This window comes from Caballeronia sp. GAWG2-1 (assembly GCF_023631405.1).
GTDB lineage: Bacteria > Pseudomonadota > Gammaproteobacteria > Burkholderiales > Burkholderiaceae > Caballeronia.
The window spans coordinates 457,053-513,282 of record NZ_JALQDD010000006.1; the positions used below are offsets into that span (position 1 = coordinate 457,053).

The 56,230-nt window shown below is 62.4% G+C and carries 52 protein-coding genes (1 of these 52 running past the window's edge); 23 read left to right on the forward strand and 29 right to left on the reverse strand.

The genetic code is table 11. From position 1 onward, the window contains the following. The first annotated feature begins 12 nt into the window (after positions 1-12). Complete coding sequence (gene htpG / locus NCR98_RS04510) at positions 13-1,917, forward strand: molecular chaperone HtpG (RefSeq protein ID WP_250525599.1); 1,905 nt, start codon at positions 13-15, stop codon at positions 1,915-1,917. A gap of 181 nt (positions 1,918-2,098) precedes the next feature. Here htpG and NCR98_RS04515 read toward each other — a convergent pair whose 3' ends face one another. Beyond that, a complete protein-coding gene (locus NCR98_RS04515; protein WP_250525600.1) occupies positions 2,099-2,350 on the reverse strand; it encodes a hypothetical protein in 252 nt (83 codons plus the stop codon). A gap of 124 nt (positions 2,351-2,474) precedes the next feature. Here NCR98_RS04515 and NCR98_RS04520 point away from each other — a divergent pair, with 124 nt between their 5' ends. The 6 genes from NCR98_RS04520 to NCR98_RS04545 all read left to right on the forward strand — a co-directional run bounded on the left by NCR98_RS04520 (position 2,475) and on the right by NCR98_RS04545 (position 7,734). Continuing rightward, complete coding sequence (locus NCR98_RS04520) at positions 2,475-3,122, forward strand: chorismate--pyruvate lyase family protein (protein ID WP_250525601.1); 648 nt, start codon at positions 2,475-2,477, stop codon at positions 3,120-3,122. Further along, the gene (locus NCR98_RS04525) at positions 3,119-3,601 is read left to right on the forward strand and encodes a DNA-deoxyinosine glycosylase (protein WP_250525602.1); all 483 of its coding nucleotides are present in this window, start codon (positions 3,119-3,121) and stop codon (positions 3,599-3,601) included. Before NCR98_RS04520 ends, NCR98_RS04525 begins: the two co-directional genes overlap by 4 nt. Then, a complete protein-coding gene (locus tag NCR98_RS04530; protein ID WP_250525603.1) occupies positions 3,598-4,500 on the forward strand; it encodes a class I SAM-dependent methyltransferase in 903 nt (300 codons plus the stop codon). Before NCR98_RS04525 ends, NCR98_RS04530 begins: the two co-directional genes overlap by 4 nt. 248 nt (positions 4,501-4,748) lie before the next feature. After that, on the forward strand, positions 4,749-5,006 hold the full coding sequence (locus tag NCR98_RS04535) for a DUF3311 domain-containing protein (RefSeq protein ID WP_244827500.1): 258 nt from the start codon (positions 4,749-4,751) through the stop codon (positions 5,004-5,006). Continuing rightward, positions 5,006-6,556 carry a monocarboxylate uptake permease MctP gene (mctP, locus tag NCR98_RS04540; protein ID WP_244827999.1) on the forward strand — a complete coding sequence of 517 codons (1,551 nt, stop codon included), beginning with the start codon at positions 5,006-5,008 and terminating at the stop codon, positions 6,554-6,556. Before NCR98_RS04535 ends, mctP begins: the two co-directional genes overlap by 1 nt. An 89-nt stretch (positions 6,557-6,645) precedes the next feature. Beyond that, positions 6,646-7,734: an FUSC family protein gene (locus tag NCR98_RS04545; RefSeq protein ID WP_250464166.1), complete on the forward strand. Its 1,089-nt coding sequence runs from the start codon at positions 6,646-6,648 to the stop codon at positions 7,732-7,734. A 34-nt stretch (positions 7,735-7,768) separates the two neighbouring features. Here the strand turns inward: NCR98_RS04545 and NCR98_RS04550 are convergent, their stop codons facing one another. From NCR98_RS04550 to NCR98_RS04580, 7 genes are all read right to left on the reverse strand, one after another. Further along, a complete protein-coding gene (locus tag NCR98_RS04550; RefSeq protein WP_250525604.1) occupies positions 7,769-8,203 on the reverse strand; it encodes a VOC family protein in 435 nt (144 codons plus the stop codon). Between the two features lie 199 nt (positions 8,204-8,402). Next, positions 8,403-9,356 (reverse strand): transaldolase, encoded by a 954-nt coding sequence (tal, locus tag NCR98_RS04555; protein ID WP_244827503.1) that lies wholly within the window; start codon positions 9,354-9,356, stop codon positions 8,403-8,405. Positions 9,357-9,566: 210 nt separating this feature from the next. Beyond that, positions 9,567-9,812 carry an energy transducer TonB family protein gene (locus tag NCR98_RS04560; protein WP_250525605.1) on the reverse strand — a complete coding sequence of 82 codons (246 nt, stop codon included), beginning with the start codon at positions 9,810-9,812 and terminating at the stop codon, positions 9,567-9,569. Between the two features lie 61 nt (positions 9,813-9,873). Beyond that, a complete protein-coding gene (locus NCR98_RS04565; RefSeq protein ID WP_250464170.1) occupies positions 9,874-11,076 on the reverse strand; it encodes a benzoate/H(+) symporter BenE family transporter in 1,203 nt (400 codons plus the stop codon). Positions 11,077-11,089: 13 nt separating this feature from the next. Then, positions 11,090-12,265 (reverse strand): vWA domain-containing protein, encoded by a 1,176-nt coding sequence (locus tag NCR98_RS04570; protein WP_250525606.1) that lies wholly within the window; start codon positions 12,263-12,265, stop codon positions 11,090-11,092. A gap of 25 nt (positions 12,266-12,290) precedes the next feature. Next, positions 12,291-12,881, reverse strand: a complete 591-nt coding sequence (locus NCR98_RS04575; protein ID WP_244827507.1) for a GNAT family N-acetyltransferase — start codon at positions 12,879-12,881, stop codon at positions 12,291-12,293. Positions 12,882-12,903: 22 nt separating this feature from the next. Further along, positions 12,904-13,746: an AAA family ATPase gene (locus NCR98_RS04580; protein ID WP_244827508.1), complete on the reverse strand. Its 843-nt coding sequence runs from the start codon at positions 13,744-13,746 to the stop codon at positions 12,904-12,906. Positions 13,747-14,143: 397 nt separating this feature from the next. Here NCR98_RS04580 and NCR98_RS04585 point away from each other — a divergent pair, with 397 nt between their 5' ends. Both NCR98_RS04585 and NCR98_RS04590 read left to right on the forward strand, forming a co-directional pair. Continuing rightward, a complete protein-coding gene (locus NCR98_RS04585; protein ID WP_061121774.1) occupies positions 14,144-14,509 on the forward strand; it encodes a c-type cytochrome in 366 nt (121 codons plus the stop codon). 96 nt (positions 14,510-14,605) lie between these two features. Then, positions 14,606-14,986, forward strand: a complete 381-nt coding sequence (locus NCR98_RS04590) for a c-type cytochrome (RefSeq protein WP_244827509.1) — start codon at positions 14,606-14,608, stop codon at positions 14,984-14,986. Between the two features lie 96 nt (positions 14,987-15,082). On the opposite strand, the gene NCR98_RS04595 is transcribed toward NCR98_RS04590, so the two are convergent. The 3 genes from NCR98_RS04595 to rsxB all read right to left on the reverse strand — a co-directional run bounded on the left by NCR98_RS04595 (position 15,083) and on the right by rsxB (position 17,177). Continuing rightward, on the reverse strand, positions 15,083-15,514 hold the full coding sequence (locus NCR98_RS04595) for a DUF1841 family protein (protein ID WP_250464171.1): 432 nt from the start codon (positions 15,512-15,514) through the stop codon (positions 15,083-15,085). A 101-nt stretch (positions 15,515-15,615) separates the two neighbouring features. Beyond that, positions 15,616-16,260, reverse strand: a complete 645-nt coding sequence (nth, locus tag NCR98_RS04600) for an endonuclease III (RefSeq protein ID WP_244827511.1) — start codon at positions 16,258-16,260, stop codon at positions 15,616-15,618. After that, the gene (rsxB, locus tag NCR98_RS04605) at positions 16,257-17,177 is read right to left on the reverse strand and encodes an electron transport complex subunit RsxB (protein WP_502799711.1); all 921 of its coding nucleotides are present in this window, start codon (positions 17,175-17,177) and stop codon (positions 16,257-16,259) included. The genes nth and rsxB overlap by 4 nt, the downstream gene beginning before the upstream one ends. A 261-nt stretch (positions 17,178-17,438) precedes the next feature. Here rsxB and NCR98_RS04610 point away from each other — a divergent pair, with 261 nt between their 5' ends. Continuing rightward, positions 17,439-18,071 carry a TetR/AcrR family transcriptional regulator gene (locus tag NCR98_RS04610; protein ID WP_244828000.1) on the forward strand — a complete coding sequence of 211 codons (633 nt, stop codon included), beginning with the start codon at positions 17,439-17,441 and terminating at the stop codon, positions 18,069-18,071. A gap of 111 nt (positions 18,072-18,182) precedes the next feature. On the opposite strand, the gene NCR98_RS04615 is transcribed toward NCR98_RS04610, so the two are convergent. Next, entirely contained in the window at positions 18,183-19,454 is a 1,272-nt protein-coding gene (locus tag NCR98_RS04615) for a polyhydroxyalkanoate depolymerase (RefSeq protein WP_250464175.1), read from the reverse strand. Positions 19,455-19,801: 347 nt separating this feature from the next. After that, the gene (locus NCR98_RS04620; protein WP_250525608.1) at positions 19,802-21,676 is read right to left on the reverse strand and encodes a glycoside hydrolase family 15 protein; all 1,875 of its coding nucleotides are present in this window, start codon (positions 21,674-21,676) and stop codon (positions 19,802-19,804) included. Positions 21,677-22,071: 395 nt separating this feature from the next. On the opposite strand from NCR98_RS04620, the gene NCR98_RS04625 reads away from it, so the two are divergent. Beyond that, positions 22,072-22,320, forward strand: coding sequence for a hypothetical protein (locus tag NCR98_RS04625; protein ID WP_250464178.1), 249 nt, complete (start codon positions 22,072-22,074; stop codon positions 22,318-22,320). 65 nt (positions 22,321-22,385) lie between these two features. On the opposite strand, the gene NCR98_RS04630 is transcribed toward NCR98_RS04625, so the two are convergent. Beyond that, positions 22,386-22,538: a DUF3096 domain-containing protein gene (locus NCR98_RS04630; RefSeq protein WP_244827516.1), complete on the reverse strand. Its 153-nt coding sequence runs from the start codon at positions 22,536-22,538 to the stop codon at positions 22,386-22,388. 170 nt (positions 22,539-22,708) lie between these two features. Between NCR98_RS04630 and NCR98_RS04635 the strand changes: the two genes are divergently transcribed. Continuing rightward, on the forward strand, positions 22,709-24,052 hold the full coding sequence (locus NCR98_RS04635; protein ID WP_502799712.1) for a lactonase family protein: 1,344 nt from the start codon (positions 22,709-22,711) through the stop codon (positions 24,050-24,052). Positions 24,053-24,327: 275 nt separating this feature from the next. Then, a complete protein-coding gene (locus NCR98_RS04640) occupies positions 24,328-25,395 on the forward strand; it encodes a transporter (protein ID WP_244827518.1) in 1,068 nt (355 codons plus the stop codon). A gap of 6 nt (positions 25,396-25,401) precedes the next feature. Here the strand turns inward: NCR98_RS04640 and NCR98_RS04645 are convergent, their stop codons facing one another. Continuing rightward, a complete protein-coding gene (locus tag NCR98_RS04645) occupies positions 25,402-29,073 on the reverse strand; it encodes a DNA translocase FtsK (RefSeq protein WP_250525610.1) in 3,672 nt (1,223 codons plus the stop codon). A 145-nt stretch (positions 29,074-29,218) separates the two neighbouring features. Beyond that, positions 29,219-29,791 carry an META domain-containing protein gene (locus NCR98_RS04650; RefSeq protein WP_250525611.1) on the reverse strand — a complete coding sequence of 191 codons (573 nt, stop codon included), beginning with the start codon at positions 29,789-29,791 and terminating at the stop codon, positions 29,219-29,221. Between the two features lie 296 nt (positions 29,792-30,087). Between NCR98_RS04650 and purT the strand changes: the two genes are divergently transcribed. From purT to NCR98_RS04670, 4 genes are all read left to right on the forward strand, one after another. Further along, positions 30,088-31,356, forward strand: coding sequence for a formate-dependent phosphoribosylglycinamide formyltransferase (gene purT / locus NCR98_RS04655; RefSeq protein WP_244827520.1), 1,269 nt, complete (start codon positions 30,088-30,090; stop codon positions 31,354-31,356). Positions 31,357-31,401: 45 nt separating this feature from the next. Then, on the forward strand, positions 31,402-31,557 hold the full coding sequence (locus tag NCR98_RS04660; RefSeq protein ID WP_309845184.1) for a DUF6726 family protein: 156 nt from the start codon (positions 31,402-31,404) through the stop codon (positions 31,555-31,557). Between the two features lie 94 nt (positions 31,558-31,651). Further along, the gene (locus NCR98_RS04665; protein ID WP_502799713.1) at positions 31,652-31,984 is read left to right on the forward strand and encodes an MliC family protein; all 333 of its coding nucleotides are present in this window, start codon (positions 31,652-31,654) and stop codon (positions 31,982-31,984) included. Between the two features lie 421 nt (positions 31,985-32,405). Next, a complete protein-coding gene (locus NCR98_RS04670) occupies positions 32,406-33,875 on the forward strand; it encodes a DEAD/DEAH box helicase (protein ID WP_244827521.1) in 1,470 nt (489 codons plus the stop codon). 240 nt (positions 33,876-34,115) lie between these two features. On the opposite strand, the gene gluQRS is transcribed toward NCR98_RS04670, so the two are convergent. Both gluQRS and NCR98_RS04680 read right to left on the reverse strand, forming a co-directional pair. Then, complete coding sequence (gene gluQRS / locus NCR98_RS04675) at positions 34,116-34,991, reverse strand: tRNA glutamyl-Q(34) synthetase GluQRS (protein WP_250525612.1); 876 nt, start codon at positions 34,989-34,991, stop codon at positions 34,116-34,118. 20 nt (positions 34,992-35,011) lie between these two features. After that, the gene (locus NCR98_RS04680) at positions 35,012-35,866 is read right to left on the reverse strand and encodes a sulfurtransferase (RefSeq protein WP_250525613.1); all 855 of its coding nucleotides are present in this window, start codon (positions 35,864-35,866) and stop codon (positions 35,012-35,014) included. 213 nt (positions 35,867-36,079) lie between these two features. On the opposite strand from NCR98_RS04680, the gene dnaE reads away from it, so the two are divergent. Then, entirely contained in the window at positions 36,080-39,610 is a 3,531-nt protein-coding gene (dnaE, locus tag NCR98_RS04685; protein WP_502799714.1) for a DNA polymerase III subunit alpha, read from the forward strand. Next, positions 39,610-40,671: a glycosyltransferase family 4 protein gene (locus tag NCR98_RS04690; protein WP_250525615.1), complete on the forward strand. Its 1,062-nt coding sequence runs from the start codon at positions 39,610-39,612 to the stop codon at positions 40,669-40,671. Before dnaE ends, NCR98_RS04690 begins: the two co-directional genes overlap by 1 nt. A 24-nt stretch (positions 40,672-40,695) precedes the next feature. On the opposite strand, the gene NCR98_RS04695 is transcribed toward NCR98_RS04690, so the two are convergent. Continuing rightward, positions 40,696-41,457: a glycosyltransferase family 2 protein gene (locus NCR98_RS04695; protein WP_250525616.1), complete on the reverse strand. Its 762-nt coding sequence runs from the start codon at positions 41,455-41,457 to the stop codon at positions 40,696-40,698. A gap of 54 nt (positions 41,458-41,511) precedes the next feature. Next, entirely contained in the window at positions 41,512-42,507 is a 996-nt protein-coding gene (locus NCR98_RS04700) for a glycosyltransferase family 2 protein (protein ID WP_250525617.1), read from the reverse strand. A 159-nt stretch (positions 42,508-42,666) separates the two neighbouring features. Here NCR98_RS04700 and NCR98_RS04705 point away from each other — a divergent pair, with 159 nt between their 5' ends. The 3 genes from NCR98_RS04705 to NCR98_RS04715 all read left to right on the forward strand — a co-directional run bounded on the left by NCR98_RS04705 (position 42,667) and on the right by NCR98_RS04715 (position 47,267). After that, the gene (locus tag NCR98_RS04705) at positions 42,667-43,932 is read left to right on the forward strand and encodes an O-antigen ligase family protein (RefSeq protein WP_250525618.1); all 1,266 of its coding nucleotides are present in this window, start codon (positions 42,667-42,669) and stop codon (positions 43,930-43,932) included. Positions 43,933-44,116: 184 nt separating this feature from the next. Then, on the forward strand, positions 44,117-45,835 hold the full coding sequence (gene msbA / locus NCR98_RS04710) for a lipid A export permease/ATP-binding protein MsbA (protein WP_370652127.1): 1,719 nt from the start codon (positions 44,117-44,119) through the stop codon (positions 45,833-45,835). A gap of 124 nt (positions 45,836-45,959) precedes the next feature. Next, complete coding sequence (locus NCR98_RS04715) at positions 45,960-47,267, forward strand: CotH kinase family protein (protein WP_250525619.1); 1,308 nt, start codon at positions 45,960-45,962, stop codon at positions 47,265-47,267. A gap of 275 nt (positions 47,268-47,542) precedes the next feature. Here the strand turns inward: NCR98_RS04715 and rng are convergent, their stop codons facing one another. The 9 genes from rng to upp all read right to left on the reverse strand — a co-directional run bounded on the left by rng (position 47,543) and on the right by upp (position 55,603). Next, positions 47,543-49,012 (reverse strand): ribonuclease G, encoded by a 1,470-nt coding sequence (gene rng / locus NCR98_RS04720; RefSeq protein WP_250492108.1) that lies wholly within the window; start codon positions 49,010-49,012, stop codon positions 47,543-47,545. A 7-nt stretch (positions 49,013-49,019) separates the two neighbouring features. After that, on the reverse strand, positions 49,020-49,631 hold the full coding sequence (locus tag NCR98_RS04725; RefSeq protein WP_250525620.1) for a Maf family protein: 612 nt from the start codon (positions 49,629-49,631) through the stop codon (positions 49,020-49,022). 66 nt (positions 49,632-49,697) lie between these two features. Further along, complete coding sequence (gene rlmH, locus NCR98_RS04730; RefSeq protein ID WP_250525621.1) at positions 49,698-50,168, reverse strand: 23S rRNA (pseudouridine(1915)-N(3))-methyltransferase RlmH; 471 nt, start codon at positions 50,166-50,168, stop codon at positions 49,698-49,700. A 14-nt stretch (positions 50,169-50,182) separates the two neighbouring features. Further along, complete coding sequence (gene rsfS / locus NCR98_RS04735) at positions 50,183-50,638, reverse strand: ribosome silencing factor (protein WP_244827534.1); 456 nt, start codon at positions 50,636-50,638, stop codon at positions 50,183-50,185. A 2-nt stretch (positions 50,639-50,640) separates the two neighbouring features. Beyond that, positions 50,641-51,345 carry a nicotinate-nucleotide adenylyltransferase gene (locus NCR98_RS04740; protein ID WP_250525622.1) on the reverse strand — a complete coding sequence of 235 codons (705 nt, stop codon included), beginning with the start codon at positions 51,343-51,345 and terminating at the stop codon, positions 50,641-50,643. Further along, positions 51,336-52,274, reverse strand: coding sequence for an oxygen-dependent coproporphyrinogen oxidase (hemF, locus tag NCR98_RS04745; protein ID WP_250525623.1), 939 nt, complete (start codon positions 52,272-52,274; stop codon positions 51,336-51,338). The genes NCR98_RS04740 and hemF overlap by 10 nt, the downstream gene beginning before the upstream one ends. A gap of 111 nt (positions 52,275-52,385) precedes the next feature. Continuing rightward, positions 52,386-53,663: a phosphoribosylamine--glycine ligase gene (gene purD, locus NCR98_RS04750; protein ID WP_250492111.1), complete on the reverse strand. Its 1,278-nt coding sequence runs from the start codon at positions 53,661-53,663 to the stop codon at positions 52,386-52,388. A gap of 209 nt (positions 53,664-53,872) precedes the next feature. After that, a complete protein-coding gene (locus NCR98_RS04755) occupies positions 53,873-54,601 on the reverse strand; it encodes a YebC/PmpR family DNA-binding transcriptional regulator (protein ID WP_244827538.1) in 729 nt (242 codons plus the stop codon). Between the two features lie 348 nt (positions 54,602-54,949). Next, entirely contained in the window at positions 54,950-55,603 is a 654-nt protein-coding gene (upp, locus tag NCR98_RS04760) for a uracil phosphoribosyltransferase (RefSeq protein ID WP_244827539.1), read from the reverse strand. Between the two features lie 284 nt (positions 55,604-55,887). Between upp and NCR98_RS04765 the strand changes: the two genes are divergently transcribed. Then, on the forward strand, positions 55,888-56,230 hold the beginning of the coding sequence (locus tag NCR98_RS04765; protein WP_244827540.1) for an SDR family oxidoreductase. Its footprint extends 437 nt past the window's final position; 343 of the gene's 780 nt are visible here — the first part of the coding sequence; its start codon is at positions 55,888-55,890; the stop codon falls past the right edge of the window.

The window sequence follows — 56,230 nt, forward strand, 5'->3', positions numbered from 1 at the left end:
GAGGACTCGACCATGGCGCAAGAAACCATGAGCTTTCAGGCGGAAGTGAAGCAGCTTCTGCAACTGATGATTCATTCGCTCTACAGCAACAAGGAAATCTTCCTGCGCGAGCTGATTTCAAACGCATCGGACGCGGCAGACAAGCTGCGCTTCGAGGCAATCGAAAACAGCGCGCTCTACGAGAACGATCCGGACTTGCGTATCCGCGTGTCGTTCGACAAGGCGGCGCGCACCGTCACCATCGACGACAACGGCATTGGCATGAGCCGCGAAGAAGCCATCTCGCATCTGGGCACGATCGCGCGCTCGGGCACGAAAGAGTTCTTCTCGAAGCTCTCCGGCGACCAGCAAAAGGACGCCGCGCTCATCGGACAATTCGGCGTGGGCTTTTACTCGGGCTTCATCGTCGCCGACAAGATCACGGTGGAATCGCGCCGCGCCGGTCTGCCGGCATCGGAAGGCGTGCGCTGGACGAGCGCGGGCGAAGGCGAGTTCGAAGTCGAGGATATCGAGCGCGCGCAACGCGGCACGACCATCACGCTGCATCTTCGTCCGGAAGAGGACGAACTGCTTTCGAGTCACAAGCTCAAGTCGATCATCCAGAAGTATTCGGATCACGTCGCGCTGCCCATTCTCATGAAGAAGGAAGAATGGGACGCCGAGAAGAGCGAGATGGTCGAGAAGGACGAAGACGAGACCGTCAATCAGGCGAGCGCGCTGTGGACGCGTAACAAGAGCGACATCACCGACGAGCAATACAAGCAGTTCTACCAGCATATTTCGCACGATCACGACGACCCGCTCGCGTGGACGCACAACCGCGTGGAAGGCCGCAGCGAATACACGCAACTGCTGTATGTGCCGAAGCACGCGCCGTTCGATCTGTGGAACCGTGAGCATCGCGGCGGCCTCAAGCTCTACGTAAAGCGCGTCTTCATCATGGACGATGCCGAGCAATTGCTTCCCGCGTATTTGCGCTTCGTGAAGGGCGTGGTCGATTCGGCCGATCTGCCGCTCAACGTCTCGCGCGAGATCCTGCAGGAAAGCCGCGACGTTAAGGCAATTCGCGAAGGCGTGAGCAAGCGCGTGCTGTCGATGCTGGAGGAAATCGCATCGTCATCGGCCGAAGCAACCGACGAAGCCGACCGAGAAAAGTACACGAATTTTTGGAAGGAATTCGGTCAGGTGCTGAAGGAAGGCATTGGCGAGGATTTCAGCAACCGGGATCGCATCGCGAAGCTGGTGCGTTTTGCGTCGACGCATAACGACTCCGACGTGCAAAACGTCTCGCTCGCCGATTACGTCTCGCGCATGAAGCCCGAGCAGACGAAGATCTACTACGTCACCGCGGACAGCTGGCAGGCCGCGAAGAACAGTCCGCATCTGGAAGTGTTCCGCAAGAAGGGCGTGGAAGTGCTGTTGCTGACGGATCGCGTCGACGAATGGATGCTCTCCTTCCTCAACGAATTCGACGGCAAGCCGCTGGCGAGCGTCGCGCGTGGCGACCTCGATCTGGGCGCGCTGAACGACGAGGAAAAGCAGCAGCAGGAAAAGGTCGGCGAGGAATTCAAGCCGCTCGTCGAGAAGATGAAGGAAGCGCTCGAAGGCAAGGCCAAGGACGTGCGCCTGACTTTCCGCCTGACCGATTCGCCGAGCTGTCTCGTGGCCGACGAAGGCGACATGAGCGGCTACCTGCAACGCATGCTGAAGGCAGCGGGGCAGAACGCACCGAAGATGGAGCCGATTCTCGAAGTGAACCCGGAACATCCGCTGGTGAAGGCGCTGCAGACCGATGGCGCGAATTTCGCGGATTGGTGTCATCTGCTGTTCGATCAGGCGTTGCTGGCCGAAGGCGGATCGCTGGAAGACCCGGCAAGTTTCGTGAAGCGGACGAATGCGTTGTTGTTGGCGCGTTGAGGTCGAGGGTTGGTTGTTGAGGTGAAGGACGCGCCGCCGAGTGAACGGCGGCGCGTTTTTTATGCGGCTACGACTTCTTGGCCCGCTCGGGCACGGAAGCGGACTGAAGCGTTGTCGTTAGCGCGCTTGAAGTCTCGACCTTTGGATGCGCGCTGCCGGAACGGACCGGCAGCGCGTATTTTTACTTGCGGTCCTTGTTGGATTGGGCGAGCACGGAAGCAGCTAGCGTCTTCGTTTCCTTCGAATACTTCGGGCTTTTCAGCACTTCGCTTGCCTTGTGCTCCATCGCGCCGCTTGTTTGCTTCGCGCTATGGGCCTGTGATAGAGCCGACGCGGCAAGACTCTTTTTGATCTCCGATGCTTTCGGATCATGAAGCGTCTCGGATGCCAAATGCGCCACCTTGTTCGACGTCTGCTTTGTGTTTTTAGACATTTAGATATCCTTTTATAAATGCGCTGATCGTGAAATCCACGGTCTGCAATTCAGTGTGCTGCGTTGCGCGCCGCCATTCCATACGATTTGTCCGAAGGGCCAGCGCGGTTTTATAATTAACGCCATGCTGACCTGCACCGATCCCGTCGACCGCCACTGGCGCAGCGCGCCGCTCGCATCGCTTACGGGGCATCAAAAAGACTGGCTCATACGCGGCGGCTCCCTGACCGCGCACTTGCGCGCGCTAGGACAAGTCACTGTGGAAGTGACGCGCGAATGCGTCGCCGCGCCGTGGCTTGACGAATGGCAAGCGCTCGGCGTCACGCCGCGCACGCCGGTGTGGACGCGCGAAGTCGCGTTGAAGGTCGATGGCGTCGCAGTTGTAGTCGCGCACAGCATCGTCGCGCTGTCGCACAGCACGGGCATCTGGCAATCGATGCGCCGCCTGCGCACCCGCCCGCTCGCCGAACTTCTTTACAGCGACAGCAGCGTGTCCCGTTCCGTACTCGCAAGCCGCGTCGTCACCGCGCGGCATCCGCTCCATGCGCTGGCCTTGCGCGAAACGCCGCCCGGACATGCTCTGCACGCGCGCCGCTCGGTATTCCTGCGCCACGGCGCGCCGCTCATGGTCACCGAATGCATGCTCGATGCGCTCTGGGCCCGGCTCGCGGAATCGGCAAGACCGCGGGGTGTTCATCATCGTGAGCATGCGCGGGCGTTCGAGCACCTGAGCTCGCATGCGAAGCGCGTCGCGGACGAGAAAGCCCGATGACGCTGACCGGATTCGCGCCCGTGGCCGACCGCGCCACGCATACGCTGATTCTCGGCAGCTTCCCGGGCGTCGCATCGCTGACGGCGACGCAGTACTACGCGCATCCGCGCAATCAATTCTGGCGGCTCGTGGGCGCGGTGATCGGCGAACCGCTGCATGAATTGAGCTACGAGGAACGTCTGCAACGCCTGCTCGCTCATCGGATCGGCTTATGGGACGTGCTCGCCGCATGCGAGCGCCAGGGCAGCCTCGACAGCGCAATCCGCAACGCCGCCGCGAACGACTTCCACGCATTTCACACGCGCTTTCCCGCGCTCGGGAAAGTCTGCTTCAACGGCAAGACTTCGGGCCGCTTCGAGGCGCAGGCGAGCGCCGCGGGTTACGCGACGCTCGTGCTGCCTTCGTCGAGCGCGGCCAATGCTATGCTCTCGTTCGACCAAAAACTGCGCGTCTGGCGCGACATTCTCAGCACACAATGAAGAATTTGATCAAGCGCGCATCCGCCGAAGCACGCGCGTTCGGCCGCAACAAGGACGCGGCGAAACAGGACCGCCGCCGCATCAAGGGCGATGACGACGATCTCGCCAACGCGCCGCGCATCGACGCGCCGCGTAAGCCGCGCTTCGCGCCCGTGACGTTCTCGGAAGAGGGCGGCGTGCGTTATCTGCACTTCGGCACTGAATGGATCCAGGGCGCGATGCGCATCAAAAAGCCCGATCACCTCGAACTCGAATACGCGCAGCAGATGATGGCGTGGCTGCTTTTCATCGAGACGCCGGCGCGCATCGTGCAACTCGGGCTCGGCTCGGCCGCGCTCACCAAGTTCTGCTATCGCTTCCTGAAACGCGCGCAAGTCGAAGCGGTCGAGTTGAATCCGGCGGTCGTGATCGCCGCGCGCGCCATGTTCGAGCTTCCGTACGACGACGCGCGCCTCACCGTCACCGAACGCGACGCGTGGGAGTTCGTCAACGACCGCGCGAACCACGGCACCATCGGCGCGCTGCAGATCGATATCTACGACGCCAGCGCGCGCGGTCCCGTGCTCGACAGCGTGTCGTTCTATCGCGCGTGCCGGGCGTGTCTCACACCGGATGCGGGCGTCGTCACGATCAACCTGTTCGGCGATCACCCGAGCTTCGTGCGCAACATGCGGCATCTGAACGAGGCATTCGCCCATCGCGTGATCGCGCTGCCGGAAGTACACGACGGCAACCGTATCGCGCTCGCCTTCGCCGGTCCCGCGCTCGACGTGCCGTTCGCCGCGCTCGAAGCCCGCGCCAGGCTGATCGAAGCGCAACTCGGCCTGCCCGCGCGCAAGTGGGTGAAAGGCCTGGCCGAAACCGCGAAGCTGCCGATGACCGGTTCGTTCGCCATCTGATTCCCGGATCCGCTCCAGCCAATCCAGGCAGGCCATCCCGGCGATTTTTACGATCTCATTTCTTATCAGGGGATTAGTCGGGATTCCCCCTGCTTGACCCGCGTTTTTCGGTCCATATACTCCTCCTGTTATTTCGGGGCGCTTTCAGCGGCGTGCCATGCAAGATGGCAACCGGCCTTTCGAGCGAGCGACCGACCGTCCTCGCCTGGCCGCGCAAAGCGAATGCTCAAAACAATAGGGAGACCGTCATGGCTCACGAAGCTGCGACCGGCACAGGACAACCACGCAACAAGCATTGGCTCTGGCTTCTGATCCTTCCATGGATCGGCGTGGTTTGGGTGCCGTTTTACAACAAGATCGAGCCGGTTCTGTGGGGCTTTCCGTTTTTTTACTGGTATCAGTTGCTGTGGGTGCTGATCAGCGCGGTCATCACGGCCGTCGTCTATAAGAAGACCAAGGCGCTGTCCTCGGGTCGTGCCACGCCCCGACAAGGAGCCCCGCGATGATGAATCTCACCGCGACTTTCGTCTTCGTCCTGTTCTTCGTCGGCGTGACGATTCTCGGCTTCATCGCCGCGCACTGGCGCAAGGGCGATCTCGGCCAGCTCGACGAATGGGGCTTGGGCGGCCGGCGCTTCGGAACCGTCGTCACGTGGTTCCTGCTCGGCGGCGATCTCTACACCGCGTACACCTTCGTGGCCGTGCCGGCGCTCGTGTTCGGCGCGGGCGCGACGGGCTTCTTCGCGCTGCCTTACACCATCCTGATCTATCCGTTCGCCTTCGTTGTGTTTCCGAAGCTGTGGAGTATCGCGAAGCGGCACGGCTACGTAACCGCCGCCGACTTCGTGCATGCACGCTACAACAGCCGCATGCTCGCGCTGGCGATCGCCGTGACGGGTATCGTCGCGACCATGCCGTATATCGCGTTGCAACTCGTGGGCATCGAAGTGGTGATCGGCGCGCTCGGCTTTTCGACGCAAGGGTTGCTCGGCGACATGCCGCTCATCATCGCGTTCGCGATTCTCGCGGCCTACACGTACACCTCGGGCCTGCGCGCGCCCGCGATGATCGCCGTGGTGAAGGACGTCCTGATCTACATCACCATCATCGCCGCGATGATCATCATTCCCGCGCAGCTCGGCGGCTTCGGGCACATCTTCGGGGTCGTGCCGCCCGCCAAGCTGCTCTTGAAGGCGCCCGATACCGCGAGCCTCAACGGCTACAGCGCGTACGCGACGCTCGCGGTGGGTTCGGCGCTCGCGCTGTTCCTGTATCCGCACTCGGTGACGGCGATTCTTTCGTCGAACTCGGGCAACACCATTCGCCGCAACATGGCACTGTTGCCCGCGTACTCGCTCGTGCTCGGGCTGCTCGCGCTGCTCGGCTACATGGCGCTTGCCTCGGGCGTGAAGGACATGCCGGAATACGCGTCGTACTTCAAGGCCTATGGCGCGAACTTCGCCGTGCCGGCGCTCTTTCTGCATTACTTCCCGTCGTGGTTCGTGGGCGTGGCGTTCGCGGCCATCGGCATCGGCGCGCTGGTGCCCGCGGCGATCATGTCGATCGCGGCGGCCAACCTCTACACGCGCAATGTGCATCGCGAGTTCGTCAACCGGTCGATGACGCCCGAGCAAGAAACCAACGTCGCCAAGCTCGTCTCGCTGATCGTGAAAGTGGGCGCGGTGGTGTTCATTCTCGCGCTGCCGCTCACTTATGCCATCCAGTTGCAACTGCTCGGCGGCATCTGGATCATCCAGACGCTTCCCGCGCTCGTGCTCGGTCTCTATACGCGCGTGCTGGATCATCGCGGTCTGCTGATCGGCTGGGCGGTGGGTATCGGCACGGGTACGTGGATGGCCGTGTCGCTGCAGCTCAAGGGCTCGATCTTCACGGTGCATATGTTCGGCTACGCCGTGCCGGGCTATGCGGCGGTGTGGGCGTTGATCGTCAATCTCGTGGTGTCCATCGTCGTGAGCCTGCTGGTACGCGCGCTCGGCCTCAAACGTTCGGATGACCGTACGCGTCCGGAAGATTATCTGGACATCGTGGAAGGTTGATCGCGCGATTTCTCCGCGTTTGATACCCTGAACGCCCGTAACCGCCTTCCGGCTGTTGCGGGCGTTTCGACTTCGGACCACGAGCGACCATGCCCTTACAGACTTCCGTGTCACCCCGGCGCATGCAGGCAAGGCGGCTCATGCACGGGCTCGCTTCGCCGTATTTTCGATACCGGCATGCGAACGTGATCCACGCGGTGCGCGTCGCGCTCGGCATGGCAACCTCGTTTCTGGTGACGACCGGCATCAACGTGCCGCATGGCGTGTGGGCGTCGGTGTCGCTGCTGGTCGTGATCGGCGGCTTACAGCACTACGGCAATATCCGCAAGAAAGCCGTTGAACGGGCACTGGGTACGGCGCTCGGCGCGGGCATCGGCCTCTTTTTGATCCTCGTGCATGCGCTGTTCGGCTCGCTCCTGCTGTTTTTCTTTCTAATGTCCCTGTTCGCGGGCGCGTGCGCCTACTACGCAATTGGCAAGGCGGGCTATGTCGCGCTGCTGACCGCGATCACAATGGTCATCGTCTCCGGTCATGGCGATCTTTCCTTCGATGTCGGGCTGTGGCGCACGGCCAATGTGATGATCGGCATTGCCATCGCGCTGGCGTTCTCGTTCGTGCTGCCGCAGTACGCAACGTATTCGTGGCGCTATCGGCTGGCGGACAACCTGCGCGAATGCGCGCGGCTTTACGGCGCATTGCTCGATGGCAAGCCGCTGTTGCCCGAGGAAACCACGCGGCGCTTTCTAGCGATGAGCCAGCGTCTCGTGCAGGCGCGCGGCTTGATGGAATCGGTCGCAAAGGAAACACATGTGCCAATTGCGCGGCTAGAGGAGATTCAGCGCCTGCATCGTTCGATCCTGGCGGCACTGGAAATGCTGGCTTCGTCGGCGGGGGAGAATTTCGGCATCGACTGCACGCCGCGTGAGCAGGAGGCGCGGCACAAGCTGCTGCGCATGTCGCGCGCGCTGCGTTTCGGGCGCGTGGGTCTTTTGCACCGACGCGTGGACCTGACCGTATTCACGCCGATGCCAGGAGAAGCGAACGAAAGGGATTTATCGACGCAGGGCATGCACTGGCTCGCCATGCGTTTTGCGGAGCAGGTGGAACGCCTGCGCTTGCGACTGAGTGAGATCGAGCGGCAGTGGAACATAGAAGGCGCACGGCCGCTCAACGATTGACTGTGCTCGTCTCGCGCCTTCAGTGAGCGGGCTGTCACGCCTGCGCGGGTGCTTCCTCGGTGGTATTGACCACGTTGATGAGCCAGGGCACGCCGAAACGATCCTTCAGCATGCCGAAGCCTGCCGTGAAGAAAGTGGCCTGCCACGGGGTCAGCACTTCGCCGCCTTCGACGAGCTGGGTGAACATGCGCTCGCCGGAAGCCGCGTCGTCGGCGGCGATGGACAGCGTGAAGCCCTGATAAGCCTTCGACGGCTGACCGAACTGGCCGTCCGACACCATGATGGCGTTAGGTCCCACGCTGAAGAGCGCGTGCATGACCTTGTCCTGCCATTCGGGCGGAACGCTCGCGCTGTCGGGCGTGTCGCGAAAGCGGATCAGCGCATGAATCTCCGCGCCGAGTGCGGTTTGGTACAGAGCGAGCGCGTCCGCGCAGTCGCCGTTGAAGAACACATAAGTATCGAGTTGCATGACTGACTTTTTAAGCTCTTACGTTTTGCCTCAGAGCCTCGCAGTCTATTGCAACGCGCGTTTATGGAAACTGGGAAAAGGTCAATTTAGGTCAAAATAAACGGGAATAGTGCGTTTACAGAAACACTGACCCATGACAACAAAATGGCGCAGTGTGAGTGCGCCATTTTGTTGTACTGCATGCGGGGAAGCGCCCGGCTTATTGAAGCGCGGTAATCAGCTTTTCGAGCTTTATTGCATCGGCAGCGAACGCGCGGATACCTTCCGCGAGTTTTTCGGTGGCCATGGCGTCGTCGTTGACGAGGAAGCGGAAGGTCGGCTCATCGACGCTGATCTTCTCGACGTTCTCGTTCTTGACCGAATCCGCGGAGAGCTTGCGCTCAACCTTCTCGTCGCTGTCGGCGAGTTTCTTCAGGAGATCGGGGCTGATGGTCAAAAGATCGCAACCCGCGAGTTCCGTGATCTGGCTCACCGTGCGGAAACTCGCGCCCATGACTTCCGTCTTGTAGCCAAACTTCTTGTAGTACGCGTAGATGCGGCGCACCGACTGCACGCCCGGATCGTTAGCGCCGCCCATTTTCGCTTCGTCCCATTCGGCGCCCGCCGACTTCTTGTACCAGTCGTAGATGCGGCCGACGAACGGCGAGATCAGTTGCGCACCGGCTTCCGCGCACGCGACGGCTTGCGCCAGCGAGAACAAGAGCGTCATGTTGCAGTGGATGCCTTCCTTTTGCAGCACCTCGGCCGCGCGGATTCCTTCCCACGTGGACGCCAGCTTGATCAGCACGCGGTCCTTCGAGATGCCCGCTGCGTCGTACAGCTTGATGATTTCGTGTGCCTTGTCGATTGAGCCTTTGGTGTCGAACGAAAGGCGTGCGTCGACTTCGGTCGATACGCGGCCCGGAATGATCTTCAGAATCTCGGTGCCGAACGCGACGAGCAGATTGTCGATGATCTGACCCATCGGCTTGTCCTTGTGCTCCTTGACGGTCTTCTCGAGCAGCGGTTTGTAGTCGTCCTTCTGCACGGCCTTCAGGATCAGCGACGGATTGGTCGTGGCGTCCTGCGGCTTGAACGCGACGAATTGCTGGAAGTCGCCGGTATCGGCGACGACGGTGGTGTATTGCTTGAGCTGGTCGAGAGCGGATGTCATGTCGAGTTGTCGGCGCAGTGCGCCTTGTCAATTGCGGTGGCCCGCGGTTTGCCCTTGAACGCGACGCCGCATGCGATGCTTCGGCTGCGGCGCGCCCCTGATTTCTCACTTCATCATTCTAGTCCCGCGCACGGGTTTCACGCTTGAAAGCGCGCACGCGGCATGCCCGGCTTCGACCGGAGCTGCACGGCGCGGTTTCTTACAGCGCGGTCACTCGATGCTGTACGCCAGCTCGTGCCAGCGCCGCACCGTGCCTGAACCGATCTGCCCGCGTGGAAAGCGCATGGCGCGTACTTCCTTGAGGGCGCGCGCGTCCTTGGCCGTATCGCCGCAACTTTTTTTGAGCACGACATCCTGGACGGTGCCGGTGTCGTCGAGCAGGACGCGAACGATCGTCTTGCGCTTTGTCGCGCCGGCGGAGATGCCGCGCGCCAGTAATTTGTCGATCAGAGACATGACGGTGATGCAGAAGTAGTTGCAATGTCTCGGCCAGATAATGCCGGCCGATACCGTCATTTTAGGCGCTCGGCCGGCGCGCATTAAGGATCAGATGCGTCACGACGCCCGCGATTAAACCCCAGAATGCGGAGCCGATCGACAGCAGGGTCAGCCCGGAAGCCGTCACCATGAACGTGACGAGCGCCGGCTCGCGCTGGCGCACGTCGTGCATGGCGTTGGCGAGTCCGCTCATGATCGAACCGAAAAGCGCGAGCGCCGCGACCGAAACGACCAGCGCTTTCGGGAACGCCGCGAACAGTGCAGCGATGGTCGCACCGAACGTGCCCGCGACGAGATAGAAAATGCCGCACCAGACCGCCGCCGTATAACGCTTGTCGCGATTTTCATGCGCTTCGCGGCCGGTGCAGATGGCGGCCGTGATCGCCGCGAGATTGACGCCGTGCGAGCCGAACGGCGCGAGCAGCAAGGAAGCGATGCCGGTGGTCGAAATGAGCGGCGCGGAAGGCGTGTCGTAGCCGTCGGCGCGCAAGACGGCGATGCCCGGCACGTTTTGCGAGGCCATCGCCACGATGAAGAGCGGAATGCCGATGCTCACGATTGCCGAGACGGAGAACGACGGCATCGTGAAAACGGGGTGTGCGAGCGCCACATGGAAGCGCGAAAAGTCGAGCAGTCCGAGCGAACCCGCGACGGCGATTCCGGCGATGAGCGTCGCCGGAATGGCGTAACGCGGCGCCAGGCGCTTGGCGATGAGGTACGTGAAGAACATCACTAGCACGAGCGCCGTCTGCATTTGCGCCGCTCGAAAAATCTCGATGCCGATTTCGAACAGAATGCCCGCAAGCAAGGCTGCGGCGATGCCCGACGGAATGCGCTTCATGAGCGTGTCGAACCAGCCCGTCACGCCGACCGCGGTCAGGAGCACCGCGCACACGATGAACGCCCCGATCGCCTCGCCATACGCCACGTTCGGCAGCGACGAGATGAGCAAGGCCGCGCCCGGCGTCGACCACGCGACGACGATAGGCGCGCGATAGCGCAGCGACAAGCCGATCGTGCACAGCGCCATGCCGATGGAAAGCGCCCAGATCCACGACGAAATCTGCGCGTCCGACAGATGCGCGGCCTGGCCCGCCTGGAACATCAGCACGAGCGAACTGGTGTAGCCGGTCATCATCGCGACGAAGCCGGCGACGATGGCGGAAAGGGAGGTATCGGCAAGCGGGCGAAGCGGGGCGGGCGTGGAGGAAGAGACGTTCATGCGTGGTGGATGGTTATTTGGACAGCGTGCGCATCGCGCTTTCGAGGCCTGCCATGGTGAGCGCGTACATGCGGTTGCCGAGGACATGGCGGATCGCGGAAACGGACTGGCGATATTCCCACAGCCGCTCGGGCTCCGGGTTCAGCCACGCATGATGCGGGAACTGATCGGCAAGACGCCGCAGCCACACCGCGCCGGCTTCGGCGTTGTTGTATTCGACCGAGCCGCCTGGTTGCAGCACTTCGTAGGGACTCATGGTGGCGTCGCCGACGAAGATCAGCTTGTAGTCCGGCGTGAACTTGTGCAGCACGTCGAAGGTCGGCGTGCGTTCGGCATGCCGGCGCCGATTGTTCTTCCACAGATAGTCGTACACACAGTTGTGGAAGTAAAAGAACTCGAGATGCTTGAACTCGGCCTTCGCCGCCGAAAAAAGCTCTTCGACGCGCTTGATGTGATCGTCCATGGAGCCGCCGACATCGAGCAGCATCAGCACTTTCACTTTGTTGTGGCGCTCCGGCACCATCTTCAGATCGAGCCAGCCGGCGTTGGCTGCCGTGCTGCGAATGGTGTCGGGCAAATCGAGTTCGTCCGCGGCGCCTTCGCGCGCGAAGCGGCGCAAGCGTCGCAAGGCGACCTTGATGTTGCGCGTGCCGATTTCCACCTGATCGTCGTAATCGGCATAGGCGCGCTCGTTCCACACCTTGACCGCGCTGCGCTCGCCGGGCGAATCGCCGCCAATGCGGATGCCTTCCGGGTTGTATCCGCCATGTCCGAATGGCGACGTGCCGCCCGTGCCGATCCACTTGTTGCCGCCTTCGTGGCGGTCCTTTTGCTCGTCGAGCAGTTCCTTCAGGCGCTCCATCAGCTTGTCGATACCGCCCATTGCCTCGATGCGCTTTTTCTCTTCCGGCGTGAAGTCGCGTTCGAGCCGCTTCTTGAGCCAGTCGAGCGGAACCTCGAAGGCTTCGTCGGGCAACTCGGTGATGCCATGAAAGTACGCGCCGAACGCGCGGTCGAACTTGTCGAAGTACTTCTCGTCCTTGACGAGCGCCATGCGCGCGAGGAAATAGAACTCGTCGAGCGAGGGCGAGATGACCTGGGCCTTCAGCGCTTCGAGCAAGGTCAGGTATTCCTTGACCGAGACGGGCAGCTTCGCGTCGCGCAGCGAGTAGAAAAAGTCGATCAGCATGGCGCGCTCTCCATAGCGAGGTGAATCAGCGGTCGAGCCGATACTTCAGATGCGCGCGCACCGCGGGCCATTCCGACTGAATGATCGAGAACACGACGGTATCGCGCAACACGCCGTCGCGTCCTATCTGATGGTTGCGCAGAATGCCGTCTTGCTTCGCGCCAAGCCCCGCAATGGCTGCACGCGAGCGGTGATTCATGAAATGCGTGCGGAACTCGACGGCGATCGCATCGAGCCTTTCGAAGGCATGCGTGAGCAGGAGCAGCTTGGCTTCGGTGTTGAGCGCGGTGCGCTGCACGCGCTTTGCATACCACGTATGGCCGATTTCCAGCCGCCGATGCGTTTCGTCGACCGCGAAATAGCGCGTGGAACCGACGACATCGCCGGTCTTCGCATCGATCACCGCGAAGGGATGCGCGCCAAGACGGTCGCGCATGTCGAGCGCTGTATCGATATATGCGCGCGTCTTGTCGGGCGACGGCACGAAGGTGTACCAGAGTTTCCACAACTCGCCGTCGGAAGCAGCGGCCGTGAGCGCGGCTTCGTGTTCGACGGTGAGCGGCACGAGCTTGACGTGCTCGCCTTCGAGCGTGACGGGTTCGATCCAGCGGCTCATGCGTGCTTTTTCCAGGGCTTGGTTAGCGGTTGTTGCGGTTCATGAACAGAAGCCGCTCGAATAGCGCGACGTCCTGTTCATTCTTCAGAAGCGCGCCGTGCAGCGGCGGCACGATCTGCTTTTGATCAGTCGAGCGCAGTGCTTCAGGCGGGATGTCGTCGGCGAGAAGCAACTTCAGCCAGTCGAGCAGCTCGGAGGTGGACGGCTTCTTCTTCAGGCCCGACACGTTGCGCAGTTCGAAGAAGCTCTGCATCGCGGCGGCGAGCAACTCCTGCTTGATGTCCGGGTAATGCACTTCGACGATTTCTTTCATCGTCTGCGCATCCGGGAACTTGATGTAGTGGAAGAAGCAGCGGCGCAGGAACGCGTCGGGCAGTTCCTTCTCATTGTTCGACGTGATGATGACGAGCGGCCGATGCCGCGCCTTCACTAGTTCCCGCGTCTCGTAGACATAGAACTCCATGCGGTCGAGTTCGCGCAGCAGGTCGTTCGGAAACTCGATATCGGCCTTGTCGATCTCATCGATCAGGAGCACCGTCTGTCGATCCGCTTCGAAGGCCTGCCACAGCACGCCCTTGACGATGTAGTTGCGGATGTCCTTCACGCGCTCGTCGCCGAGTTGCGAGTCGCGCAGGCGCGAGACGGCGTCGTATTCGTAGAGGCCTTGCTGGGCCTTGGTGGTCGACTTGATATGCCATTGCAGGAGCGGCATGCCGAGCGCGCTTGCCACTTCCTCGGCAAGCATGGTCTTGCCGGTGCCGGGTTCACCCTTGATGAGGAGCGGGCGTTGCAGCGTCACCGCGGCGTTCACCGCGAGTTTGAGGTCGTCGGTCGCGACGTATTGCGATGAGCCTTCGAAACGCATGACGAAGTCCGGGGAGGAAAAAAATCCCAGTATAAGTCAGAAGACCTTTTGGCATCGGGGCTTGCCGGGGTATCGTGTGAGCCGCTTCAGGCACGCCGGAGCACGCGCGCCGGCCCTGCATCCGAAGTCGGGCGAAGTCAATCGGAATGTTTGTGCAGGGACCAATTGTCGCAGGCGGGTGGGCTGCTTTTCAGCCGATTCCCCTTGTCAGCAGGGCTTTCGCGCGATCTCCCCTTGTGGACGGTGGGGAGGTCGCGCGGTACAATTAGCCCGATTTTTTTGGCCTGCGTGGCTAAATAGCGAAAACAGTCCCGAGAAGGTTGTGATGCGCTCGGCGCGGCCTTGGCCCCAGGCGGTAGAAGCGCGCCGGATTTCCCCTCATGCTAGGTTAGAAGCTATGAACAATTTTGTCGGCAAATGTGCCGTGATTGCAGCGCTGTCGGGTCTTGCCGGCTTCGCGACCCAGGCGTCGGCCGACGTCGTGGGCAACGCAAAGGCCGCTGAGGGCAAGGTCGCGATGTGCATCGGCTGCCACGGCATACCCGGCTATCGCACGGCGTATCCCGAGGTTTATGAAGTGCCCATGCTCGGCGGCCAGAACGCGCAGTACATCGCCAACGCGCTGCATGCCTACAAGAAGGGCGACCGCCACTTCGACACCATGCGCGCCATCGCGACTACCTTGTCCGATCAGGACATCGCCGATATTGCCGCGTACTACGCCGCGCAAACTCCCCAATCGAAGAACAATCCCGACAAGTGATCCGTGCTGTTTAGCGTTTGACTCGATGCGACGCGCGCGCACTCATGCGCCGACGTCGATACGGCAATCCGGTATTGCATGGACACAGGAGAATTCATGATGCCCTCTCAGGCACTCCACACAAGCTTCAAGGCGGCATGCGCGGCAGCGGCGCTCATCGGCATGGCGGCGTTGAATGTTGCGCACGCGGCGGACGTCGGCAACGGCAAGGCACTGTCCGAGAGCCACAATTGCTCGGCCTGCCACGGCCCTAACCTCAATAAACCAGTGAGCGGCGAGTATCCGCGTCTCGCGGGTCAGCATGCGAGCTATATCTACTGGGCGCTCCGGCAGTATCAGATTGGCGGCGGAAATCCGAATTTCGGCCGCAACAACGCCATCATGGCGGCGCAGGTGCAGAACCTGTCGCAGAGCGACCTGAAGGATCTCGCGGCTTATATCGAATCGCTCGATGGCAACCTCGTGCTGAAGAAGTAAGCGCGCTTCGGTTCGTTCGCATCAAACGAAACACCCCGCATCGAGCGGGGTGTTTTGCTTTGTCGCGCGGCTTCGAAGATGTTTAGTCCGGCGAAGTTAGTCCTTTGAAGCTCGACGCTCGATGAGCGCGAGATATGCGTCGGTATCTGGCGGCGTGTTGCTGCGCTGCGCTTCCCAGATCACCTGCCCGAGGCATTCCATGATGGCGTGCTGCGCCTCGTGCGTGGAACCGAGCCGCGCGGCCAGTCGCTCGTGCGCTCGACGAATGCCAGGCGGCTGATCGATCGACAACTGTTCGGTGATCGCAAGATGCATCGACAGATGCAGAAACGGGTTGCTCTGGCCGCGATCGGGTGAATAGTCCGCGCCTTGTGCTTCAGGATCGATGAGCGCGTCGTGATATTCCGGATGCTCGCGCATCCAGTCGGCGGCCATGCTTTCGAGCGGCGTGAGAATCTCGCTCGCGCGCTCCTTGCGCCAGGTTTCGGTGAAGAACTGACGAACTTCGTCGCGGCTAGGGTTGAACATAAGGTATTGATTCGATTGCGGGATTCAGACCGCTATTGTAGAGCTAGGGGTAGGAGTTCTGCTTGAGCGCTGGGGCAATTGGCGCTTGGCTGCCCGGCGATTCAAACCACCGGCGCCGGCGTCTTCGGCCGATATTCGCAAAGCGGCTCGATCGCGCAATGCCAGCACTCCGGCACGCGCGCCTTGCAGACGTATCGCCCATGCAGGATCAGCCAGTGATGCGCGTGCTGCAAAAATTCAACCGGGACATACTTCTCCAGCGCGGTTTCGACCGCCCGCACGTCCTTGCCCGGCGCCAGTCCCGTCCGATTGGCGACGCGAAAGATATGCGTGTCGACGGCAATGGTCGCTTGCCCGAACGCAATATTCAGCACGACATTCGCTGTCTTGCGTCCGACGCCTGGCAGCGCTTCGAGCGCCTCGCGATTGTCGGGCACCTCACCGCCGTGTTGCTCGATCAACATCCGGCACGTTGCGATCACGTTCTTCGCCTTGGTCCGATACAGCCCGATCGTGCGGATATAGTCCGTCACGCCTTCCTCGCCGAGCGCAAGCACTTTCCCGGGCGTGTTGGCGACGGGGAACATCTTGCGCATCGCCTTGTTGACGGAGACATCGGTGGCTTGCGCCGAGAGCATCACGGCGATCAACAGTTCGAATGGCGTCGTGTATTCGAGCTCCGTCTTCGGTTCCGGGTCGATGCTTTGCAACGTTTCGAAGATGGCGCGGCGCTTTTTGGCGTTCATCGGGAGTTCGGGGGATCGTTGTTCGCGTCTTCCTGCATGGCGAGCCGCCGGCGGCGCTCCTCGGCGGCATCGATCTGCGCTTGCACGGCGGGGCTTACGTTGTCCGTGTTCTTCGGGCCGGTGCCTGCGCGCGCCATCTCTTCCTTCTTCTTGCGTGCGCGGTCGAGCGCGGCCTGAATGATCGCGCGTTTCCTGGCTTCGGGGTCGTCGGCTTGCGCGGCGGCGCTTGCGGCTGCTTCAGGCTGTGCGGAAGATGCCGCCGCTTGCGCCCGACGTGCCGATGCACGCGCTTCGGCCGCCGCGCGCTCACGTTCGTCGCGCGCCACGCGCCGGTCGTGACGCTCGCGCGCCGCGTCGGCTTCCGGTTGAGACCACGCATTCCAGCCGGTGGCGTCGCCGGTCACGGGAATCATCGTGATGCAATCGACGGGGCAGGGCGGCACGCATAGATCGCAACCCGTGCACAGTTCGGGAATGACCGTATGCATCTGTTTCGCCGCACCGACGATTGCATCGACAGGGCACGCCTGCATGCAAAGCGTGCAACCGATGCACACGTTCTCGTCGATCACGGCAACGGGACGCGGACGTTCAACGCCATGCGTGGTGTCGAGCGCAATCACGGGCTTGTCGAGCAATCGAGCGAGCCGCGCGATGCCTTGTGCGCCGCCTGGCGGGCACTGGTTGTAGTTTGCATCGCCCGCGGCGATGGCTTCCGCGTAAGGCCCACAGGCGGGATAGCCGCACTTGGTGCACTGGGTCTGCGGCAGCAAATCTTCAATGCGCTCGGCGAGCGTCTTTGAAACGATAACGGTCACGAAGGGGTCGCGATATGGCTTGGGGAGTCGAGGCAGGGAGGAGCGCAAGAACGGCTCGACCACAATCAAACACGTATGACGGTTGCTCGCTGCCTGCATTCGGCGCGCTTATTCCGCTTTTGACGACGGTACGCGCTCGGGTTTAGGCGTCATTATCGCCGAAGTCGCAAATAGTCGTGCTGCGAACGCTTAATCCCAATTGCCAATGACGTGGCGATGTGCGCATAATCAAAGCGCTTTACCGTTTGACCGCAGGACGGTGTTCCCCAATAACCATGGGCAGCGCCCGTTCACGTCATGTACCCAAACGCGGGCCGCGTGACGCTCATCCGGACAACGCGGCTCCTGAATCATGCCACCATGAATCAGCCGAAAATCAAAAGAGATCCTGAAGGCACCCGTCGCCGTATCCTGCTGGCTGCTGCAGAAGAGTTTGCAGCGGGAGGACTGTTCGGCGCGCGCGTCGATCAGATCGCGCGCCGGGCCGAAACCAATGAACGCATGCTCTATTACTACTTCGGTAGTAAGGAGCAGCTTTTCACGGCAGTGCTTGAACACGCCCTCGGCTCGCTGGTGGAAGCCGAGCGCACGCTCGACCTCGACGGCGTGGCGCCCATCGAGGCCATCACGCGCCTTGCCCATTTTGTCTGGGATTACTACCGCGATCATCCGGAATTGCTGAGGCTGATCAACAATGAAAACCTGCACGAGGCGAAATACATCAAGAGCTCGAATCGCACGCGCGAACTGATCTCGCCCATGCTCGAAACGGTCACCGCAATTCTGGATCGCGGCCAAAAAGCCGGGCTTTTTCGAAACGATGTCGACCCGTTGAAGTTCTATATCACGCTGTCGGGGCTCGGCTACTACATCGTATCGAATCGATTTACGCTCGAAGCCACATTTGGACTCGACTTTAGCGAAACGTCGCAGCGCGAACAAATGGTGCGGATGAATACGGAATTGCTGCTTGCGTTTTTGACGCGTCGTTAATCGTCTGACACGCGGCCAATGAAAAAGTCGCGCCTGGAAACGGGCGCGACTTTTTGTCTTTTACGGAACCGGTTCTATAAACCGGCGCGTAGTCGTCTCGGTCACTGCATCTCAGGCCGGCACGGCTTCCTTCTTCGGCGCCTTGTCGTGTTCGAGAATAAACTCGCGCAGTTGCGGATACACCATCGTGCGCCAGCGGCGTCCGGAGAAGATGCCGTAGTGACCAGCTTTTTCCGCCGTGAAGTGCCGCTGATTCTGCGCGGGAATGCCCGTGCAGAGATCGTGCGCGGCGCGTGTCTGACCGCTGCCGGAAATGTCGTCCAGTTCGCCTTCAATGGTGAATAGGGCCGTCGCCGTGATGTCTTGCGGGCGCACGCGCTCGCCGTTCACGTCCCACGTGCCTTCGGCAAGACGGAACTCCTGGAACACGATACGGATGGTCTCCAGGTAATACTCGGCGGCCATGTCGAGCACGGCGTTGTACTCGTCATAGAAACGGCGATGCTGCTCGGCGTCGTCGTCGTCGCCGCGAAGAAGGTTCTGATAGAAGTCCCAGTGCGCGGTAAGGTGGCGCTCTGGATTCATCGCGACGAATCCCGCGTGCTGCAAAAAGCCCGGATACACCTTGCGGCCCACGCCCGGATAATTCGCCGGCACCGTATAGATGACGTTGTTCTCGAACCACTCGTACGAGTGCTCGTTGGCGAGCGAATTAACTGATGTCGGGCTGCGGCGCGCGTCGATCGGGCCACCCATCATGGTCATGGTGCGCGGCGTGTCTTCACCGCGACTCGCCATCAGCGAAATGGCGGCAAGCACCGGCACGGTCGGCTGACACACCGAAATGACATGCAGGTCCTTCGCACCGATATGGCGGATGAACTCCTGAATGTATTCGACGTAATCGTCCAGATGGAACGCGCCATTTTCGACCGGCACCATGCGCGCGTCCAACCAGTCGGTGATGTACACCTTATGGTCTTGCAAAAGCGTGTTCACGGTGTCGCGCAAGAGCGTTGAATGGTGCCCGGAAAGCGGCGCGCACACCAGCACGATAGGCTCGTCCTTCAGCTTGGTGACGGTGGCGCTGTCGTCGGCGAAGCGCTTGAAGCGCAGCAGACGGCAAAACGGCTTTTCGACAACCGTCTGCTCGACGATCGGAATGTTATGGCCGTCCTTCACGATCTGGTGAATGTCGAACTGCGGCTTTTCGTAGTCTTTGCCGAGCCGGTACAGCAATTCGTAGCCGGCGGCAAAACGGCTCGCGCCGGGAACATAGGAAAGCGGGCTCGCCGGATTCACAAACGACTTCGATGCGGCCTGGGCCCAGGCGGTGAGGGGCGACAACATGGCCCGCTGAACTTCGTGGATTTGGTAGAGCATGGTTGCCCCGTGAAAAACCGGTCTGCGTGTCGATCCCGGCAAGACTTCCGGCGATCAGGCTCAACGACGCTCGATAATCCCCGCGTGCGGCGGGCTGTCGCCGCACGCGAGGCACTGTCTCTTCCCTTACTGCAAACGTCTGATGCTTGATAGTGGGCAACTTCTGGGCATTTAACGACACGCCCGGCTCGGAGCTTGAGCCGAAGCAGAATTTTCTGCGCAGCAAACGCACGATTCCACTAAACGGTTAAAAATACCAGCTTTTGCTTCGCTACGCGCAACAGTTAAATTTTGTGCGTTGCACCAATCTTAACTGCATGGCATTCGTATTCCAAACACGACTTTGCCTATTTCTTAGCCATCGCGGCTTCCAGCGCTGGATTTGCCTTGAGATTTCCGTCTTTCGAGTCGCCAGCAGGTTGACCCGTCGCTTCGGCCATCTCTTCTTCGTGCCGCATCAGATTCATGCCGGTGTGCACCAGCGCCACGTGCGTGAAGGCCTGCGGAAAGTTGCCAACCATGCGCTTCGCTATCGTGTCGTACTCCTCGGCCAGAAGGCCTACGTCGTTGGCGAGGCCGACGAGACGCTCGAACATCCGATGCGCCTCATCGAGCCGCCCTTGCAGCGCGAGGTTGTCGACCAGCCAAAAGCTACAAGCCAGAAACGTGCCTTCTCCAGGCGGCAGACCATCGGCGACTTCGGTCGTGTGATAGCGCTTGACCAGCCCATCGTGCGTCAGAGTGGTTTCGATTGCATGTACGGTTCCGGCCACTCGCGGATCATCGGGCGGCAAAAAGCCGAGCAACGGGATCAGAAGGAGGCTCGCATCGAGCGCATCGCCGTCATACGTCTGCGTGAACGAATTGATTTGCGGATTCCAGCTTCTCGCGCAGACGGCGGCATGCACGCGCGCGCGCATCTCGCGCCAATGATCCACCGGACCTTCCAGATCGAACTTTTCCGCCGATTGAATCGCGCGGTCGTAGGCCACCCACGCCATCACCTTGGAGAACGTGAAATGCTTGCGGCCGCCGCGCACTTCCCAGATGCCTTCGTCGGGCATCTCCCAGACGGTGTCCAGGTGCTGAAGCATGGCGCACTGGATCGACCATGCGGTTTCGTCGCTTTGCAGGCCGCCGACGCGCGCGAGATGCAACGCGTTCATCACTTCGCCATAGACGTCGAGCTGCAACTGATTGACCGCGCCATTGCCGATGCGCACCGGTTGCGCGCCTTCGTAGCCCGGCAGCCAGGGAATCTCGTATTCGGGCAGACGCCGCTCGCCCGCGATGCCGTACATGATCTGCACCTGATCGGGCGAACCCGCCATCACGCGGCCCAGCCACGCGCGCCAGGCGCGGGCTTCGTCGTAGTAGCCGCCGCGCATCATCGCGAGCAGCGTGATGGTCGCGTCGCGCAGCCAGCAATAGCGATAATCCCAGTTGCGCGTGCCGCCGAGCTGTTCGGGCAGCGACGTTGTCGGCGCGGCAACGATGCCGCCGGTCGGCTCATACGCCAGCGCCTTGAGCGTAATGAGCGAACGGCGTATGGCGCTGGCCCACTTGCCCTTGAGTTCACTTTGGCTAGACCATTCGCGCCAGTAATTTTCGGTGCGTGCGAGTTGCGTGTGCGGATCGTGCGCGGGCGGCAGCCGCAAATGCGATTGCGAATAGCACAGCGAAAAGGGCACGCGTTCGCCCGCGCCAACGTCGAAGTACGCAGTCGTGCGCATGTTCTCGCCGACGAGATCCATGGGCGTGCGCAGCACGGCGAGATCGGGACCTGCAATCGCGCGAATGCCGCTTGCGTCGGGCAGGCGGCTGACCCACGGAATCGCCGAGCCGTAGTCGAAGCGCAGCACCAGTTCCATCTTCATGCGCACCGAGCCGCGTTTGCCCACGACGATGCGCACCAGTTCCGAATGACCGTTGCGCGAAGGCATGAAGTCGACGATCGTCACCGCGCCATCGGGCGTCTCGAAGTCGGTTTCGAGGATCAGCGTGTCTTCGCGATAACGACGCCGGATGACCGGCGCTTTACCGTCGGGCATTTCCGGCGCGAGCAGCCATCGGCCATGTTCGGGTGTGCCGAGCAACGCCGAAAAACACGAGGCTGAGTCGAAGCGCGGCCAGCAGAGCCAGTCTACGGAACCGCCACGGGAAATAAGTGCTGCGGTGTGGCCGTCGCCGACCATGGCGTAATCTTCGATCAATGCTGGCATGCGGACATCTTCCTGCTGGCGGCGCCCGAGAGCGCCGGGGTTGGAATGAGAACGACAGAGACGTGTAATACGCAATACGCGAACCCTTGGTCTGGCCGCATTCTGCCGCATTCGTTCACGGTGAGCAGGAAACCGGGCGAACGCTCCTCTATCGCAGCGGCAACGGCGCGTCCCGCAGGGCTGGCGGAAACGCCCGCGTGACTCGCCGATGAAAACTTGCCGGAACGATCGGCCAATGTTTAAATGAAGTCTTACGAACGGCCTTCAGGTCGCGTCGTTCAACTGCGCGTCGGGACCATGTCGCGCTGTCATCGAACCTTCTTTCGCACCACGGTCTCACGCTTCGCACGTCGCATACCGGTTCATCACTTCGTGATTTCGGGGAACAGGACACCATGCACAATCCGTCGAAAGCTGACTGCATCGCCATTCTTTCCGCAGCAAGCCGGTTGAGCGAGCCCGACACTTTGCTCGCGCTCGATCCCGGACATCTCGGTTTGTCGCGCAACGCGATGGAAACCGCCGCCGTCTTTCTCACCGAGCGCGGCTGCTTCAGCGGCTATTCCTTCGACGCGGCGGGCGTCGCGGTAGGCGCGCTGTCCTTGCAAGGCCGCTTGCGGCTGGAACAACTCGCCAACGGTTGAAACGCGAAGACTTTCGCGTCCAATCCTAGGACATGCGCGCGGTTCAAGCCGCGCGCATGCGTTCGTCAGAAATGCGCCGAGCCCATGCCGAATAGCCCGATCAGTCCAATCACGATCAGATAGATCGCGACGATGAAGTTCAGCAGTCGCGGCATCACGAGGATGAGAATCCCGGCGATCAGCGACACCAGCGGCCCAAGGCTTACGTGAATGTTCATCGCAGCAACTCCTTTTTGTTGTTGGTTCGAATGGTTGGGTTTAGCCTGTTGCGGTTTGCCCGGTGGCACGGTGGGAGCAAAACTTGCTCGCGCCACGCCAGCCAGACGATGCCGCAGCCGTTCGCGCATCGCCCTCGATAACAAGCATCAGAAGACGATGAGGAGCTTTCATGCACCCGAGCCATCCGTTGCCGGAACGGTTGTCCGCCGTCGCGGCGAGACGCACGTCGCAAGTGCCGCGCCCGCTACAGAATACGCTCACGAGTTCGCTCTTGGCTTCATTCAAGCCGCGTAGGTGGGCCCGGGGTTTCGCGTTGATCCTGTCGATCGCGGCCACGCATGCCGTGGCGCAGACGCCCGCAAGCGCGACGCCGGCCGCGGGCGCCAGTGGCGCTGCGGTTTCATCGGGCGGCGAGGTGCTCGATCTGCTCATCGGCACTTACACGGGCGGCGGCAAGAGCGAAGGCATCTATGTTTATCGCTTCGATACCGGCAATGGCGAACTGACGCGCGTCGCGTCGGCGCAGACGGTGAACCCGTCGTATCTCGTCGTGAGTCGCGATCACAATTACGTGTATGCCGTGAACGAACTGCCCGGCGACAACGGCCCGGCTTCGCAACGCGGCGGCATCAGCGCGTTTCGCTTCGACCGCGCAACCGGCCAGTTGAGCTTTTTGAACCGCGTGTCGGCGGATGGCAACGACCCGTGTTACCTCGCGCTTTCACCGGACGGCAAATATCTGCTGACAGCCAATTACTCGGTGGCGGCCAATCCCGGCGGCAGCTTCGCGGTGTTTCCGATCAACGCCGATGGTCACGTCGGCACCTCCGTGCTGACGGTGCATCACGAAGGCAACGGGCCCGTGAAAGGGCGGCAGGACAACTCGCACGTTCACTCGACCGTGTTCTCGCCCGATGGCAAATATCTCTTCACGCAAGACCTGGGCGTCGACAAGGTGTTCGCGTACCGCTACACGCCCGATGGCAGCCGCGGCCTGTTCGGTCCGACCGATGCGCGTTACACGCCGATCAAGGCTGGTTCGGGCCCACGGCATCTGATTTTCGATGCCGGCGGCAAGCATGCTTATCTCACGACCGAAATGAACGCGTCGGTGCTCGTCTTCAACTATCGCGACGGCAAACTCAGCGAAACGCAGAGCGTGCCGATGACCGCGCCCGGCTTCAAAGGCAAGATCGGCGGCGGCGCGGTGCATCTGTCGCCCGATGGACGCTTTCTGTATGCGACCAATCGTGGCGACGCGAATGAGCTCGTCGCGTTCGCGGTCGATCCGAACAACGGCCATCTCAAGCTCATGAAGCGATATCCGACGCTTGGCAGGACGCCGCGTGAGTTCGCGATCGACCCGAGCGGGCGCTGGCTCATCGTCGGCAATCAGGACAGCGACAGCGCGTTCTTCTTCCGGCGCGATCCGGCATCGGGCGAACTGGCATCGGACCCGAAGCGGCTTTCTATCGGCTCGCCGGTCGATTTCAAGTTCGTCTCGCCGTCTTGAGAAGTTTTGCGCGGTGCGTTGTCGATCGCGGCAATGGTCCGTTCCAGGCTTTCGTCACGTTACCGCGACGCGAAGCCGTCACGGTTTCATCTCTGTGAACGGTCTTCGCGCTTCTCATGCGGCCCGTGCAACCGATGGCAACGGCGGCGTTGTGTTCTTCCGGGTCCGCCACGAGTTCTAGTACGATGCTGCGTCGGCTCGCGCAGCCTGGCATTCGGAACCGAAAGGTATCCTGATGAAATCGAAAGACAACGGAAATTGCAGGGAAAGCAAGATTGAACACGACTTACACTTCCGGCCGCGCCGGGCGTCCTGAACCGGGCCCGCAACCTGACAAGAACGAAGCGGCGCCGCCCGGCTTTATCAGCGCGTTTCGCTTTGCGGGCGGCCAGGCGCTGCGGCTTTCGTGGGACGAAGCGCGCGATGCGATCACGGGCGACGGACCGACGTGGCTCCATCTCTCGGCCAACGACGATACCGTCGAAGGCTGGCTCGAAGGCGTGAGTTCCATGCCCGATGTCGCGCGCGAATTTCTGAACGGCGAGGACAAGCGCCCGCGCGTGCACATGGGACCGAATTTCATGTACGGCGTGGTCGCCGACTTGGAGCTCGTCGCGGCGACGCCCGCGGGCGCGGAGCCGGGCGCACGCGAGGCGATTCGCGCGACTGGCGCGTTGCGCTTTTACGTCGACCGCAACCGCATGATTACGGTGCGCGCGCGTCCCTTGCAGTCGACCGACCGGCTGCGTCATGCCGTGCTCGAAGGCGCGATGTTCCGCGATACCGTCGATCTTTTCGCGGGTTTGATCCGCGCGCTCAACGAGACCTTCGCGGACCGTATCGATGAAATCGGCGACCGTCTCGACGATGTCGAAGAGGGCGTGCTCGAAGGCGGCCATTCGAACTGGCGCGTCGAACTCGGCGTGGTGCGGCGGCGGCTGGTGGAGGTCAAGCGGTTTATCGACCCCGAGCGTAACGCGCTCACGCAACTCGTGACGCGCCGGCTTGAATGGGCCGAACCGCGCTCGATGGAAGCGCTCGTGCAAGCCATTCAGGTGCTCAACGGATTGGGCGGCGGGCTCGAAGGACTTTACGAACGTGCCAAACTCTTGCAGGACGAAATCGCCGCGCTGCTTTCCGAGGACATCAACCGCAAGCTCTTGTGGCTCGCGATCATGTCCGCGTTGTTATTGCCCGCCACGCTCGTGACGGGCATCTTCGGCATGAACGTCGCGGGCTTGCCGGGCACGCACAATCCCGCTTCGTTCTGGGTGGTGGTCGGCGTGATGGCGGGCTGCGCCGCCATCACGATCTTCCTGTTGCGCCGCTTGCGGCTCTGGTAAAAACGCTTAGTCGGCCGGGCCCGGCGGTGCGAGCACTTCGCGATTGCCGTTGCTGCCCATCGAGGAGACGAGCCCGGCCGTTTCCATCTGCTCGACGAGCCGCGCCGCGCGGTTATAGCCAATACGCAGTTGCCGCTGCACCGACGAAATCGAGGCGCGCCGTGTGCGCAACACGAACGCGACGGCTTCGTCGTAGAGCGGGTCGGCTTCGGCCTCGGGCGTTTCGCCGAACAGGTCTGGCGACGCGCCTTCGGACGTCGGCCCGGACAGAATGCCTTCCTCGTATAACGGCTCGCCAAACTGCTTCAAATATTCGACCACGCGATGCACTTCGTCGTCCGCGACGAACGCGCCGTGTATGCGTTGCGGGTAGCCGGTGCCGGGTGGCAGGAACAGCATGTCGCCTGCGCCGAGCAGCGATTCCGCGCCCATCTGATCGAGAATCGTGCGCGAATCGATCTTGGACGACACCTGAAACGCCACGCGCGTCGGAATGTTGGCCTTGATGAGACCCGTGATGACATCGACCGAAGGCCGCTGCGTCGCGAGAATCAGGTGGATGCCGGCCGCGCGCGCCTTCTGCGCAAGACGCGCGATCAATTGTTCGATTTGCTTGCCCGCGACCATCATGAGGTCGGCCAGTTCGTCGATGATCACGACGATGAGCGGCAGCGTCGATAGCGGCTCGGGTGCATCGGGCGTCAGCGAAAATGGATTCGTGAGCTTCTTGCCGGCCGCTTCGGTGGCGCGGATCTTTTGATTGAAGCCCTGCAGATTGCGCACGCCTACCGCCGACATCAGCCGGTAGCGCTTTTCCATTTCGCCGACACACCAGTTGAGCGCGTTCGACGCGAGCTTCATGTCGGTGACGACGGGTGCGAGCAGATGCGGAATGCCTTCGTAAACGGACAGTTCCAGCATCTTCGGGTCGATCATGATGAGGCGCACGTCCTCAGGCGTCGCCTTGTAGAGCAGCGAAAGGATCATTGCGTTGATCGCGACCGACTTGCCGGAGCCCGTCGTGCCCGCGACCAGCATGTGCGGCGCCTTGGCGAGGTCGGTGACGACCGGATTGCCGACGATGTCCTTGCCCATCGCGATGGTGAGATTCGACTTCGATGCGCGGTACACGTCCTGTTCGAGAATCTCGGACAGACGGATCATCTGGCGTTTTGCGTTCGGCAGTTCGAGGCCCATGCAGGTTTTGCCGGGAATCGTTTCGACGACGCGGATCGACGTGAGACCGAGGCCTCGCGATAGATCCTTCATGAGGCCGACGATCTGACTGCCGCGCACGCCGAGCGCCGGGTCCACTTCGAAGCGCGTGATGACGGGGCCAGCGGATGCGCCGACGACCGTGACGGGCACCTTGAATTCCTGCAGCCGTTGTTCGATTAGCTGGCCGGTTTCGGCGAGTTGCTGTTCGGAGACGGGTTCGGCGTCTTCGGATGCGGGTTCGAGCAGGTCGAGCGTGGGCAATTCAACTGCGGATGCGTGCGGCGCGTGGAATTCGAATTCGGTGGGCGCGAAGCCGCGTACCGGCGGGCGCGGGGCGCTTGCTGGCGACGTTGTTGCGGCGGGTGGCGCTTCGGCTTCGGCCTCTTGCAGCGGGACGGCGATGGGGAAGCGCACGATGTTCGATGGCTTTTCCGGCGCGTCGAAGGCTTCCTCGCGCGCGGTCTCGTGGACGGGCGACGTCGAAGCGCTTTGGATCGATTCATCTCGAAGCGACGCGGGCGCGTGCCGCACGGTGCCGTCGCGCGGCAATGCGGGTGCGCTTTGGCCGGTTTCGTCGCCAGGCAACGTGGATGCGCTTCGGAATGTGTCGTCGGGAGGCAATGCGGTCGCGTTTCGCAAGGGATCCGCACCAGACGGGGCGGGCTGATCGCGAGCATCGTCGAATGCGTCCGCGAGCGGCGGCGGCTCGTCCATCGGCAGGAACGACGGCAGAGGAGGTGGCTCGTATCTCGGCGACGATGACGGCTCGTCCAACCACGGCGGTGCAGGCGTTTCAGTGTGACGCGTTGGCTCGACGAAGTCAGGCTCGATGCGCTCCGGCGTGAACTCGCGCTTACTCGTTGGCGTAGCGGACGTTGCGGGCGCTTCCAACGAAGGCGCTGCCGGTGCTTGTGACGCAACGTTGGCTCCCATGCGTGAGAAAACGAGCGTGCTTGCCCCAACGGAGGTGGCATCGTCTGAAATGGCGCTGTCCGCGTTCAGACCGCCGTCGATCAACGTGTCCGCTGGCTTCGGAGAGAAGTCGACAGGTTCCGTACTCGTGGGCGCTCGCGTCACGGCGTCGCTCGCAGATTGCGATGCGACTTGCGAGCCAGACGCTGCGGCCATATCAGCCACCATCGCTTCAGGTTCACGCGCGAGCCCCGTTCCGGCGAGCGACGTCCATAACGCGGCGTTCTCCTCGATAGATCGCAGCGTCGCCTGAACGGACTCGGGCGGCGGAGGTGGTTCGAGCGGCGGAAGTGCCGAACGCGCCAGCGCGTCGGCGGGCGTTGGCAGCGAACGCCCAGCAAAGTCACGCGTGGCCGGTGTTGCGGTCGGACGAGCGGGCGGCGCGCCCCCCACCAGCCCGGGCGAGGTCTGCCCCGCACGACTTTGTGCGGGCATCGGACCGCGTGCATTGCCTCCTGCCGATACTGAAGCGGTGCCGCCCCGGGCCAGTGCAGCCGATGCAGCCGGAGCCGCACCCGCCCGAGAAACATTCCCGCGCGGCTCGACCGCAACCGATGAGGCAGTACTGCGCGACGCAGAAGCCGCAGCCATTCCCGCGGAAGTTCGCGCCGACGCTGTCGTGCCATTCGCGCCTTGTGCCGGCCGCGCCCCCGGCGACACCGAGGCACGCGGCTGCGTGGACGGATTCAACCATCCACCGGGCGCGACCGGCTCGATAGGCATCGGCCGACCGGACGCGCTTTCCGCTTCGAACGAGGATCGGCTGAGACGCACGGCGGCATAGTTGGTCGACGCGGTATTTCTCGCCGACGCCTGATCGCGATTCGCGCCGCTCTTGCCGATCGAAGGCGGACGCCACGCGGTAGGCCGCCGATAGCGTCCGCGTTGCTTGCCGGTCGGCAAACCGAGCGTGGGCTCATCCTGCGGCACGCGCACGGACGAGGCATCGAAACGATCTGCGCCGATGCCGCGCACGGGGATCTCGCGCGTCGTCTTGGTCTTGTCGCGCGCACGACGCTCGAACCAGCCGGATGCATCCCGTCGCCCACGGCGTTCCTTCTTCGGCTGCGGTTCGCGCTCGTTTTTTTCGGGTGGTGTCAGCCAGCTCTTCGGCAAATCGAAGCCGAACGCTTCATCGAACCAGATCAGCACCGAGCGCCACGAGAACTCGACGAGCCACGGCGCGAACATTGCCAGCACGAGGGCCGCAACGGCAATCGCGCCAGCCGGATAAGCCAGATTGACGAGAAGCAAGGCAAGCGCCCGACCACCGCGATTGATATTCGCCTGCGTTTCGACGCCACTTGCAAGCAGGCCTTCGAGCACGCTGCTCGACAGCAATACGCAGAAGAAGCCGACCCACAGCCGGATCGTGCCGGGGCCGCGCAGTCCGCTGCCGCTCGGGAGCACCGATTTCACGATGCGCCAGAGGAGTGGAAGGATCCAGACGACTGATGCACCGAACCAGCCGAGAACTACCATTTGCATGCTAGAGATAGAACCAATGTTGGGTGAGACGTATGAGACAGGACCAGACTCGCTGCCGGCTTCGGACGCATGCGCGTTCAACCAGGCAGTTTAACGGTTGCGGCGTGCGCCGATAGGTATGGCGCAAGCACGCAACACCTCGCGCTTACTTTGGCCGCGGCGCGAACGTGAGCACCTGTCCATCGGCGAGCGTCAGTTGCAACGCTGGCGGCGGGTTCATCTGAACGCCGCTTCTGGCGACATGTGCGAGTCCATCCAAATACGGCTGCTCCAACGCACCGCCCGTGCCGGAGACGCAGGCCATGCGCGTACCGGCGAGCGGGCCGAACGTGAGCTTGCCGTCTTTCAGGTCATAGGCGCCCGCGAAGCGGTTGCAACCGGAAAAGCCGCTCGCGCGCCGATGGCCGCTCGCCGTCGAAAAGTCGAGCGTGATGGGCTGCGCGCCGCCCGCGTCCTGAGGAAGCGCACGCGGCTTGCCGCTTGCATCGGTCCAGCGCGTGAGCTGCCATTGCGTGTCGTCGAGCAATTGCGTGGCGGCGGGATTGTAGGGATCGGTGGGCGGCGCGCTCGTGTCGGGATGCTTGGGGAGCGCGCAGCCGGCGATGAAACCCGTGGCGAGCAACAGCACACCGGCGCGCCGCGATGCACGTGTGAGCCACGCCGGCGCTCCCCGAAAAAGCGGCGACGAAGACGGTGTGCGGATGAAGTGCGTGGGCATCGGGGAGTCCTGAAACTGGCGAAACCGTAAGGGTATCGCACTCGTCCTACGATTTGTCCAGCGCTCGATGCAACAAAATGATCGGCAGCGCTTTCCTCCCGTCGACGATCTCTGAAAAGCACGCGAATGCCTTGCAACTGAGCAGCGATACCGCTTGTCATACTGCTCTTGGCGCCTGTCAATAGACCGAATGGCAGAGCTGTTGCACTAAGCGGTGCGTGTTAACATCCGGGCCATTCTCGCCTCATCGAATGTTCGAGCAACAGGCGCCACCGAATCCGATTTCTGGAGCACTCATGCACACCGACTCGCAACGCGACCCCGCTACCGGCACGAATGCAGCGACCGACGTCGAGCGCCGCATCGGCACGCCGCTTTCGGCGCATGCCACGCGCGTGATGTTGCTCGGCGCGGGCGAGCTCGGCAAGGAAGTGATCATCGCGTTGCAGCGGCTCGGCGTCGAGGTGATCGCGGTGGATCGCTATGCGAACGCGCCGGGGCATCAGGTCGCGCACCGGGCGCATGTCATCGACATGACCGATGCCGTGGCGCTGCGCGCGCTCGTCGAGCAAGAGTCGCCGCATCTGATCGTGCCCGAGATCGAGGCAATCGCCACCGACGCGCTCGCCGACATCGAAGCCGCTGGCATTGCCACCGTGATTCCGACCGCGCGCGCCACGCAATTGACGATGAATCGCGAAGGCATTCGCCGCCTGGCCGCCGAGACGCTCGGCTTGCCGACCTCGCCGTACGCGTTCGCGCAGTCGCTCGAAGAGATGAAGGCGGCGATCGCGAAGATCGGTTTTCCGTGCGTGGTGAAGCCCGTCATGTCGTCCTCGGGCAAGGGACAATCCGTGCTCGGAAGCGACGCGGATGTCGAGCCCGCCTGGAACTACGCGATGGCGGGCGGGCGCGTGAACCACGGGCGCGTGATCGTGGAAGGGTTCATCGACTTCGAGTACGAAATCACGCAACTCACCGTGCGCGCGGCCGACCCCGCGACCGGCGAGACGGCGACCTTTTTCTGCGAGCCTATCGGCCACGTGCAGGTGGCGGGTGACTACGTCGAATCCTGGCAGCCGCAGGCGATGAGCGCCGTCGCGCTCGCCCGCTCGCGCGATGTCGCGGCGAAGGTGACGACCGCGCTCGGCGGACGCGGCCTCTTCGGCGTGGAACTCTTCGTGCGCGGCGATGACGTATGGTTTTCGGAGGTCAGTCCGCGTCCGCACGACACGGGTCTCGTGACGCTCGCCACGCAGCGTTTCTCCGAGTTCGAATTGCACGCGCGCGCCATTCTCGGCTTGCCCGTCGATACCGCGCTGCAAACGCCGGGCGCATCGGCGGTGATCTACGGCGGCCTCGACGAAGCGGGTATCGCCTTCGAAGGCGTGGCCGAAGCGCTTGCGGTGCCGGGCGCGGATCTGCGCCTCTTCGGCAAGCCCGAGAGCTTCGCGAAACGGCGCATGGGCGTCGCGCTCGCTACTGGCGTCGATACCGGCGAAGCGCGTGAGCGCGCGAAGCTGGCGGCGTCGAAAGTAAAGCCCGTATCGAGTCGACCGGGCTGACCATCGCCTGCAAATGGCAGGGAGAAGATAGTGAAGCGAATCATCATGGCCGCGTTGATCGTGGCGTGCGCGGGACTTTCGGGCTGCGGGCTGGCCGCGGCTCCGTGCCGGATCGCGTCAGCGGGTTTGAAGATCGTGCCGGTGGTCGGCCATGTCGCGGCCGCGCCCACGGACGCCTGCGCGGACGTGATCGATCCATGATCTTCGGGCCATCCATCAAGGCTCGCCGAGCCGCTTCCCACGATTTCCGGACTCGATGATGAAACGATCTCTCGTACTTTCGGCCGCGCTTCTTATGGCGTCTTCCGTCGCCACGACCGCGCGCGCGATGCCGCTCACCGTGCCGCAAATCCAGACCGCCTCGACGCAGACCACGCGCTACGACTGCAAGGACGGCAAGAGCGTGTCGGTGCAATACACCAACGCACGCAATCATCAGAGCTTTGCGGCATTGACGGTGGATGGCCGCAAACTGCTGTTCGTCAACGTGATCGCGGGTTCCGGGGCCAAATACGTCGCGGATCAATATACGTGGTGGACCAAGGGACCGCAGGCCAATCTCTATGACGAGATGGCGGCCAAGGACTCGCCGCCGTTGCTGGCCGATTGCGAGGCGCACAACAAGTAAGCGCGGCCCACGTCGTGCGCCTCTGTCGCATGAAGCGCGGAAAGGGGCGGATCGACGCCGGATGCTACAATGTGCGGCTTTCCGGCTAAGATTTTTGCCCTGCAGCGTCGTGGTTCGCATCGGCTCGCGTGGCCTTCCACTTGAGCGTGCGTCGGCCGCCTTGAAGGCGTCATCGAAGCCGTGTTCCATCGCAGCGGGCCTTGTGCCCGAACCTGCGGCGTTCCGCAGGCCGCGACCATCGGCCGAATCTGCGTCAGGCGCTCGTTTTCCTGCCCGGCGCGCTTCAAGTGCATGGCAAGCGCCGCGCACAAATGCTTGCGCGGACAACCCTCCGCGTCACCGAAATACTCACGCGTAATCGACCGAACGCCCGCTTACGCACCGCTTCAAGCGGATTTTTAGCGAAAGCCCAATAGTCACCATGTCAGATTCCGTCGCCACGAACCCGTCCACCGCGCCTACGTTCGATCAGTTCGGCCTGGCCGCCGACATCCTCAAGGCAGTGAGCGAGTCCGGCTATACCACGCCCACGCCGATCCAGGAGCAGGCCATTCCCGTCGTGCTCGCGGGCCGCGATGTGATGGGCGCGGCGCAGACCGGCACGGGCAAGACCGCGAGTTTTTCGCTGCCGATCATCCAGCGTCTTTTGCCGATGGCCAATACGAGCGCCTCGCCCGCCCGCCATCCCGTGCGCGCGCTGATGCTTACGCCCACGCGCGAACTTGCCGATCAGGTCGCCGCCAACGTGCAGACCTACTCGAAGCACACTGCGCTGCGCAGCACGGTGGTGTTCGGCGGCGTCGACATGAATCCGCAGTCGGATGCGTTGCGCCGTGGCGTGGAGATTCTCATCGCGACGCCGGGACGTCTGCTCGATCACGTTCAGCAGAAGACGCTCAATCTCGGCCAGGTGCAGATGCTCGTCCTCGACGAAGCCGACCGCATGCTCGACATGGGCTTTCTGCCGGACCTGCAGCGCATTCTGAATCTGCTGCCTAAGGAGCGTCAGACGCTGCTGTTTTCGGCGACGTTCTCGCCTGAAATCAAGAAGCTCGCGGCAACTTACTTGCGCAACCCGCAGACCATCGAAGTCGCGCGCAGCAACTCCACCGCGACCAACGTGCGGCAGATCGTCTTCGAAGTGCACGAGAGCGACAAGTCGGGCGCCGTCGCGCAACTGATCCGCCAGCGCGGATTAAAGCAGGTCATCGTGTTCTGCAACAGCAAGATCGGTGCGAGCCGGTTGGCGCGCGTGCTGGAACGTGATGGCATCGTCGCCACCGCGATTCACGGCGACCGTACGCAAGGCGAGCGCATGCAGGCGCTCGACGCGTTCAAGCGCGGCGAGATCGAAGCACTCGTCGCAACCGACGTGGCCGCGCGCGGGCTCGACATCGCCGAATTGCCGGCGGTCATCAACTTCGACTTGCCGTTCAGCGCGGAAGATTACGTGCACCGTATCGGTCGCACGGGGCGCGCGGGTGCGTCGGGCGACGCGTTGTCGCTGTGCAGCGCGAACGAACGCAAGCAGCTTGCCGACATCGAAAAGCTGATCAAGCGTCCGCTCGAAGTGATGACGCTCGAAGTAACGACGCCGGTGCGTCGTGAAGGCGCGCGGCGCGACGAGCGGCCGGTCCGCCCGGAGCGCAGCGAACATCGGCATGGCGCGCGGGAAGAAGCGGGTCCGCGCCGGCGCACGTCGGGGTCGTCGTATGATCGGCCGCGCGGGCGTCAGCAGCCGGTGGACGAATTCTTCCTCAAGCCTTACGAGCCCTCGCCCTCGGCGGTGAAGCGGCATGAGGAAAGCGTCGAGCCGGAGCGCAAGAGCGCGCCGAAGCAGCCGTTGGCCGCGTTGCTTGGCGGGTTGGGTGCGTTGCGTAAGTCGACTTGAGTTGGCGCGTGAAGCTCTAAGAAACGGTGGTCTCTGCGACTGCCGTTGAACCGTTGGGAACGGTACGTGTGGGATGAAAAGGGCAACCGGTTAGGTTGCTTTTTTTTGTGCCGCTCCTTGACCACTTAAAGGCCGCAGCCAACGTTCTGAGGCGACAACAGACCCAATCTCGTACCGCACTCGTCAGTCGAACGCTTACGCGGCGCGAGCGATTCGCCCCTCAGAAGCGAACGCATGCCGCTAAGTAATCCCGAACCGACGCGCCCACTGCGCGGTAGCATCCGCATACAACGACTCGAGCGAACCGGCGGCGGCCACTTCGATACTCAAATGCCGCGCCGCCTGCACCAACGCATCCAGCGGCGCGTCACGACCAAGCGGCGCCGCGCCCGTCTGCTTGCTGAGTTTTTCGCCCGCATCGTTGCTGACGACAGACACATGCAGATACGACGGCGTCGGCACATCGAGACATCGCTGAAGATAAATCTGCCGCGCGGTCGAATCCAACAGGTCTGCGCCGCGCACGACATGCGTAATGCCGGCTGAAGCGTCGTCGACGACGACAGCCAGTTGATACGCCCACAGCCCATCCGCACGCTTCAAGGCAAAATCGCCGACTTCGGCCGCAAGATCTTGCGTCTGTTTTCCCTGCCAGCGATCCACGAAACCGACGCGCGCCGCGTCGCCATCCGGCACGCGCAGTCGCCACGCGCGCGCGGGACGGCCATGCAAGCCGCTTCGACAAGTACCGGGATAAGCGAGCGTCGCGTGACGAGCATGCGCATGAACGAGCGAGTCGGCGATCTCGCGTCGCGTGCAGCCGCAGGGATAAACGAAGCCGGCGGCAAGCAAGCGCTCGAATGCATCTTGATAAGCCGCGTCGCGTTGACTTTGCCAGACCGGCGGTTCGTCCGAATGCATGCCGAAATGCGCGAGCGTTGCGAGAATCTCGTCGGCCGCGCCAGCCACCGTACGCGGTGCATCGACATCTTCTATTCGCACGATCCAGCTACCGCGATGCGCCCGCGCATCGAGAAGACTAGCAAGCGCGCTGACGAGCGACCCCGCGTGCAGCGGCCCGGTGGGCGAGGGCGCGAAGCGGCCACGGTAAGTCATCGATAAGGCTCGTTCAAGGTTCAGGCGGCCTTCGCATCCGGATGACACGCCGGGCACGTGGCGCCCGGCACGTACAACGGCGACTGCTGATCTTCCACGCTGACCACCGCGCGGCAGCCGAAGCATTGCGAAGTGGAGGTCTGCTGCAGGTTCGGATCGAGCGCCGTGCGGTAGTCGAACACGAAACATTCGCCCGAGTAATGCGCGCCGCCCACTTCCTCGAAATACTTGAGGATGCCGCCCTCGAGTTGATAGACGTGATCGATGCCCACTTCCTTCATGTGAATCGCAGCCTTCTCGCAACGAATTCCGCCCGTGCAGAACGACACCACCGTCTTGCCTTCCAGATCGGCACGGTTTTGTTCGATCACCTCGGGAAACTCGCTGAATTTCGTGATGCGGTAGTCGAGAGCGTGGTCGAACGTGCCGACGTCCACTTCGAAGGCATTGCGCGTGTCGAGCATGACGACCGGACGGCCTTCGTCGTCATGACCACGGTCGAGCCAGGCCTTGAGCGTCACCGGATCGACGGCGGGCGCGCGGCCGAGTTCGGGCTTGATCGCGGGCTTCTTCATGGTGATGATCTCGCGCTTGAGTTTCACCAGCATGCGGCGAAACGGTTGCTTTGCGGAGAGGCTTTCCTTGAATTGCAGATCGGCGAAGCGGTCGCCGAAGAGCGCGTCGCCCCGAACGTAATCGATGAACTCGCGCACCTCCGCGACCGGCCCCGCGATGAAGAGGTTGATGCCTTCCGGCGCGAGCAGAATCGTTCCCTTCAGGCCAAGCGCGTTGCAGCGTTCGGTGACGAGCGGGCGCCACGCGGCGCTGTTGTCGATGGAAACGAATTTGTAGGCGGAGAGGTTCAGAATGCTCATGATCGGATAACGGGGCAAAGCCGGTAAAAAGGGCGGCAAAAAGCGGATGCTGGGACGCCGCGCAACTCCGTATTATCCCGCAAATGGCGCAGGTCTTTTCGCAGGCGCGGGCCGCCGCGTTCGCGCCGTTTGCGCCAGCGCAATTTCGAGAATCGCCGAGGGCTTGTCCGTTCGGCTAACGCGCGCCCCTTAGCCGTTTTCGCGATGGGCCGCATGTACAATATCGTCATGTCAGATCCCCGCTTCGTTCATCTTCGCGTCCACTCCGAGTTCTCGATTGCCGACGGCATCGTGCGGCTGGACGACGTCGTCAAATCCGCCGCGAAAGACGGTCAGGGCGCACTCGCGCTGACCGATCTCGCCAACGCGTTCGGCCTCGTGCGCTTCTACAAGGAAGCGCGCAGCAAGGGCATCAAACCCATTGCCGGCTGCGATGTCTGGATCACCAATCCCGCCGATCGCGACAAGCCTTCGCGGCTGATCCTGCTCGTGCGCGACAAGACCGGCTATCTCAACCTGTGCGAACTGTTGAGCCGCGCGTGGCTGACGAATCAATATCGCGGGCGCGCGGAAGTGCTCGTCGAATGGCTCGAAGAAGGGCTGGCTGAAGGTCTGCTCGCCATTTCCGGCGCGCAGCAGGGCGACATCGGCATGGCGTTCGCGGCGGGCAACGCGGCAAGCGCGCAACGCAACGCCGAACGCTGGTCGGCGCTCTTTCCGAACGCGTTCTACATCGAACTGCAGCGCGCCGGTCAGCCGGGCGAACAGGCTTATTTTCAGGAGGCCGTCGCGCTCGCCGCAAAGCTCGGGTTGCCTGTGGTCGCCACGCATCCGCTGCAATTCATGACGCCCGACGACTACACCGCGCACGAAGCGCGCGTGTGCATTTCGGAAGGCGATATCCTCGCCAATCCGCGTCGTCAGAAGCGCTTCACGACCGAGCAGTATTTCCGCACGCAAGAAGAAATGTGCGCGCTTTTCGCGGATATTCCTTCCGCGCTCGCCAACACGGTTCAAATTGCGAAGCGCTGTAATCTCACGCTCGAACTCGGCAAGCCCAAACTGCCGCTTTTCCCCACGCCGGATGGCCTTACGCTCGACGACTACCTCGTGCAGTTGTCGAAGGAAGGCCTCGAGGTGCGGCTCGCGCAGCTCTATCCCGATGAAGCCGAACGCGAGGCACAGCGCGAGACTTATTACGCTCGGCTCGAATTCGAGTGCGGCACGATCATCAAGATGGGCTTTCCGGGCTACTTCCTGATCGTCGCCGACTTCATCATGTGGGCGAAGAACAATGGCGTGCCGGTGGGTCCCGGCCGCGGTTCGGGCGCGGGCTCGCTCGTCGCTTATGCGCTCGGCATTACCGATCTCGACCCGCTGCGCTACAACCTGCTGTTCGAACGCTTCCTGAATCCCGAACGCGTGTCGATGCCCGACTTCGACATCGACTTCTGTCAGGAAGGGCGCGACCGCGTCATTCAGTACGTGAAGCAGAAATATGGCGCGGACGCGGTTTCGCAGATCGCCACCTTCGGCACCATGGCGGCGAAGGCGGCGGTGCGCGACATCGGCCGCGTGCTCGATCTCGGCTACATGTTCACCGACGGCGTCGCCAAGCTCATCCCGTTCAAGCCGGGCAAGCACGTGACCATCGCGGACGCGATGAAGGAAGAGCCGACCCTGCAGGAGCGCTTCGACAACGAAGACGAAGTGCATCAATTGCTCGAACTCGCGCAGCGCGTGGAAGGGCTCACGCGTAACGTCGGCATGCACGCGGGCGGCGTGCTGATCGCGCCGGGCAAGCTCACCGATTTCTGTCCGCTCTACACGCAGGGCGAAGACGGCGGCGTGGTCAGTCAGTACGACAAGGACGACGTGGAAGCCGTCGGTCTGGTCAAGTTCGACTTTTTGGGCCTGACCACGCTCACCATCCTGGACTGGGCCGAGCGCTATATTCGCCGGCTCGATCCCTCGAAGAAAGACTGGAATCTTTCGCAGGTTCCGCTCGACGACCCCTCTTCGTTTTCTATCCTCAAGAAAGCGAATACCGTCGCCGTGTTCCAGCTGGAAAGCCGCGGCATGCAGGGCATGCTGAAGGACGCGCAGCCGGACCGCTTCGAGGACATCATCGCGCTGGTGGCGCTGTATCGTCCGGGCCCGATGGACCTGATTCCGAGCTTCTGCGCGCGTAAGCACGGGCGCGAGATCGTCGAGTATCCGGACCCGCGCGTCGAGCCCGTCCTGAAGGAGACCTACGGCATCATGGTCTATCAGGAGCAGGTGATGCAGATGGCGCAGATCATCGGCGGCTATTCGCTCGGCGGCGCGGACTTGCTGCGTCGCGCGATGGGCAAGAAGAAGCCCGAGGAGATGGCCGTGCATCGCGAGTTGTTCCGCGAAGGCGCGGCGAAGAACGGCCTCACCGCGCAGAAGGCGGACGACACCTTCGACCTCATGGAGAAATTCGCGGGCTACGGCTTCAACAAGTCGCACGCGGCGGCTTACGCGTTGCTCGCTTATCACACGGCGTGGCTGAAGGCGCACCATCCGGCGGAATTCATGGCGGCCAATATGTCGCTCGCCATGGACGACACCGACAAGGTCAAGATTCTCTTCGAGGACTGCATCGGCAATGGCATGGCCGTGCTGCCGCCGAACATCAACCAGTCGGCGTATCGCTTCGAACCGGTCGCCGAAGCGGACGGCAAGCGCTCGAAGACCATTCGCTACGGTCTGGGCGCGGTGAAGGGCAGCGGCCAGAACGCAATCGAGGAAATCCTGCGTGCGCGTGAAGACGGGCCGTTTGCGGATCTCTTCGACTTCTGCGAGCGGATCGACCGGCGCGTCGTGAATCGCCGCACGGTCGAAGCGCTGATCCGCGCGGGCGCGTTCGACTGCCTGCACGAGAACCGCGCGCAACTGCTGGCCTCCGTGCCGCTCGCCATGGAAGCCGCCGATCAGGCCGCCGCCAACGCCATGCAAGGCGGTCTCTTCGACATGGGCGACGCGCCGCTCGAAAAGCATCGGCTCGTCGATGAACCCATGTGGTCCGACAAGAAGCGCTTGCAGGAAGAAAAAACCGCGCTCGGTTTCTATCTGTCTGGCCATCTCTTCGACGCCTACAAAGGTGAAGTGCGCCGCTTCGTGCGTCAGAAAATCGGCGAACTGAAGGAAGGGCGCGACAAGCTCGTCGCGGGCGTGATCTCGACCACGCGCACGCAAATGACCCAGCGCGGCAAGATGCTGATCGTCAATCTCGACGACGGCACCGGCCAGTGCGAAGTCACCGTGTTCAACGAGCAGTTCGAAGCCAACAAGGCGCTGTTCAAGGAAGACGAGTTGCTCGTGGTGCAAGGTCAGGCGCGTAACGACGCCTTCACCGGCGGCATTCGCTTTACCGTCGATACCGCGATGGACCTCGAACGCGCGCGCAGCCGCTACGCGCAGTCGGTAAAGGTCGAGATGAACGGCAACGCGGATTCCTTGCGTCTGCGCCGCGTGCTCGAAGCGCATGCGGCGGGTGCGGAAGCGCCGGCGGCCGTGGCGCCGCCCGCGCGCGAAAACGGCAGGCAGCGCCAGTCCGCACCCATCCCGAACGGCTTGAACGTGAGCATCGTTTATCGCAGCGAGCATGCGGAAGGCGAAGTGCGGCTCGGCGATGCCTGGCGCGTCAAGCCCACCGACGAACTCATCACCGCGCTGCGCGGCGAGTTCGCGGGCAGCGCAATCGAAATCGTCTACTGATGCGCATCGGCATCTCGGCGAACGCGCTTAAACTGAGCGGCGGGCTCGAACGCTACGCCATGGACCTGGTGCGCGGTCTTGCCGCCGCCGGCCTCGAGGGCCGCCAAAAGCCTGCGTTCTTTGCCCGCAAGATCGACTCGTCGTTGCCGGAGAGCAAGCTCGTCGAGGCGCATCGCATCAAGGTGTCGTTTCTGCCGGGCAAGCTGCGCGACGTGTATTTTTCGTGGGCGCTCAAGCGCGCGCGCAATAAGGCCAGGGTCGACGTGCTGATCGGCTGCAATCGCGTGGAAGGCTCGGAGATTGCCATCTGCGGAGGCACGCATATCGGCTTTCTGCGCGCAACCGGGCGTCGCGAAAAGCGGTCGGATACGCGGCAGATCGCGCTCGAACGCAGGCAGTATCGGGACGCGCGCGTGATCGTCGCGCACTCGGACATGATGCGCAACGAGCTTCGCGGGCTTTACGGCATCGACGAACGGAAGATTCGCGTGCTTTATCCGCCCGTGGATGGCGCGCGTTTCGCCTTAGCCGATGAAACCTCGCGCGCCCGTCTGCGCGAACGGTTCGGTTTCAAGGAAGACGAAATCGTGCTGCTCTTTCCTTCGAGCAGTCACGAGCGCAAGGGTTTGCCGCTGATCGAGAAGGCGCTCGGCGGCGCGGGCTTGCCGATCGTGATCGCCGTCGCCGGGCGCGCGCCCGAGAAGAGCGCGCCGAACGTGCGCTATATCGGCTACGCTAAAAATATCGAGGACGCTTATCGCGCGGCGGACTTCACCATTCTCGCGTCGAGCTACGAGCCGTTTGGGCTCGTGGGCATCGAATCGGTCATGTGCGGCACGCCGGTGATCTTTCCGGCCTGCATCGGCTGTGGCGATGCCATCGACGAAAGCGCCAAGCACGTTTTCAAATCTGGCGATGCGGACGACCTGCGGCGCGTCGTCGCTGCGGCAATTGCTTCGCGACGCCGCGTATCGGGCAATGCCGTTCGTTATGACGCGAGCGTCGCGTCGCATGTGAATGCGCTGCTGGCGCTGGCGGAAGAAATCAGCGGCGGTCGTTGAAGCCGCTGAGCCAAGCCGTGGCGCCTATCGTCTCTCGTTCAGATGCTCGAGCTTCAAGAACCGGTAATACACCGTATGCGCATTGAAGAGCGCGATCATGAAGCCCGTGCGCCCATCGAGAAAACCGCGGCGCAGAAAATACGTTCGCAAAAAAGCCCACGTGCCGCGTGTTAGCGCAACCCCGAAACCGCCGCGCTTGCCTGCCGCATGACGCTGCACGGCGCCCGCGGTCGAATAAGCGTCCAGCTTGCGCAGCACGGTCTCGAAGTCTTCGTAGGAGTAGTGCATCAGCCGGCCATTGAGCCTGATCGCGGGCTCGTTCGTGGAAAGCACCAGACGCTCGTGCACGAGATCCGACGAGAAGCGCGCCGCGCCCCGCTTGAACAGCCGGGGAATCCAGTCCGGATACCAGCCGCTGTATCTCACCCACGTTCCGCAAAAACTCGATAACCGGTCGACCGAATAGACATCCGCTTGCGGGCGAGCGATGGCGGCTCGAATCGATGCGGCGAGTTCGGGCGTCACGACTTCGTCGGCATCGATAGACAAGACCCAGTCGGTGGCGAGCGCATCCAGCGCGCGATTCTTCTGCGGCCCGAAGCCGGGCCAGTCGCGCGCTTCGATCACGCGCGCGCGATGTGCCTGGGCGATACCCACGGTGGCGTCGGTGCTGCCGCCATCGACGATGACGATGTCATCCGCGAACGAAACCGAGTCGAGACATTGCGCGAGCCGCGCGGCCGCGTTGTAGGTGATGATGGCGATGCCAAGCGTTGGCGATTTCATGTTGCCCGAGTCCGGCCTCTGATTCTTGTCGTGGTCACGTTCGATTGGAAAAGCCTAGCCGCGCAAATGCCATTTCACGAAGAAGAACGGCGAAAGCAGCCACGGGCACGTCGCATACACGAACATCTTGATGCGAAATCCCGGACTGACTTCATTCGATCCAGCCAGCAACGCGACCTTGCGCGCCAACGACGCGTCGCCGAACACGGCGCTCACGTAGCGCTCGCGCGCCGACTTTCGCGCCAGCATCGCGCGCATCCGAGCGCCGACGCCGACCTTGTCCGCGTCGCTTTCGAGCTGACGCGTCTCGCCCGATCCGTTGATATTCGCTAGCTTGATACGCGCGACGAATTCCGCCGGCGTGCGCCATTTGCGCTTGCTCGACAGCCCGCCGCGCCGGTACAGCACGAGCGGTTCGTGCAGCGTATGCGCGCCGTGACTCATGATCGCGCGAAACGCCATGATCTGGTCTTCGCCGTAGATGCCGGGCGCGATCGGCCCGAACTCCTCGAAGAGACGCCGCGCCCACGCATGCGCCGCGCCGACCAGATGAGGCCGCCGTTCCATCCAGTCGTCGAAGCTGCGATAGTCGTCGAGGTCCGTTACGCGCAGGATGTCGTGCGTATTGCCTTCGGCATCGAGGTCTTGCAGGTCGGTCGCGATGAGGTCGTGGCGCTTGCCGCTTGCGAGCCACACTTCCATGACGCGCGTGACGCGTTCCGGTCGCGAGATATCGTCGCCCGCCGCGATAAAAAGCATCTCGCCCGATGCGCGCGCCGCGAGCGCACTGAGATGCGCGCTGATACCCGTGTTCTTCTCGTTTCGATACAGCCGCACCGTATGCGGCCCGCGATATTCGCGCACGCAGCGCTCGGCGACGGCGTAAGTGGCGTCGGAGGAGGCATCGTCGGAAATGAGGATTTCCAGCGGCGACCAGGTTTGCGCGAGCGCCCCGGCAATCGCGTCGGCAACGGTTTCCTGCTGATTGAAGGTAATGAGCAAGAGACTCGCGAGCGGCGCGTTCTGCTCTGGCTGTGATATTCCTGACATGTACGATTCTGAGTGCTTCGGAGGCCCGGCGCGTCTTGGCCACGGCGTTGCGCGCTCGCGGAGAGCGAATCTCATGCCAGACGGCAGCGGCTATAATAACCCGCGATTTGGGGATAGGCGACCGGGCCGGCCGGTCAATCCCGCTTAAGGTTCATCGATTTGGAAAAAACTCTGCGCTACATGATCGCCAGCATGGTCTTGCTGGCGCCCGCAAGCACACTCGTCGTGCGAGGAGGGACGGGCTACTGCTTCTTCGTGTTGCTTGCCATCGCGCTCTTCGCGGGGTTCAGCAAGCCGTTTCGTCTGAGGCTCGGTCTGCTCGTCAACGCGTTCCCGCTCTATACGGTGGCCATGCTGTGCTTCATGGTTTATCTGCCGTTGCAGCAAGCCATCGAAGGTTATTATCTGCCGCGCGAATTCGACGGCATGTCGCGCTTCGCACTCGCGTTGCCGATTTTCCTGCTGCTCGTCAACGTGCCGATTCGGCAACTGAAGGCGCTCGGCTGGGGCTGCGCGCTCGGTGCCATCGGCGCGGGTTTCTGGGCCGTGGACAGCGCCATCCACATGACGGTGACGGAACTCGATCGCCTCGGCAACGATTTCACCAATCCGATTCCCTACGGAAATACCGCGCTCCTGCTCGGCTTTCTTTCGGTGATGTCGATCCGCTGGGATCGTTATCCGAACGTGCTGGCGAAGCGCCTCGGCATTGCACTGAAGCTGCTCGGACTGGTGGGCGGCATTTACGCGTCGTATCTGTCGGGCACGCGCGGCGGCTGGCTTGCCATTCCGCTCTTTCTCGTACTGTGCCTGCTCAATTTCGGCTGGATCAAACACCCTCGTCACTGGCTGACCGCGCTCGGCGTCGCCGTTCTGGCGATGGCGCTCTTGCTCGCCTCGCCGATCGGCCGTGAACGTGTGCAGGCGACGCGCTCCGACATCGCGCGCCTGTCGCACGGCGCGGCGGCGGACAGTTCGCTCGGCGCGCGGCTGCAGTTGTGGACCGCGTCGATTCATCTGTTCGAGGCGAATCCGGTCTTCGGCGTCGGCAAGGGACATCTGAAGAATTCGCTCAAGGGCATGGCCGATGCCGGCGAGGTATCGCCGCTCGTCGTCAATCAACGCGCGCACAGCGAGTTTTTCTCGACGATCGCGGAATTGGGCGCGTCGGGCGTGGTCTGTCTTGCGTTGCTGTATTTCGGGCCGCTCGTGTATTTCCTGCGCTACCGGAAGTCGCCGCATCCCGATGTGTCGACGGCGGCGTATTGCGGGATCGCGGTCTCGGGGTCGGTTATCATCTTCGGACTGAGTATCGATGTATTCACGGTCGTGATGAGCACGTCGCTCATCGCGCTCTTCTGGGCCGTGCTGCTTGCGGTCATCACGCACGACGCGCGCGAGCCGCTTGGCAAGCCGGGGCGCTGACCGATCGGCTGAATTCGGGCCGGCCGGTTTCATTCTCCGGCTGACGAGAAATCACAAAAGTAACCAACGAGCGCCGCGGGAAGAGCTGGAAAGCGCCGGGCGAAGTGGAGATACGCTCTTGAAACGAGAAGGTAGTTTGCGCAAGCCGATTGGCGGCGCGGAAAGTTCGTCGCCGACCGCGGTCATGCGGCGCCTGTGGCCCTACATCCGCCCGCTCATGGGCATGGTGTTGCTCGGGCTCGGCACGATGGGTATCGTCGCCGCGACCGAAGCCGGCATCCCGATGCTGCTCAAACCGTTGCTCGACCACGGTTTTGGCTCCAAAAGCAGCGATCACGCGAAATGGCTCGTGCCGGCCGCGGTGATCGGACTCGCGCTCGTACGCGGCGCGGCGCAGTATGCGTCGGGCTATTTTCTGTCGTACGTGTCGAACAAGATCCTGCTGCAACTTCGCCTGCAGATGTTCGAGCGCATGATCCACACGAGCGCCGGCTTCTTTCAGCGCGAGACGGCCAGCACGGTCATCAATGCAGTCGTGTTCGAGGTCAACCAGATTCTGAGCGTGCTATCGAGCGTCGTCGTCACGCTTGTGCGCGATTCGCTCACGGTCGTCTTTCTGCTCGGCTATCTGTTCATCCTCAACTGGCGGCTCACGCTGATCGTCGCGGTCATCCTGCCGGTGATCGGCTGGCTCGTGAGCAAGATCAACCGACGATTGCGGCGGCTCAATCGCGAGCATCAGACGCTGACCAACGAGTTGTCCTATGTCGTCGAGGAAACCGTCGCGGGCTACAAGGTCGTCAAGGTGCATAACGGCGAACCGTACGAAATGGACCGCTTCACGGAGATGAGCCAGCGCCTGCGCGGCTACTCGATGCGCATGCAGGTTTCCGGCGGCCTCGCGCAGCCGCTCACGCAGTTTCTTGCGTCGATCGCGCTCGCGGTGGTCATCACGATTGCGGTCGTGCAGTCCACCAACGATCAGACCACAGTGGGCGGCTTCGTTGCCTTCGTCACGTCCATGTTGCTCGTTATCTCGCCGCTCAAGCATCTGATTGACATCAATCAGCCGATGCAGCGTGGCATGACGGCGGCGGAGCTGATCTTCGGCCTGATCGACGAACCCGAGGAGCCGAAGGGCGGCGGGCGGCGTCTGGAACGCGCGCAAGGCGAAGTCGAGTTCCGCGATGTCACGTTCAGCTACGGTTCGCTGGACCGCATGATTCTCGACCGCGTGTCGTTCAAGGTTGCGCCCGGCGAGATGGTCGCGCTCGCGGGGCCGTCAGGCAGTGGCAAGACCACGCTCGTGAATCTGCTGCCGCGCTTCTTCGATCCACGCGGCGGGCAGGTGCTCGTCGATGGCGTGCCGATCACCGACTACGACCTGCACGACCTGCGCGGCCAGATGGCGATGGTGAGCCAGGATGTCGTGCTGTTCAACGACTCCATTGCGGCGAACGTTGCTTATGGGCAGAAGCCCGATCGCGACCGCGTGTTCTCGGCGCTGATGGCGGCGAATCTCATCGATATGGTGCAGGCGCTGCCTGATGGCATGGATACCTTGATCGGTGGCAACGGCATGCGCTTGTCCGGTGGACAGCGGCAGCGTTTGGCAATTGCCCGCGCGATCTACAAGGACGCGCCGATCCTGATCCTGGACGAGGCGACATCGGCGTTGGATTCCGAATCGGAACGCTACGTGCAGGCCGCGCTCGAAACGCTGATGAAGGGACGCACGACGCTCGTGATCGCGCATCGCTTGTCGACCATCGAGCGCGCGGACCGCATCCTCGTCATGGAAGGCGGGCGAATTGCGGAGCAGGGCAGCCATGCCGAACTGTTGCGCAAGGAAGGACTGTATGCGCATCTGCACCGGATTCAGTATCAGCAACAGCCGGCTTGATCGGCTTATTGACCATCGGCGCTTGTTCGCGACTTCGGTCAACTATTGATACAAACGCTTCGATTCGCCTTGATATGATCCGCGGCCCAATTCGTGGGACCGGATCATTGAAAGAGAAGCGAAGATGATGTTGCAGTTCGTTGTAGAAGCAAAAACGCGCAGCCGGCCGAGCCTTGCGTCGATGGCTGCGGTGGTTCTCATCAGCACCGTTCTTGCTGCCTGCTCGGGCGGCGGCTCTAGCGCTCCCTCGAAGGATTCGACGGATACGACGGACCCGTCGGGCAAGAGCGCAACGCCCGCGGCCGCGCTGCCGGCCATGTCCATTAATATGGATGGCCGTGTTCCGATCGTCGATAAACATGTTTATCTCGGCGCCGATCTCGGCATCACCGGGCCGGACGATGTCGATCCCTTCACAGGCAGGACGAGCATCAAGGGCCATGGCAACAGCACGTGGACGGCGGACAAGAAGCCATATCGCTTGAAACTTGACAGCAAGGCAAGTTTTTTTGGGCTGCCGAAGGACAAGAACTGGATTCTGCTCGCGAATTACTTCGACAAGACGCTCTTGCGCAATCGCACGGCGTTCGAACTAGGCAGGCGTTTTGGCATGGCGTGGACGCCGCATGACGTTCCCGTCGAACTCACGCTCAACGGTCAGTATGCGGGCGTGTATGACGTGGTCGAGTCGGTGCGGGTGGACAAGAACCGCGTGAATATCGCCAATAGTGACAACGTGGTCGCGCCCGAGAGCACAGGCTTCCTGGTCGAAATCAACGAGCGCATGGACGAAGACGTTTGCTGGCGCACGACGCACGGCATTGCGCTTTGCATCGACAGTCCGGATTCGGCATCGGACGCACAGGTGGCTTTTATCAAAGACTATATGCAGCAGGCCGAGGACGCATTGTTCTCCGATGCGCGGAATTACGAGCAGTACTTCGATGTCGCATCGCTGATCGACTGGTATCTCGTCAATGAGATTTTCAAGAATCAGGATGCGCGGGATTTTGCGAGCATCTACCTCTACAAGGATGCCAGCGGCAAATTGAAGTTCGGGCCGTTGTGGGACTTCGACATTGGCGCGGGCAACATTAACTTTTCCGACGCGCAGTATCCGGAAGGATGGTGGGTTGCAAATGGTCAGTGGATTTCACGCATGAAGCAGATCGATCCGAGCTTCGAGACGCGTGTTCGGGCACGGTGGGATCAACTGAAGGCATCGCAAATCGATACGATCGTGAGTTATGTCGATGAGAACGCGCAGGCGCTTCAGGCAAATGGCGCAGCTAAGCGCAACTTTGATAAGTGGCCGGTGCTTGGGAAGAAGCTTTGGCCGAATCCGGTGGTAACGGGTACTTATCAGGGTGAGGTAGCTTATCTGAAAGATTGGCTCACGCGGCGGATTGCCTGGTTGGATGGGAATCTTTGAGGGTGGAATTGCAGGAGCGTCAAGCGCTCCTGTTTGCTATTTGCTGTTTGCAGCATCGCTACAGAAGAGCCGCTCGGCTTAGTCGTCTGGATAACCATACCAGCCATCCATTAAGGCGCTGATTTCGATGTCGATAAATTCTGGTCTGCCTTCGAATGAAGCTTCGTAATTACGAAGGGCCGCTATTCGGCCCTCGTTGCCTATTTATGCGTCGATGAACAAAAGGTTCGAACGCGCGCCCCTGCGTGTTTCTTTAGAGGTTGTATGAGTTAGTCCTACATCAACACAATGTCATACTGCTCCTGACTCAAATTCGACTCCACCTGCAACGAAACCGGCTTGCCGATAAAGTCCATCAACATCGCCAGATGCTGTGACTCTTCTTCCAGAAACAGATCGATCACCTGCTGGGAAGCCACCACGCGAAATTCGCGCGGATTGAACTGCCGCGATTCGCGCATGATCTCGCGCAACACGTCATAACACACGGTTCGCGGCGTCTTCACCTGCCCCTTGCCCTGACAAGTGGGACACGGCTCGCACAACACATGCGCAAGAGATTCCCGCGTGCGCTTGCGCGTCATCTCCACGAGCCCGAGTTGGGAAAAGCCATTGACCGTCACGCGCGTACGATCCCGCGACAGCGCGCGCTTCAATTCGCTCAGGACCTGATCGCGATGCTCGACGTTCTCCATATCGATGAAATCGATGATGATGATTCCGCCCAGGTTCCTCAACCGCAATTGCCGCGCGATGGTGTGCGCCGCTTCGAGGTTCGTCTTGAAGATGGTGTCGTCGAAATTGCGCGCGCCGACATAGCCGCCCGTATTCACGTCGATGGTGGTCATGGCCTCGGTCTGATCGATCATCAGATAGCCGCCCGACTTCAAATCGACGCGCCGCGACAGCGCCCGCAAAATTTCAGCCTCGATGTTGTACAGGTCGAAAAGCGGCCGCTCGCCCGTGTAGTGATGCACGCGCGATGCCACCGCCGGCGTAAACTCCGCCGCAAAATCCGCCAGCATCTGATACGTCTCGCGCGAATCCACTTGAATGCGCGTGGTCTCGTCATTCACGAAGTCGCGCAACACGCGCTGCGCCAGATTTAGATCCTGATAGAGCAAAGTGGTCGGCGGTACGCGCTGCCCTTGAGCAACTATCGTCGCCCAGGTCTTGCGCAGATACGAGACATCGGCGGCAAGCTCTTCACTCGATGCATCTTCGGCAATCGTCCGCACGATATAGCCGCCTTTTTCATCGGCGGGCAACACGGCGGTGAGACGCGCGCGAATAGCTTCGCGCTCCGTCTCGCTCTCAATCTTCTGCGAAATCCCGATATGCGGTTCCTGCGGCAGATAAACCAGCGTGCGCCCCGCAATGCTCACCTGCGTGGAGAGTCGCGCGCCCTTCGTGCCGATAGGGTCCTTCACGACCTGCACCATCAGCGCCTGTCCTTCGAAGACGATCTTCTCGATAGGCACATGCGGCGACGATCCATGCGGCTCGCCCGCCACGCGCGGATGCCATATATCCGCAACATGAAGAAACGCGGCGCGTTCCAGACCAATGTCGATGAACGCCGACTGCATGCCCGGCAACACGCGCACGACCTTGCCAAGATAGACGTTGCCGACGCGGCCGCGCGAGAGCGTGCGTTCGACGTGAAGCTCCTGAACGGCGGCTTGCTGCACCAGTGCGACGCGGGTTTCTTGCGGTGTGACGTTGATCAGGATTTCTTCGTTCATGGCCTGTTTAGAATTCGACGCGTGCCACGCGCAAGAGTGCTGCGGTTTCGAAAAGGGGCAAACCCATGATACCCGAATAGGACCCGTCGATTCGCTCGATAAATGCTGCCGCGCGGCCTTGAATGCCATATGCGCCGGCCTTGCCCAAAGGCTCGCCCGTCGCGGCGTATCGTTGCAGCGCAGCACGGTCCACCGCTGCGAAACGCACCGTCGAGCGCGAGAGCGCGGCGTGACATGCGCCATCGGCATCGACGACGGTCAGCGCCGTCAGCACTTCATGTTCGCGACCCGCGAGCTTCGTCAGCATCGCGACCGCGTCTTCTTCATGCGCGGGCTTGCCAAGTATTTGTCCGTCGATGGTCACGGTTGTATCCGCGACGAGAATGGGCGCTGTCCCATGATTGCCCGCGACGAGACGTGCGCGCGCCGCATGCGCCTTCAGCATGCAGACACGCTGAACATAGGCATGCGCTGCTTCGCCGGGCAGCTCGGCTTCGAGGGCTTCTGCGTCTTCATCGGGACGAGGCAAGAGGAGTTCGAACCGCACGCCCAGTTGCCGCAGCAACTCCTGGCGGCGCGGGCTTTGAGACGCAAGATAGACGAAGGGATAAGTAGACATTCGATAGCGGGTCTCGACAAGCGCGCCGGCCTTCGACACCACCACGGAATATCAGGGCATCTGCCGTTACGCGCGATGATAAGGATGATTCTGCGTGATGCTCCACGCACGGTAAAGCTGTTCGGCAAGCAGCACGCGCACCATGCCGTGCGGCAGCGTGAGACTCGAGATACGCAGCATGAGTTCGGCGCGCGCCTTCACTTCGGGCGCGAGGCCGTCTGCGCCGCCGATCACGAACGCGACATCGCGGCCGTCCTGTTGCCAGGCGGGCAGGGCGTTCGCGAGTTGCATCGTGGTCCAGTCGCGGCCGCGTTCATCGAGCGCAATCACGCGGGCGTTCTTCGGCAGGGCAGCTTCTATTCGCTGCTTCTCGGCAGTCATCACGCTTTCGGCATTGCGGCCGGACGAGCGCTGCTCGGGCTTGATCTCTTTGAGCTCGATGCGCAATTCGGGCGGCATGCGCTTCGCGTATTCGTCGAAGCCATTCGTGATCCAGTCGGGCATCTTGTGTCCGACTGCGAGAATGACGAGCTTCATCGACGCGCTGCGCTTTAGGCCTGCTTGCGCGCGGTCTTGCGGGCGGGACGCTTGACGGCCGGTGCGGCATCTTCCTCGTCTTCGTCCTCGTCGGCTTCGACGTTCGCGCCGCCGAACATGCTCGGCTTGCTCAATTTCACGCGCACGGGTTTGTCGCCCCAGACTTCTTCGAGGTTGTAGTACTGGCGCAGCGCCGGTTGCAGGATATGGACGACCGCGTCGCCGCAGTCGACCAGCACCCATTCGCCGATCTCTTCGCCTTCCGTGCTGATGATGTCGCCACCGGCTTCCTTCACCCGCTCGCGCACGCTGTTGGCAAGCGCCTTGGTCTGCCGGTTCGACGTGCCGCTCGCCACGACCACGCGGTCGAACAGCGACGTCAGGTGAGTGGTGTTGAACACTTTGATGTCTTGCGCCTTGACGTCTTCGAGACCGTCGATGATCGCGCGTTGAAGCTTTTGAATTTCCATGATTACCGTTGATACAAATGATGTTGAACAATGTAGTCCCATACGGCGGGTGGGACCTGCGCGCGGACTTCGTCTTGCGACGCGCCTCGTGCGCCTTCGTGTGATGCGCTCGCTTCCTCGCGGATCGCCGTGGCGGATACGTCGATGAGAAGCGTGGTGTCGATCAGCATGTGACCGTGCGTGCTGGCCTGCAAGACTTCCGGGGATGCCTCGCGTGCTTCGAGTTCAGCGGCGACGGGCGCGGGCAGCGACGCGACATCGAAGCCGGGACGCGTCTCCACGCAGACATGCGCGAATTCGAAGAGCCGTTTCCAGTCGCGCCAGGTATTGAGCTTGACCAGTTGATCCGCGCCGATCAGCAACGCAAGCGATGCCTCGGCGCCTTCCTGCTCGCGCCAGCGCGCAAGCGTCTCCACCGTGTAGGTCGCGCCTTCGCGCTCGACTTCATCGGTGGCGACGGTGATCTTCACGCCCTCGATGTGCAGCGACTGCGCCGCCGCGCGCGTCATCGCCAGCCGGTGATGCGGCGCCGATACGCCTTCCTTCTGCCACGGCTGACCCGCGGGCAACAGCACGAGTTCGGTCAGGCGCAAGAGCGCGGCGAAGCGGCGCGCGAGCGCCAGATGCCCTTCGTGAATCGGATCGAAGGTGCCGCCCAAAATGCCGACGCGCTTTTTGCAAGGTGTGCCCGGCGCGATCACAGCCATTGCCGGCGCACCAGGAAGTCGGAATAGAGTCGCGCTTCCGGCGTGCCGGGCTCGGGCGCCCAGTCGTAGCGCCAGTTCGCGACCGGCGGCATCGACATGAGAATGGATTCGGTGCGCCCGCCGCTTTGCAGACCGAAGTGCGTGCCGCGATCGAACACGAGGTTGAACTCGACGTAACGTCCGCGCCGATACGCCTGAAACGCGCGTTCGTGCTCGCCGTAAGCCGTGTCGCGGCGCTTGTCGATGATCGGCAGATACGCTTCGAGAAACGCGTCGCCGACGCGCCGCATCATCGCGAACGAACGCTCGAAGCCGGGCTCGGAGAAATCGTCGAAAAAGATGCCGCCGATACCGCGCTGCTCGTCGCGATGCTTCAGATAAAAGTACTCGTCGCACCACGTCTTGAAGCGCGGATACAACTCCACGCCGAACGGGTCGAGCGCGTCGCGGCAGACGCGGTGGAAATGCCGCGCGTCGTCCTCGTAGCCGTAAATGGGCGTCAAGTCCATGCCGCCGCCGAACCAGAAGATCGGCTCTTCGCCGGGCTTGACCGCCGTGAGCATGCGCACGTTCATGTGCACGGTCGGGCAGTGCGGATTTCTCGGATGCATCACGAGCGACACGCCCAGCGCCTCGAAACCGCGCCCGGCGAGTTGCGGACGCGCGGCGCTAGCGGAGGGCGGCAGCGCGTCGCCCGCCACGTCCGAAAAGCCGATGCCGCCGCGCTCGAAAAACTCGCCGCCTTCGAGAATGCGCGTCACGCCCCCGCCACGCAGATGCGCGCCGGGTTCGCGAGTCCAGGCATCGGTCGCGAACGAATTGCCGTCGAACGCGCCGAGGGCATCGGCAATACGCGTCTGCAAGCCCGTCAGGTATTGACGGACGGCGGCGATATCGTGGGCTGCGTCGTGCTGGTTCGTTTCACTCATCGATTGCTGCAATGCGCCATGATAGGCGTTATGTGGATTCTCTAAAAACGCGCTGCCGGACGCGGAGGTCCGGCAGCGCGGGAAAAACGGCTCGATTTCAGGCGAAAAGCCTTATCCGTGCTTGCGGTTCACCGCCCGGTAGCCAATGTCCCGGCGATACTGCATGCCATCGAACGAAATCTGATTCACTGTATCGTAGACCACGGATTGCGCGCCGCGCACGGAATCCGCCAGACCCACGACACACAACACGCGCCCGCCTGAAGTGGTGAGCTTGCCGTCCGCGAGCGTGGTGCCCGCATGGAACGTGACGGCGTTGTCCGTTTCAGGCGGAATGCCGTTGATGCGGTCGCCCTTGCGCGGCGTCTCCGGGTAGTTGTGAGCCGCGAGCACGACGCCCAGCGCCGTGCGCCGGTCCCAGTCGAGCTCCACGCTGTCCAGCTTGCCGTCGATGGCCATCTCCACGACCTTCGAGAAATCGCCCTTGAGGCGCGCCATGATCGGCTGCGTTTCGGGGTCGCCCATGCGGCAATTGAATTCGAGCGTCTTGGGCGTGCCGTTGGCGTCGATCATCAAGCCCGCGTACAGAAAGCCGGTGAAGCGGATGCCGTCGTTTTCCATGCCGCGCACGGTCGGCAGGATGATCTCGCGCATCACGCGCGCGTGCAGTTGCGGCGTGACGATCGGCGCGGGCGAATACGCGCCCATGCCGCCGGTGTTCGGGCCCTTGTCGCCGTCGAGCAGACGCTTGTGGTCTTGGCTGGACGCGAGCGGCAGCACATGCTTGCCGTCCACCATGACAATGAAGCTCGCTTCCTCGCCGGACAGAAATTCTTCGATCACCACGCGCGCGCCTGCGTCGCCGAGCTTGTTGTCGGCGAGCATGGAGTCGATCGCGTCGTGTGCTTCCTCTGCGCTCATCGCGACCACCACGCCCTTGCCGGCAGCGAGGCCATCCGCTTTCACGACGATCGGCGCGCCTTTCGTGTCGATGTAGGCATGCGCGGCGGCGGCGTCGGTGAAGGTTTCGTAGTCGGCCGTCGGAATGTTGTGGCGCTTCATGAACGCCTTCGCGAAGTCCTTCGAGCTTTCGAGCTGCGCGGCTTCCTTTGTCGGCCCGAAAATCTTGAGCCCGCGCGAACGAAACAGATTGACGATGCCCGCGGCGAGCGGCGTTTCCGGTCCGACGACGGTCATCGCGACATGCTCGCGTTCGACGAAATCGGCGAGCGCCGAAGGCTCGGTGATGTCGATATTGCGCAGGCGCTCGTCCTGCGCGGTGCCGCCGTTGCCGGGCGCCACATAGACGATCTGCACGCGCGGCGACTGGGCGAGCTTCCAGGCCAGCGCATGTTCGCGACCGCCGGAACCAACGACGAGTAACTTCATTTGAATCCCCGAAAAGCTTGAGTGAAAGCAGTAGCCGCGCGCTGACGCCGGGCGGACCAGGCCAATGCCGGAGTCCACGCCGTCACCGGCATGACAGGTCGAAGGCGGCTCGCGCGGACTTCAGGCTGCGTCACCTGCCTTCTCATCAAGCGAAAGCCGTTCCAGCATCGCGGCCCGCCGAGCGCGGCGGACGGGCGCAACGGCGGCGCTTATTCGTCGTTGATGGCGGCGTTTGTATAGACTTCCTGCACGTCGTCGAGATTTTCGAGAGCGTCCAGCAGTTTTTGCATTTTCAGGGCGTCGTCGCCGCTGAATTCCACTTCGCTTTGCGGCTTCATGGTTACTTCGGCGAGTTCCGCCTTGAAGCCGGCGGCTTCGAGCGCGTCCTTCACCTTCTGGAAGTCGTTGGCGGGGCTGATCACTTCGATGCTGCCGTCGTCGTTCGTCACCACGTCGTCCGCGCCTGCTTCGAGCGCGGCGTCCATTAGCTTGTCCTCGGGCGTGCCCGGCGCGAACAGGAACTGGCCGACATGGTCGAACATGAACGATACCGAGCCGTCCGTGCCCATGTTGCCGCCGAACTTCGAGAACGCGTGGCGCACTTCCGCGACCGTGCGGGTGCGGTTGTCGGTCATGGTGTCGACGATGATCGCCGCGCCGCCGATGCCGTAGCCTTCGTAGCGGATTTCCTCGTAGCTCGCGCCATCGACGCCGCCGACGCCGCGCTGGATCGCGCGGTTGATGTTGTCCTTCGGCATGTTGGCGTCGTACGCCTTGTCGACCGCAAGCCGCAGCCGCGGGTTCGAGTCGACTTCGCCGCCGCCCATGCGGGCCGCGACCTGGATTTCCTTGATGAGGCGCGTCCAGACCTTGCCGCGCTTTGCATCGGCTGCGGCCTTCTTATGCTTGATGTTGGCCCATTTCGAGTGACCCGCCATTACCTTTCTCCATCGCGCGCGGACGTCGTGCCGCGCCTTGGTTTGCTGTGATGCTGTAGATGTCTGTTCGATGCGCTGCCGCGTCTTTTTAAACGGCAGCCGGGTTCGTGCGTCGGGCGCGCGGCCCGAAGGCAAGCCAGTCAGGCTCGCGGCAAGATCCGCTTAGGAACAGACCGAAATTTTATCATGCTGGGATGGCTTGGCAGGCGGCTTGCGTCGATTGGGGAAAACGAGTGGGCGAAGGCGGATTCGGGGAAAGTGCGCCGCGCAAAAGCCATCGCACAATAAAAAACCGCCGCGCATGTCGCGCGGCGGTCTCGAGACTTGATCTGCGAAAACGGGTTGCGATCAGTTCTTCGTGCCGAACAGCCGGTCGCCTGCATCGCCGAGACCGGGAACGATATACGCATGATCGTTCAGATGCGAATCCAGCGAGGCGACGTAGAGCTTCACGTCCGGATGCGCGTCCTGGAAAACCTTCACGCCTTCGGGCGCCGCCACCAGCGCCACGAACACGATATTCTCGGACAGCACGTTGCGGCGCTTCATTACGTCGACGGCGTGGACGGCCGAGTAGCCGGTCGCGACCATCGGATCGCACAGAATGAAGACGCGCTCTTCCAGGTCGGGCGGCAGGCGCACGAGATACTCGACCGGCCGGTGATCTTCCGCGCGATAGACGCCGATATGACCGACGCGCGCCGAGGGGATCAGGTCGAGCAGCCCGTCCGACATGCCGATGCCCGCGCGCAGCACCGGCACGATGGCGAGCTTTTTGCCCGCGATCACGGGCGCGTCGATCTCGACGAGCGGCGTTTCCACGCGCTTGGTCGTGAGCGGCAGATTGCGGGTGATCTCGTAGCCCATCAGCAAGGTGATTTCCCGCAGCAGTTCGCGAAACGTGCGCGTGGACGTGTCCTTGTCGCGCATGTGGGTGAGCTTGTGCTGGATCAGCGGGTGATCGGTGATGAAGAGATTGGGAAAACGGCTGTCCTGTTTCATGGGTCTCGCGCGTTCGCGCGTCCTGCTGGTGTGCTGCTCGTGTGATGGGGTGCCGTCATGGGCGATGCGTGAGCGCCGGCGCTCATGCCGCGCGCCGGGCGGACAGTGGCGACAGTTTACCGAAAACCCCGCCGTTGCCTAAGAACATTTGCCGCGTTTATCGGCAAGCCGCGTGGCCCGCCCGACGTTGCCGCCCCGATTCTCTTAGAATTGCGCGGAAGGCGTGACGGTCATCTCACGCGCTCCGAACCGAAACAGTCGAGACAACCTCTGGAGGATGGACGATGGACATGGGAATCGCAGGGCGCACCGCGCTCGTCTGCGCGGCAAGCAAGGGACTCGGGCGCGGTTGCGCCGAGGCGCTCGCAGCCGAGGGCGTCAATCTCGTCATCACCGCGCGCACGGCGGAAACGCTCGAAGCGACGGCCGCCGCCATCCGCGCGGCCTATGGCGTGGACGTGAAGACCGTGGCCGGCGACATCGCCACGCCCGAGGGCCAGGCCGCCGCGCTCGCCGCATGTCCGCAGCCGGACATCCTAGTCAACAACGCGGGCGGGCCGCCGCCGGGCGACTTCCGCAATTTCACGCACGACATGTGGATCAAGGCGCTCGAAGCCAACATGCTCA

Bases quoted from the DNA above. Each gene is read 5' to 3' on its own strand.
- NCR98_RS04690 (WP_250525615.1), top strand. From the start codon at position 39,610: ATGCGCATCGGCATCTCGGCGAACGCGCTTAAACTGAGCGGCGGGCTC.
- NCR98_RS04535 (WP_244827500.1), top strand. From the start codon at position 4,749: ATGGCTCACGAAGCTGCGACCGGCACAGGACAACCACGCAACAAGCAT.
- NCR98_RS04725 (WP_250525620.1), bottom strand. From the start codon at position 49,631: ATGTCTACTTATCCCTTCGTCTATCTTGCGTCTCAAAGCCCGCGCCGC.
- NCR98_RS04700 (WP_250525617.1), bottom strand. From the start codon at position 42,507: ATGTCAGGAATATCACAGCCAGAGCAGAACGCGCCGCTCGCGAGTCTC.
- mctP (WP_244827999.1), top strand. From the start codon at position 5,006: ATGAATCTCACCGCGACTTTCGTCTTCGTCCTGTTCTTCGTCGGCGTG.
- NCR98_RS04610 (WP_244828000.1), top strand. From the start codon at position 17,439: ATGAATCAGCCGAAAATCAAAAGAGATCCTGAAGGCACCCGTCGCCGT.
- NCR98_RS04740 (WP_250525622.1), bottom strand. From the start codon at position 51,345: ATGGCTGTGATCGCGCCGGGCACACCTTGCAAAAAGCGCGTCGGCATT.
- purT (WP_244827520.1), top strand. From the start codon at position 30,088: ATGCACACCGACTCGCAACGCGACCCCGCTACCGGCACGAATGCAGCG.
- NCR98_RS04635 (WP_502799712.1), top strand. From the start codon at position 22,709: ATGCACCCGAGCCATCCGTTGCCGGAACGGTTGTCCGCCGTCGCGGCG.
- dnaE (WP_502799714.1), top strand. From the start codon at position 36,080: ATGTACAATATCGTCATGTCAGATCCCCGCTTCGTTCATCTTCGCGTC.
- NCR98_RS04545 (WP_250464166.1), top strand. From the start codon at position 6,646: ATGCCCTTACAGACTTCCGTGTCACCCCGGCGCATGCAGGCAAGGCGG.
- NCR98_RS04715 (WP_250525619.1), top strand. From the start codon at position 45,960: ATGATGTTGCAGTTCGTTGTAGAAGCAAAAACGCGCAGCCGGCCGAGC.
- NCR98_RS04755 (WP_244827538.1), bottom strand. From the start codon at position 54,601: ATGGCGGGTCACTCGAAATGGGCCAACATCAAGCATAAGAAGGCCGCA.
- NCR98_RS04550 (WP_250525604.1), bottom strand. From the start codon at position 8,203: ATGCAACTCGATACTTATGTGTTCTTCAACGGCGACTGCGCGGACGCG.
- NCR98_RS04570 (WP_250525606.1), bottom strand. From the start codon at position 12,265: ATGCTGATCGACTTTTTCTACTCGCTGCGCGACGCGAAGCTGCCCGTC.
- gluQRS (WP_250525612.1), bottom strand. From the start codon at position 34,991: ATGACTTACCGTGGCCGCTTCGCGCCCTCGCCCACCGGGCCGCTGCAC.
- hemF (WP_250525623.1), bottom strand. From the start codon at position 52,274: ATGAGTGAAACGAACCAGCACGACGCAGCCCACGATATCGCCGCCGTC.
- NCR98_RS04595 (WP_250464171.1), bottom strand. From the start codon at position 15,514: ATGTTCAACCCTAGCCGCGACGAAGTTCGTCAGTTCTTCACCGAAACC.
- NCR98_RS04670 (WP_244827521.1), top strand. From the start codon at position 32,406: ATGTCAGATTCCGTCGCCACGAACCCGTCCACCGCGCCTACGTTCGAT.
- NCR98_RS04615 (WP_250464175.1), bottom strand. From the start codon at position 19,454: ATGCTCTACCAAATCCACGAAGTTCAGCGGGCCATGTTGTCGCCCCTC.
- msbA (WP_370652127.1), top strand. From the start codon at position 44,117: ATGCGGCGCCTGTGGCCCTACATCCGCCCGCTCATGGGCATGGTGTTG.
- NCR98_RS04580 (WP_244827508.1), bottom strand. From the start codon at position 13,746: ATGCGTTTCGAAGGCTCATCGCAATACGTCGCGACCGACGACCTCAAA.
- NCR98_RS04645 (WP_250525610.1), bottom strand. From the start codon at position 29,073: ATGCAAATGGTAGTTCTCGGCTGGTTCGGTGCATCAGTCGTCTGGATC.
- htpG (WP_250525599.1), top strand. From the start codon at position 13: ATGGCGCAAGAAACCATGAGCTTTCAGGCGGAAGTGAAGCAGCTTCTG.
- NCR98_RS04665 (WP_502799713.1), top strand. From the start codon at position 31,652: ATGGCGTCTTCCGTCGCCACGACCGCGCGCGCGATGCCGCTCACCGTG.
- upp (WP_244827539.1), bottom strand. From the start codon at position 55,603: ATGAAACAGGACAGCCGTTTTCCCAATCTCTTCATCACCGATCACCCG.
- tal (WP_244827503.1), bottom strand. From the start codon at position 9,356: ATGACATCCGCTCTCGACCAGCTCAAGCAATACACCACCGTCGTCGCC.
- NCR98_RS04590 (WP_244827509.1), top strand. From the start codon at position 14,606: ATGATGCCCTCTCAGGCACTCCACACAAGCTTCAAGGCGGCATGCGCG.
- rng (WP_250492108.1), bottom strand. From the start codon at position 49,012: ATGAACGAAGAAATCCTGATCAACGTCACACCGCAAGAAACCCGCGTC.
- NCR98_RS04515 (WP_250525600.1), bottom strand. From the start codon at position 2,350: ATGTCTAAAAACACAAAGCAGACGTCGAACAAGGTGGCGCATTTGGCA.
- nth (WP_244827511.1), bottom strand. From the start codon at position 16,260: ATGAACGCCAAAAAGCGCCGCGCCATCTTCGAAACGTTGCAAAGCATC.
- purD (WP_250492111.1), bottom strand. From the start codon at position 53,663: ATGAAGTTACTCGTCGTTGGTTCCGGCGGTCGCGAACATGCGCTGGCC.
- NCR98_RS04525 (WP_250525602.1), top strand. From the start codon at position 3,119: ATGACGCTGACCGGATTCGCGCCCGTGGCCGACCGCGCCACGCATACG.
- NCR98_RS04575 (WP_244827507.1), bottom strand. From the start codon at position 12,881: ATGAGCCGCTGGATCGAACCCGTCACGCTCGAAGGCGAGCACGTCAAG.
- NCR98_RS04680 (WP_250525613.1), bottom strand. From the start codon at position 35,866: ATGAGCATTCTGAACCTCTCCGCCTACAAATTCGTTTCCATCGACAAC.
- rlmH (WP_250525621.1), bottom strand. From the start codon at position 50,168: ATGAAGCTCGTCATTCTCGCAGTCGGACACAAGATGCCCGACTGGATC.
- NCR98_RS04650 (WP_250525611.1), bottom strand. From the start codon at position 29,791: ATGCCCACGCACTTCATCCGCACACCGTCTTCGTCGCCGCTTTTTCGG.
- NCR98_RS04695 (WP_250525616.1), bottom strand. From the start codon at position 41,457: ATGAAATCGCCAACGCTTGGCATCGCCATCATCACCTACAACGCGGCC.
- NCR98_RS04620 (WP_250525608.1), bottom strand. From the start codon at position 21,676: ATGCCAGCATTGATCGAAGATTACGCCATGGTCGGCGACGGCCACACC.
- NCR98_RS04565 (WP_250464170.1), bottom strand. From the start codon at position 11,076: ATGAACGTCTCTTCCTCCACGCCCGCCCCGCTTCGCCCGCTTGCCGAT.
- NCR98_RS04520 (WP_250525601.1), top strand. From the start codon at position 2,475: ATGCTGACCTGCACCGATCCCGTCGACCGCCACTGGCGCAGCGCGCCG.
- NCR98_RS04625 (WP_250464178.1), top strand. From the start codon at position 22,072: ATGCACAATCCGTCGAAAGCTGACTGCATCGCCATTCTTTCCGCAGCA.
- NCR98_RS04530 (WP_250525603.1), top strand. From the start codon at position 3,598: ATGAAGAATTTGATCAAGCGCGCATCCGCCGAAGCACGCGCGTTCGGC.
- NCR98_RS04630 (WP_244827516.1), bottom strand. From the start codon at position 22,538: ATGAACATTCACGTAAGCCTTGGGCCGCTGGTGTCGCTGATCGCCGGG.
- rsxB (WP_502799711.1), bottom strand. From the start codon at position 17,177: ATGCAGGCAGCGAGCAACCGTCATACGTGTTTGATTGTGGTCGAGCCG.
- NCR98_RS04560 (WP_250525605.1), bottom strand. From the start codon at position 9,812: ATGTCTCTGATCGACAAATTACTGGCGCGCGGCATCTCCGCCGGCGCG.
- NCR98_RS04660 (WP_309845184.1), top strand. From the start codon at position 31,402: ATGGCCGCGTTGATCGTGGCGTGCGCGGGACTTTCGGGCTGCGGGCTG.
- NCR98_RS04585 (WP_061121774.1), top strand. From the start codon at position 14,144: ATGAACAATTTTGTCGGCAAATGTGCCGTGATTGCAGCGCTGTCGGGT.
- rsfS (WP_244827534.1), bottom strand. From the start codon at position 50,638: ATGGAAATTCAAAAGCTTCAACGCGCGATCATCGACGGTCTCGAAGAC.